General features: G+C 58.4%; 51 protein-coding genes, 1 tRNA gene and 2 pseudogenes. 25 read left to right on the forward strand and 29 right to left on the reverse strand.

Going from position 1 to position 51,906, the window contains the following annotated elements; all coding sequences use genetic code 11:
- Both DU29_RS1000000132335 and DU29_RS0113415 read right to left on the reverse strand, forming a co-directional pair.
- Nucleotides 1–148: pseudogene (locus DU29_RS1000000132335) on the reverse strand (FAD-binding oxidoreductase); the annotation flags it as partial.
- A gap of 329 nt (nt 149–477) precedes the next feature.
- Entirely contained in the window at nt 478–1,368 is an 891-nt protein-coding gene (locus tag DU29_RS0113415; RefSeq protein ID WP_028622182.1) for an MBL fold metallo-hydrolase, read from the reverse strand.
- Nucleotides 1,369–1,493: 125 nt separating this feature from the next.
- On the opposite strand from DU29_RS0113415, the gene DU29_RS0113420 reads away from it, so the two are divergent.
- The 5 genes from DU29_RS0113420 (at nt 1,494) to DU29_RS0113440 (ending at nt 7,973) form a co-directional block, all read left to right on the forward strand.
- The gene (locus DU29_RS0113420; RefSeq protein WP_028622183.1) at nt 1,494–2,492 is read left to right on the forward strand and encodes a GlxA family transcriptional regulator; all 999 of its coding nucleotides are present in this window, start codon (nt 1,494–1,496) and stop codon (nt 2,490–2,492) included.
- Between the two features lie 193 nt (nt 2,493–2,685).
- Nucleotides 2,686–4,290, forward strand: coding sequence for a tetratricopeptide repeat-containing response regulator (locus tag DU29_RS0113425; RefSeq protein WP_028622184.1), 1,605 nt, complete (start codon nt 2,686–2,688; stop codon nt 4,288–4,290).
- Nucleotides 4,287–4,979, forward strand: a complete 693-nt coding sequence (locus DU29_RS0113430; protein WP_028622185.1) for a sensor histidine kinase — start codon at nt 4,287–4,289, stop codon at nt 4,977–4,979. The genes DU29_RS0113425 and DU29_RS0113430 overlap by 4 nt, the downstream gene beginning before the upstream one ends.
- 199 nt (nt 4,980–5,178) lie before the next feature.
- Nucleotides 5,179–6,420 (forward strand): glutamine synthetase family protein, encoded by a 1,242-nt coding sequence (locus DU29_RS0113435; RefSeq protein WP_177326959.1) that lies wholly within the window; start codon nt 5,179–5,181, stop codon nt 6,418–6,420.
- A gap of 176 nt (nt 6,421–6,596) precedes the next feature.
- Nucleotides 6,597–7,973, forward strand: a complete 1,377-nt coding sequence (locus DU29_RS0113440) for an MFS transporter (protein ID WP_028622187.1) — start codon at nt 6,597–6,599, stop codon at nt 7,971–7,973.
- A gap of 82 nt (nt 7,974–8,055) precedes the next feature.
- On the opposite strand, the gene DU29_RS0113445 is transcribed toward DU29_RS0113440, so the two are convergent.
- The 4 genes from DU29_RS0113445 to flgA all read right to left on the reverse strand — a co-directional run bounded on the left by DU29_RS0113445 (nt 8,056) and on the right by flgA (nt 10,668).
- The gene (locus DU29_RS0113445) at nt 8,056–8,802 is read right to left on the reverse strand and encodes a flagellar brake protein (protein WP_028622188.1); all 747 of its coding nucleotides are present in this window, start codon (nt 8,800–8,802) and stop codon (nt 8,056–8,058) included.
- Between the two features lie 92 nt (nt 8,803–8,894).
- A complete protein-coding gene (locus DU29_RS0113450) occupies nt 8,895–9,362 on the reverse strand; it encodes a flagella synthesis protein FlgN (RefSeq protein WP_028622189.1) in 468 nt (155 codons plus the stop codon).
- Between the two features lie 48 nt (nt 9,363–9,410).
- Nucleotides 9,411–9,737 carry a flagellar biosynthesis anti-sigma factor FlgM gene (gene flgM, locus DU29_RS0113455; RefSeq protein ID WP_028622190.1) on the reverse strand — a complete coding sequence of 109 codons (327 nt, stop codon included), beginning with the start codon at nt 9,735–9,737 and terminating at the stop codon, nt 9,411–9,413.
- Between the two features lie 169 nt (nt 9,738–9,906).
- Nucleotides 9,907–10,668, reverse strand: a complete 762-nt coding sequence (gene flgA / locus DU29_RS0113460) for a flagellar basal body P-ring formation chaperone FlgA (RefSeq protein WP_028622191.1) — start codon at nt 10,666–10,668, stop codon at nt 9,907–9,909.
- An 83-nt stretch (nt 10,669–10,751) separates the two neighbouring features.
- Here flgA and DU29_RS0113465 point away from each other — a divergent pair, with 83 nt between their 5' ends.
- From DU29_RS0113465 to flgE, 6 genes are all read left to right on the forward strand, one after another.
- Entirely contained in the window at nt 10,752–11,684 is a 933-nt protein-coding gene (locus tag DU29_RS0113465; protein WP_028622192.1) for a chemotaxis protein CheV, read from the forward strand.
- 46 nt (nt 11,685–11,730) lie between these two features.
- A complete protein-coding gene (gene cheR / locus DU29_RS0113470; RefSeq protein ID WP_028622193.1) occupies nt 11,731–12,558 on the forward strand; it encodes a protein-glutamate O-methyltransferase CheR in 828 nt (275 codons plus the stop codon).
- Between the two features lie 364 nt (nt 12,559–12,922).
- Nucleotides 12,923–13,330: a flagellar basal body rod protein FlgB gene (gene flgB / locus DU29_RS0113475; protein WP_028622194.1), complete on the forward strand. Its 408-nt coding sequence runs from the start codon at nt 12,923–12,925 to the stop codon at nt 13,328–13,330.
- 3 nt (nt 13,331–13,333) lie between these two features.
- Nucleotides 13,334–13,777: a flagellar basal body rod protein FlgC gene (gene flgC / locus DU29_RS0113480; RefSeq protein WP_028622195.1), complete on the forward strand. Its 444-nt coding sequence runs from the start codon at nt 13,334–13,336 to the stop codon at nt 13,775–13,777.
- A 15-nt stretch (nt 13,778–13,792) separates the two neighbouring features.
- Entirely contained in the window at nt 13,793–14,515 is a 723-nt protein-coding gene (gene flgD, locus DU29_RS0113485) for a flagellar hook assembly protein FlgD (RefSeq protein ID WP_028622196.1), read from the forward strand.
- 30 nt (nt 14,516–14,545) lie between these two features.
- Nucleotides 14,546–15,862, forward strand: a complete 1,317-nt coding sequence (gene flgE, locus DU29_RS0113490; protein ID WP_028622197.1) for a flagellar hook protein FlgE — start codon at nt 14,546–14,548, stop codon at nt 15,860–15,862.
- A gap of 400 nt (nt 15,863–16,262) precedes the next feature.
- Here the strand turns inward: flgE and DU29_RS0113495 are convergent, their stop codons facing one another.
- Entirely contained in the window at nt 16,263–19,157 is a 2,895-nt protein-coding gene (locus DU29_RS0113495; RefSeq protein ID WP_028622198.1) for a ribonucleoside-diphosphate reductase subunit alpha, read from the reverse strand.
- A 731-nt stretch (nt 19,158–19,888) separates the two neighbouring features.
- Between DU29_RS0113495 and DU29_RS0113500 the strand changes: the two genes are divergently transcribed.
- From DU29_RS0113500 to DU29_RS0113515, 4 genes are all read left to right on the forward strand, one after another.
- Entirely contained in the window at nt 19,889–20,611 is a 723-nt protein-coding gene (locus DU29_RS0113500) for a response regulator (protein WP_028622199.1), read from the forward strand.
- Entirely contained in the window at nt 20,608–22,218 is a 1,611-nt protein-coding gene (locus tag DU29_RS0113505) for an ATP-binding protein (protein WP_028622200.1), read from the forward strand. The genes DU29_RS0113500 and DU29_RS0113505 overlap by 4 nt, the downstream gene beginning before the upstream one ends.
- An 80-nt stretch (nt 22,219–22,298) precedes the next feature.
- Nucleotides 22,299–22,880, forward strand: a complete 582-nt coding sequence (locus DU29_RS0113510; protein ID WP_028622201.1) for a DJ-1/PfpI family protein — start codon at nt 22,299–22,301, stop codon at nt 22,878–22,880.
- A gap of 13 nt (nt 22,881–22,893) precedes the next feature.
- On the forward strand, nt 22,894–23,199 hold the full coding sequence (locus DU29_RS0113515) for a ribbon-helix-helix domain-containing protein (RefSeq protein ID WP_028622202.1): 306 nt from the start codon (nt 22,894–22,896) through the stop codon (nt 23,197–23,199).
- A gap of 115 nt (nt 23,200–23,314) precedes the next feature.
- Here DU29_RS0113515 and DU29_RS0113520 read toward each other — a convergent pair whose 3' ends face one another.
- Nucleotides 23,315–24,202, reverse strand: a complete 888-nt coding sequence (locus DU29_RS0113520) for a dihydrodipicolinate synthase family protein (protein WP_028622203.1) — start codon at nt 24,200–24,202, stop codon at nt 23,315–23,317.
- A 27-nt stretch (nt 24,203–24,229) separates the two neighbouring features.
- Nucleotides 24,230–25,012 carry an aldolase gene (locus tag DU29_RS0113525; protein WP_028622204.1) on the reverse strand — a complete coding sequence of 261 codons (783 nt, stop codon included), beginning with the start codon at nt 25,010–25,012 and terminating at the stop codon, nt 24,230–24,232.
- Nucleotides 25,013–25,171: 159 nt separating this feature from the next.
- Between DU29_RS0113525 and DU29_RS0113530 the strand changes: the two genes are divergently transcribed.
- A complete protein-coding gene (locus DU29_RS0113530) occupies nt 25,172–25,714 on the forward strand; it encodes a helix-turn-helix domain-containing protein (protein WP_028622205.1) in 543 nt (180 codons plus the stop codon).
- Between the two features lie 112 nt (nt 25,715–25,826).
- On the opposite strand, the gene DU29_RS0113535 is transcribed toward DU29_RS0113530, so the two are convergent.
- Entirely contained in the window at nt 25,827–26,846 is a 1,020-nt protein-coding gene (locus DU29_RS0113535; RefSeq protein ID WP_028622206.1) for a DUF4917 family protein, read from the reverse strand.
- A gap of 157 nt (nt 26,847–27,003) precedes the next feature.
- Between DU29_RS0113535 and yiaY the strand changes: the two genes are divergently transcribed.
- The gene (yiaY, locus tag DU29_RS0113540) at nt 27,004–28,152 is read left to right on the forward strand and encodes an L-threonine dehydrogenase (protein ID WP_028622207.1); all 1,149 of its coding nucleotides are present in this window, start codon (nt 27,004–27,006) and stop codon (nt 28,150–28,152) included.
- On the opposite strand, the gene DU29_RS0113545 is transcribed toward yiaY, so the two are convergent.
- The 3 genes from DU29_RS0113545 to DU29_RS0113555 form a co-directional block, all read right to left on the reverse strand.
- Nucleotides 28,149–29,315: a multidrug effflux MFS transporter gene (locus DU29_RS0113545; protein ID WP_028622208.1), complete on the reverse strand. Its 1,167-nt coding sequence runs from the start codon at nt 29,313–29,315 to the stop codon at nt 28,149–28,151. The two genes, yiaY and DU29_RS0113545, sit on opposite strands and share 4 nt — an antisense overlap.
- A gap of 16 nt (nt 29,316–29,331) precedes the next feature.
- Entirely contained in the window at nt 29,332–30,564 is a 1,233-nt protein-coding gene (locus DU29_RS0113550) for an aminotransferase class I/II-fold pyridoxal phosphate-dependent enzyme (RefSeq protein WP_028622209.1), read from the reverse strand.
- Between the two features lie 346 nt (nt 30,565–30,910).
- Nucleotides 30,911–31,399 carry a DMT family transporter gene (locus DU29_RS0113555; protein WP_028622210.1) on the reverse strand — a complete coding sequence of 163 codons (489 nt, stop codon included), beginning with the start codon at nt 31,397–31,399 and terminating at the stop codon, nt 30,911–30,913.
- Nucleotides 31,400–31,477: 78 nt separating this feature from the next.
- Between DU29_RS0113555 and DU29_RS0113560 the strand changes: the two genes are divergently transcribed.
- On the forward strand, nt 31,478–32,389 hold the full coding sequence (locus DU29_RS0113560; protein ID WP_028622211.1) for a LysR family transcriptional regulator: 912 nt from the start codon (nt 31,478–31,480) through the stop codon (nt 32,387–32,389).
- Nucleotides 32,390–32,618: 229 nt separating this feature from the next.
- Entirely contained in the window at nt 32,619–33,122 is a 504-nt protein-coding gene (locus tag DU29_RS0113565; protein ID WP_028622212.1) for a DUF4142 domain-containing protein, read from the forward strand.
- Between the two features lie 49 nt (nt 33,123–33,171).
- Here DU29_RS0113565 and DU29_RS0113570 read toward each other — a convergent pair whose 3' ends face one another.
- On the reverse strand, nt 33,172–33,582 hold the full coding sequence (locus tag DU29_RS0113570) for a low affinity iron permease family protein (protein WP_028622213.1): 411 nt from the start codon (nt 33,580–33,582) through the stop codon (nt 33,172–33,174).
- A gap of 170 nt (nt 33,583–33,752) precedes the next feature.
- On the opposite strand from DU29_RS0113570, the gene DU29_RS1000000132990 reads away from it, so the two are divergent.
- Nucleotides 33,753–33,899, forward strand: a complete 147-nt coding sequence (locus tag DU29_RS1000000132990) for a hypothetical protein (protein WP_177326958.1) — start codon at nt 33,753–33,755, stop codon at nt 33,897–33,899.
- A gap of 60 nt (nt 33,900–33,959) precedes the next feature.
- Nucleotides 33,960–34,730: a trans-aconitate 2-methyltransferase gene (gene tam / locus DU29_RS0113580; RefSeq protein ID WP_028622214.1), complete on the forward strand. Its 771-nt coding sequence runs from the start codon at nt 33,960–33,962 to the stop codon at nt 34,728–34,730.
- 227 nt (nt 34,731–34,957) lie between these two features.
- Here the strand turns inward: tam and DU29_RS0113585 are convergent, their stop codons facing one another.
- From DU29_RS0113585 to DU29_RS0113630, 10 genes and pseudogenes are all read right to left on the reverse strand, one after another.
- Nucleotides 34,958–36,484, reverse strand: a complete 1,527-nt coding sequence (locus DU29_RS0113585; protein WP_028622215.1) for a Fic family protein — start codon at nt 36,482–36,484, stop codon at nt 34,958–34,960.
- A 252-nt stretch (nt 36,485–36,736) separates the two neighbouring features.
- Complete coding sequence (locus DU29_RS0113590; RefSeq protein ID WP_028622216.1) at nt 36,737–37,003, reverse strand: hypothetical protein; 267 nt, start codon at nt 37,001–37,003, stop codon at nt 36,737–36,739.
- Nucleotides 37,004–37,471: 468 nt separating this feature from the next.
- Nucleotides 37,472–37,879, reverse strand: a complete 408-nt coding sequence (locus DU29_RS0113595) for a type II toxin-antitoxin system HicB family antitoxin (protein WP_028622217.1) — start codon at nt 37,877–37,879, stop codon at nt 37,472–37,474.
- 63 nt (nt 37,880–37,942) lie between these two features.
- Nucleotides 37,943–38,071: pseudogene (locus DU29_RS1000000133525) on the reverse strand (type II toxin-antitoxin system HicA family toxin); the annotation flags it as partial.
- A gap of 666 nt (nt 38,072–38,737) precedes the next feature.
- Nucleotides 38,738–39,313 (reverse strand): PIN domain-containing protein, encoded by a 576-nt coding sequence (locus tag DU29_RS0113605; RefSeq protein WP_028622218.1) that lies wholly within the window; start codon nt 39,311–39,313, stop codon nt 38,738–38,740.
- Nucleotides 39,310–39,777, reverse strand: coding sequence for a helix-turn-helix domain-containing protein (locus DU29_RS0113610; RefSeq protein ID WP_028622219.1), 468 nt, complete (start codon nt 39,775–39,777; stop codon nt 39,310–39,312). Before DU29_RS0113610 ends, DU29_RS0113605 begins: the two co-directional genes overlap by 4 nt.
- A gap of 325 nt (nt 39,778–40,102) precedes the next feature.
- A tRNA-Gly gene (locus tag DU29_RS0113615) sits at nt 40,103–40,176 on the reverse strand.
- Between the two features lie 193 nt (nt 40,177–40,369).
- Nucleotides 40,370–41,254 (reverse strand): alpha/beta fold hydrolase, encoded by an 885-nt coding sequence (locus DU29_RS0113620; RefSeq protein WP_028622220.1) that lies wholly within the window; start codon nt 41,252–41,254, stop codon nt 40,370–40,372.
- A 314-nt stretch (nt 41,255–41,568) separates the two neighbouring features.
- Nucleotides 41,569–42,261 carry a pseudouridine synthase gene (locus DU29_RS0113625; RefSeq protein ID WP_028622221.1) on the reverse strand — a complete coding sequence of 231 codons (693 nt, stop codon included), beginning with the start codon at nt 42,259–42,261 and terminating at the stop codon, nt 41,569–41,571.
- A 32-nt stretch (nt 42,262–42,293) separates the two neighbouring features.
- A complete protein-coding gene (locus tag DU29_RS0113630) occupies nt 42,294–42,512 on the reverse strand; it encodes a cysteine-rich CWC family protein (RefSeq protein WP_028622222.1) in 219 nt (72 codons plus the stop codon).
- Between the two features lie 220 nt (nt 42,513–42,732).
- Here DU29_RS0113630 and DU29_RS1000000131440 point away from each other — a divergent pair, with 220 nt between their 5' ends.
- On the forward strand, nt 42,733–43,188 hold the full coding sequence (locus DU29_RS1000000131440) for a hypothetical protein (RefSeq protein WP_081832485.1): 456 nt from the start codon (nt 42,733–42,735) through the stop codon (nt 43,186–43,188).
- Between the two features lie 52 nt (nt 43,189–43,240).
- On the opposite strand, the gene DU29_RS0113645 is transcribed toward DU29_RS1000000131440, so the two are convergent.
- Nucleotides 43,241–44,353 (reverse strand): enoyl-CoA hydratase/isomerase family protein, encoded by a 1,113-nt coding sequence (locus DU29_RS0113645; protein WP_028622224.1) that lies wholly within the window; start codon nt 44,351–44,353, stop codon nt 43,241–43,243.
- 132 nt (nt 44,354–44,485) lie between these two features.
- On the opposite strand from DU29_RS0113645, the gene ung reads away from it, so the two are divergent.
- Nucleotides 44,486–45,178 carry a uracil-DNA glycosylase gene (gene ung / locus DU29_RS0113650; RefSeq protein WP_028622225.1) on the forward strand — a complete coding sequence of 231 codons (693 nt, stop codon included), beginning with the start codon at nt 44,486–44,488 and terminating at the stop codon, nt 45,176–45,178.
- Nucleotides 45,179–45,279: 101 nt separating this feature from the next.
- Here ung and DU29_RS0113655 read toward each other — a convergent pair whose 3' ends face one another.
- From DU29_RS0113655 to DU29_RS0113670, 4 genes are read right to left on the reverse strand one after another with little or no spacing between them, the layout of a single operon-like run.
- A complete protein-coding gene (locus DU29_RS0113655) occupies nt 45,280–46,314 on the reverse strand; it encodes an AbrB family transcriptional regulator (RefSeq protein WP_028622226.1) in 1,035 nt (344 codons plus the stop codon).
- Complete coding sequence (locus DU29_RS0113660) at nt 46,307–47,821, reverse strand: tripartite tricarboxylate transporter permease (RefSeq protein WP_028622227.1); 1,515 nt, start codon at nt 47,819–47,821, stop codon at nt 46,307–46,309. Before DU29_RS0113660 ends, DU29_RS0113655 begins: the two co-directional genes overlap by 8 nt.
- A gap of 1 nt (nt 47,822) precedes the next feature.
- Nucleotides 47,823–48,281, reverse strand: a complete 459-nt coding sequence (locus DU29_RS0113665) for a tripartite tricarboxylate transporter TctB family protein (protein ID WP_028622228.1) — start codon at nt 48,279–48,281, stop codon at nt 47,823–47,825.
- A 59-nt stretch (nt 48,282–48,340) separates the two neighbouring features.
- The gene (locus tag DU29_RS0113670) at nt 48,341–49,318 is read right to left on the reverse strand and encodes a Bug family tripartite tricarboxylate transporter substrate binding protein (RefSeq protein WP_028622229.1); all 978 of its coding nucleotides are present in this window, start codon (nt 49,316–49,318) and stop codon (nt 48,341–48,343) included.
- Nucleotides 49,319–49,718: 400 nt separating this feature from the next.
- Here DU29_RS0113670 and DU29_RS0113675 point away from each other — a divergent pair, with 400 nt between their 5' ends.
- Both DU29_RS0113675 and DU29_RS0113680 read left to right on the forward strand, forming a co-directional pair.
- Entirely contained in the window at nt 49,719–50,390 is a 672-nt protein-coding gene (locus DU29_RS0113675; protein ID WP_028622230.1) for a response regulator, read from the forward strand.
- Nucleotides 50,383–51,771: a sensor histidine kinase gene (locus DU29_RS0113680; RefSeq protein ID WP_028622231.1), complete on the forward strand. Its 1,389-nt coding sequence runs from the start codon at nt 50,383–50,385 to the stop codon at nt 51,769–51,771. The genes DU29_RS0113675 and DU29_RS0113680 overlap by 8 nt, the downstream gene beginning before the upstream one ends.
- The last annotated feature ends 135 nt before the right edge of the window (nt 51,772–51,906 follow it).

The raw sequence follows: 51,906 nt of genomic DNA on the forward strand, positions 1-51,906 counted from the left end.
CGCCCGTAAACCCACCGCCGATGATGACGACGTCAACACTCACTTCACCCTGCAAGGTCGGGTAGTCGGTCTCATGCTTGAGGGTTGCGCTGTAATAGGAATTCGTCCGCTCGGCGGCGGGGATGACGGCATTATTCATGGCGGTCATGGGTTCGCTCTTCATTGGATTGTGTTCGGCCGTGTTCGGCAACGGTTTCACATGAATGCGAGGGCTGTGTCTGGTGGGCGCGCATGACGGCAGTGCCACAGGGTGCAAAAAGCCAGAATGATATGGAGCAGGAGATCTTGCCACGGACGGGCTCGCACCTTCGGGAAGGAAGGGCGAGGATGGCGATGGATCAAGCACAGGAGCGAAATCATGGTCCGCGATGCTCCTACCCTTTGAATGTTCGTTAAATCAGTATTTGTAAACCTTTAGTTATTGCCCGATTAAACAACCGCGGCGGCCTGCTGACCACCGCGGCTGAACGTAAAGAATCAGAACGCCAGCGATGCGCCGTCTTCCGGAATATCTACGCGACTCTCGATACCCTGCTTCTTGACATAGGTGCGCAATTCTTCACGGGTCAGGGACATATGGTTGATGGCGTCCATGTGCACGGCGACGATTTTCGCGTCTTTGGCGGCCTTTGAAGCGCGCAGAACGTCCTCTTCACCCATGATGATCGCACCCTCAAAGCCGGTCATTTTTGCTTTCCCGGCATTGAGCACGATGACCTCGGGGTGATATTTCTCGATGGTCTGGTCGACCTCTTTACGCCAGATAGTGTCACCGGCGAGGTAGAGCGTCTTGTAGCCTGGCGCTTGAAAAACCACGCCCATGGCTTCGCCCAGAGGTTTCGCAAGCGCGGGTACGGCATACATTTCGTCGGTGCCATGCTGACCACCGGTCTTGGTGATTTTGACGCCGCCGAATTCAGCTTCACCAGTCAATACCCGCACATTCTTGAAACCCTGGGAGCGAATCAGCTGTGCATCTTCTTCATGTTGAGCGAACAGTGGGATGTCTTTGGGCAGCGCTTTTTGTGCAGCATCATCCCAGTGGTCAAGGTGCGTATGCGTGACGATGACGGCGTCGACGCCGGCGATCACTTCTGCGGGCGATTCGGTCAGATCAACCAGCGGATTGCGCAGGTTGCTGCGGTAGGTATTTTCAAACCCTGGGTAGGCTCCCTTTTTGGCCAGCATCGGGTCGATCAGGAAGGTCGTGCCGCCGTAGGTGATTTTCACCGTGGCATTACGAACTTGCTGCAACTCCACCTTATGGGATGCATCTGGCGCATTGGAGACGTTTGAGCCTGCAAATGCGGGTGTGGCGGCAGCCGCGCAAGCAAGGCTGAGAGCAAGAGGAAGCGTTCTGAAGTTCATTTGATTAATCCTGTTGATACGTCGAGAACACCATTCTTGCCGAATACTTTGAAGCCTGACAGTGGCCCGAGTGACATATTGCGATATAATCGGGCCAACTGACGAATCTTCCCTGAGGCTGCCTGATGCAATCCATACGTGTTGCCGTTCTGGCTTTTAACGGCGTAAGCCTGTTTCATCTATCTGTGCCGGGAGTGGTGCTGGGGACGGCTCAATCCGCGCAGGATGAACCTCAATATGAGGTCAGTTACTGTGCGGAAACGCCGGGCATGGTGAGTTGCGACCAAGGCATTGGCCTGGAGGTCACTCAAGGTCTGGAGCTGATGAAGACCGCTGAGGTCATTGTCATTCCAGCGTGGGGTGATCAATCGGTTGCTGCATCTGCAACGCTTGTTCAGGCGCTCCAGCAGGCTAATGCCGAGGGAAAGCTCATCGTCGGGCTATGTTTGGGCGCATTTGTGCTCGGCGATGCCGGGTTACTGGATGGGAAGGAGGCAACCACGCACTGGGCCGTCCGGGACGAGTTTGCGCGACGCTTTTCTGCGGTTCGCTTCAGGCCCGAGGTGCTCTACGTCAGCGATGGCAATATCGTGACCTCTGCCGGAACCGTGGCGGCGATCGATTGTTGCCTTCATCTGGTCCGCCAGCGACTGGGTGCTGATGTGGCGAATCGCACAGCGAAGATGCTGGTGACACCGCCGCACAGGCAGGGCGGACAAGCTCAATACGTTGAGCATCCCGTGCCGCAACTGTCCAGCGAGACTCATCTGTCGGATGTGCTGATATGGGCCCGGATGAATCTTGCCAGTGATCTGTCGCTCGACGTCCTGGCGGACAGGGCGAAAATGAGCAGGCGCACGTTTACTCGCAAATTCAAAGAGGCAACGGGCAGTACCGTCTCGCAATGGTTGAACGCTGAGCGCGTTGTCAGAGCGCAAGAACTCCTGGAAACGACTGACTTGCCGATTGAATGTGTTGCCAGTGAAGCGGGTTTTGGAACTCCCTTGTCGTTGAGGCAGCAATTCGGCCTTCACCTCGGCACGTCACCTTCTGAATATCGGCGAATGTTTTTTCGCGAGATCAAAACGCCCCGCAAGGCCAGCGGCAGTGCGGGCACTGCCTGATTGATCTCAAAAATGCCTCGTAGGAGCAATCCTCACGGGGCTTTTTTGTGCCTCAAATTGTCACCTGACTTACCACCGACCCGATCAACATCCACACGCAAAATCTCATCCCCCGCGACTTCAATAAATACCTCCGCTGGCCGATAACCCGAACAGTCATGACCCTCTCCAATAAATTGTCTGGAAATCCTCGATGCTGTCGTATCACCAAAAGCGTTTTCTGATCGTCGATGATTTCTCGGATTTCCGCAGTTCCGTGCGGTCGATGCTGCGCGAGTTGGGCGTGAAGGATGTGGACACTGCTGACACTGGCGAGCAGGCGCTGCGCATGTGTTCACAGAAGGCCTACGATTTCATCCTGCAGGATTTCCACCTGGGCGACGGCAAGAAGAACGGGCAGCAGGTGCTTGAAGACCTGATGATCGAAAAGCTGATCAGCCATGAAGCGGTGTTCGTCATGGTCACGGCCGAAACCAGTCAGGCGATGGTGCTCAGTGCCCTGGAACATGAGCCCGATGCTTACCTGACCAAGCCGTTCAACCGCGCGGGACTGGCGCAACGGCTGGAGCGGCTCGAACAGCGCAAGACGTTGCTCAAGCCGATCCTGCAAGCGCTGGATCGCGGCAAACCGGTAGAGGTGTTGAATGCGTGTATTGCCCTGTGCAAACAGGACGCGCGCTATTCACCGTTATGTCTGCGTTACCGCGCCGATGCGTTGCGTGATCTCAACCAGAACGAAGCGCTGGAACGTCTCTATGACAGCATCATCGCTGATCGACCGCAGCCTTGGGCGTTCGCGGGTTTGGGTAAATTGCTGCACAAGCGCGGCCAGATCAGCCAGGCCAAAGGCGTCTACGAGAAAGCCCTGAAAGTGTTCCCGATGATGCCGGCGCTGTACGACGGCATGGCCGATGTGCTGATAGCCGAAGGTGACAGCAAGGCTGCGCAGGAGATTCTCGAGGAGGCGATTCGCCTCTCACCGCTGGCGGTGCGTCGTCAGGCACTGCTGGGCAAACTGGCGATGGCCAACGAAGATTTCGAGACCGCCTCCAAAGCCTATCGTCAGGCCGTGAGCCAAGGCGCGCAGTCACGTTTCAAGGACGCGGAGAGCAACCTTGGCCTGGCTCATGCGCTGATCAGCAAAGGCAGTGACAAGGGCCTGGATACGCGCACCCGGCTGGAGATCAACACCACGCTGAGTGCAGTGGCCAAGGACAACCCGACCGATCCGGGCCTGCAAATCCGGGCTCGATTGATGAAAGCCACCAGCCTGCTGCTCAACGACGCCGAAACCGCCGAGAAGCTCACGGAGCAGGCGATGCAGCGACTCGATGGCATGGAGCAGTTCATGAGCGCCGAAGCTGCGTTGTTGGTGGCCAAGCAGTTGCAGGTGCTTGGCCAGCCTGAAGCCGGTAATTCGATGCTGAAAAACTGCGCGGAAATTTACGGTGACGACCCCGCGGTGATGCAGGGCATTGCCAAGCTGACCGACGACCCGAGCATCCTCAATTCCGGTAACGCGGCAGCCGACCTCAACCGGCAGGGCGTGCGGGTGTACAAAACCGGCAATCTGGTGGAAGCGCGTGAGGTATTCCGCAAAGCCTTGGCGCTGCAGCCGAAGAACATCAGTATCGCGCTGAACATGGCCCAGTCGCTGCTGCACGGCACCGACACCAGTGTGCCGTCGGCGGAGCTCGAAGAATGTCGGGCCTGCCTGAAAACGATAGGGCTGATGCCTGATACCGACGCGCGTCATGCGCGCTTCCAGAAACTGAAACAAAAGGCGTTCGGCGAATGAATCACGACGACCCGGCACTCGATTTTTCCACGGTGATCGCCTCCACCGTGCACGACATGAAGAATTCCTTGGCGATGTTGATGCAGGCCCATAGCCAATGGCTGACGCGCTTGCCCGACTCCGCGCGCAATACGCCGGAGCAAGGCGTGATCGACTTCGAATTCGCCCACCTCAACAGTATGCTGGTGCAACTGCTGGGGTTGTACAAACTCGGCGTTAATCAGATGCCATTGCAACCGGCATATCACGAGCTGGACGACTTCATCGAAGCGCAACTCGCCTGCCATCAGGACGTATTTGCCAGTCGCGGGATCATGGCCACCTATGAGGTCGATCCGCTGTGCCCGCTGGGTTTTTTCGACCGCGAATTGATCGCCTCAGTGCTGGCCAACACCATCAACAACGCCATTCGTTTCGCACGCCATGCGCTGCTGATCAGCGTGAGCGATGAAGCCGGTCAGCTGATTTTCACGGTCAATGACGACGGTGAGGGTTACCCGCCGGAGATGATCGAGCGGCAGGCCGATTACGTGCAAGGCATCAACCACAGCAGTGGCAGCACAGGGTTGGGCTTGTATTTCGCCGGTCGCATTGCCGCGTTACATCAGCGCAATGGCATTGGCGGGCACACCGCAATCAGCAATGGCGGAGCCTTGGGCGGCGGCGTGTTCCGCCTGTGTCTGCCTTGATATTTCTTTTTGTTTTAGCTGCTTGATATTCTGAACACGCGGAGCCTATTTTGTGCGGGTCGCCGTTCGCGGCTCGCACAAAAACAAGGATTGCGTCATGACAACCGATGGCCAGGGTTCACTCGCGCAGCGATTGACCGGCATTGATGAGATTGAATGTGTCACGCCGGATTTGAACGGCGTACCACGCGGTAAGGTAATGACCGCCGAGGGTTTCCTCGAAGGACGACGTTTGCAGCTGGCGCGGGGCGTATTGCTGCAATGCATCATGGGTGGGTATCCGCCGGCACGGTTCTACGGCAGCGATGACGGCGACCTCGCGTTGATCGCCGACCCTGCACAGATCCACCGCTTGCCCTGGAGCAAGCAACCACGCGCCCTGGCCATCTGCGACGCCGATGAGCTGACCGGCGAAAGCTCCAACCTGTCGACCCGTGGCCAGCTCAAAGCGGTCATCGCCCGTTACGCGGCGCTGGGCCTGGCGCCGGTGGTGGCGACCGAGCTGGAATTTTTTGTCTTTGCGCCGAACACCGATCCCAACCAACCCTTTCAGCCGCCGGTGGGTCTGGACGGCCGACGCGAAGACGGTCATTCGGCGTTCAGCATCAGCTCCAACAACGGCTTGCGTCCCTTCTTCAGTGAAGTCTATGAATGCATGGCGGCGCTCGATCTGCCCCGCGATACCTTCATGCACGAAATGGGCGTCAGCCAGTTCGAGATCAATCTGCTGCACGGCGATCCGTTGTTGCTGGCCGACCAGACCTTCCTCTTCAAGCATCTGCTCAAGGAAGTTGCGCTCAAGCATGGCCTGACGGTGGTCTGCATGGCCAAGCCGCTGGCGCATACCCCGGGCAGCTCGATGCACATTCACCAGAGCATCGTCGAGATCGGCAGCGGGCGTAATGTGTTCAGCGACGACAACGGTGAACCGACCGCCACCTTCCGTCACTTTATCGGCGGCCAGCAGGCCGGCATGGCCGACTTCACCGCGTTGTTTGCGCCGAACGTCAACTCGTACCAGCGCCTGTGCCATCCGTTCGCCTCGCCGAATAATGCCTGCTGGTCGCACGATAACCGCGCCGCCGGATTGCGCATTCCGGCCAGTTCGCCGGCCGCTCGTCGGGTCGAGAACCGCTTGCCGGGCGCCGACGCCAACCCCTATCTGGCGATTGCCGCGAGCCTGGCCGCCGGTTTATATGGCATCGAGCACAAACTGGAGCCCAGCGAGGCAATTCAGGGGGTATTCGAGGTGCCGGACAATCTTTCGTTGCCGTGTACCTTGCACGCCGCTCTCGAGCGTCTGAAGCGTAGTCAATTGGCGAAGGAACTGTTTGGCACGGAGTTCATCGAAGGCTACGTCGCTTCGAAGTCCATGGAATTGACCAGCTTCTTCGATGAAATTACTCCCTGGGAGCGCCGTGTTCTGGCCGCCCAGGCCTGACGATTCGTCGTCATCAGGCTATCTTTTCGGATAGCCCGAACTCCATTTCTGCAGGAGCGAGGCTTGCCTGCGAAGACGTTGGTACATTCAACATTCATGTTGACTGACACACCGTCATCGCGGGCAAGCCTTGCTCCCACAGAGTGACTCACTGCAAGGAGCCGCTCGGAACGCCGATGCGACAAATCTGGAAACCTTTTCGAGCGCTGTATTTCTCCTCGCTGATGATGCTGATCGGCTCTGGTTTGCTCAGCACTTACCTTGCCCTGCGCCTGGCTGCCGACAATGTCGACAGCCTGTGGGTCGGTGCGTTGATGGCGGCCAACTATTTTGGCCTGGTGCTGGGCGGCAAGATCGGCCACCGGTTGATCGCCCGGGTCGGGCATATTCGAGCGTACTCGGCCTGCGCCGGGATCGTCGGCGCGGCGGTGCTGGGCCATGGTCTGGTGGACTGGCTGCCGGCGTGGATATTCCTGCGGGTCATCGTCGGCCTCGGCATGATGTGCCAATACATGGTCATCGAAAGCTGGCTGAACGAGCAGGCTGAAGCGTCGCAACGCGGGGCGGTGTTCAGCGGCTACATGATCGCGTCTTATCTGGGGTTGGTGCTGGGCCAGCTGATTCTGGTCATGCACCCGGCCCTCGGTCCGGAGCTGCTGATGCTGGTCGCGCTGTGCTTCGCCCTGTGCCTGGTGCCGGTGACGTTGACCCAGCGGATTCACCCGGCGGCACTGCATCCGGCCCCCATGGAACCGCGGTTCTTTATGAAACGCGTGCCGCAGTCATTGAGCACGGTGATGGGCGCGGGGTTGATCATCGGCTCGTTCTACGGTCTGGCGCCGCTGTATGCCTCGCAACAGGGGCTGAGCACCGAACAGGTCGGTCTGTTCATGGGTAGCTGCATTTTTGCCGGGCTACTGGTGCAGTGGCCGTTGGGCTGGCTGTCTGACCGATATGACCGAGCGCTGTTGATTCGCTGTTTTGCGCTGGTGCTCGCCGTAGCGGCATTGCCGTTGGCAATCATGAAAGATGTGCCGCTGGAGGTCTTGTTCGTCACTGGCTTCATCTGTTCATTGGTGAAATTTTGCCTGTATCCACTGGCGGTGGCGTTCTCCAATGACCATGTCGAGGCAGATCGACGGGTGTCGCTGACAGCCATGCTGCTGGTGACTTACGGCATTGGCGCGAGCATCGGACCGTTGGTGGCCGGTGTATTGATGAAAGTGTTGGGCAGTCAGATGCTCTATGCGTTCTTCAGTTTCTTTGCCTTGGTGCTGGTCTGGCGAATCCGTCCGAAAGCGGTCACTAACCTGCATCAGGTGGAGGATGCGCCGCTGCATCACGTCGCCATGCCAGACAGCATGTCGAGTTCGCCGCTGGTGGCCTGCCTCGACCCGCGGGTTGATGAGCAAGTGGTGCACGATCAGATGCATAACCCTGTTGAGCCGGAACCAGAGCCAGAGCCAGAGCCGGAACCTGCGCCCGAGACAGAAACGCCGCCGGAAGACCCGGACGCGGGGCGCGAGCAGAGTTTTACCGAGGCCAGGCCTTAACCTGCTGGCGTGATAAAAGCGAAGGCATAAAAAAACGGGCAGTCACCGCAAGGGACTGCCCGTTTTTGATGGAGGCTGCGTATCAGAAATCGTCTTTGTCGAAGCGCCTTGCTTCACGCTGCAACTGGTAGACGAAACGCTCGACTTGACGCTGCACCAGGCCGCTCATGTTATGAAAACGGATGCCGGCGAAGGTGGTGGAGATTTTTTCTTCAAAGTGCAGATAACGCAACTCGACCGGAGCACTCATCTTGCCAAACGGCAGGTCAACGGCGAAGCGGTCGTAAACCTGACCAAGCTGCAAACTGCTGGTGATGTCACCCTCGAAACGCAACTTGCAACCGGTAGCCGAGATGTCGAGCAGCTTGCCGCTGATGGGTTTCTTCAGCTTCTCGCCGTCCAGATCGACGCTCACCAATTGCGCGAGTTTCAACGCTGCGCGAAACGCATTGCGACGTTGGTGGTAAACCACCTCGTCAGGCAAAGGCCCGCGGTAGCAGCGACTGTCGCCCGATTCATCGAGGCTCAAGGGGCCGTTGCTGTCCCAGGCGATGCGCACACCGTCGTGAAAACCTTCGACCTTGAACGGTTCGCCGGCCAGCAAAAAGCGTTCGCCATCACGCGGGATCATTTCATCGAAAGCGATGGTGCCACTGTCCCGGTCAACATCAACCAGATAGCTCTGGAAACGATGGGTACGCTCCAGAAAGGTGATGATCAGCGGATCGTGACTCTCTTGCAGCTGGCGCAGGTTGCCGGAGATTTCCAACGGTGTGCTGAGCACCTTGGGTGGCTGCGGCGCATCTTCCGCGTTGAGGACATTGGACACGGTTCATCAATCTCCAGACAGAATAAGACTACGGCTGGCCAGTATATTGCCAGCAAGTGTCGCGTCTTGATAGGGCGAGGGCAATAGCAGCTTCAAGCCTGACTGAGCGGCCGAGGCTTCGACAGCTTGGCGGTAGATCCACGGGCATCATAAAGTGCTGGCGGTTCACCGCCGGTGAGGATTTTCAGCTGATTGGCGGTCGCCGCCTGCTGGGCCAGAATCGATTGGCCATTGTTGCCGTTTGCCGCCTGGCATTGAGCCAGAAGATCGGTCAGGACGTCGCTCTGCGCCAGCAACTCATCGCCGATGCTTGATTGGCTGGCGAGTTGCTCCAGGCCACTGCGATCGGTCGGCAAGTTGAGACTGGCGAGGAGTTCACTGCGCTTGCGGCCATGCTGTTCGAGCAGAATGATCAATGCCTGCTTGCGCGCCAGAATTTCTTCGAGCAGAGGCATGTCGCGACCGTGCAAGGCGATGGACTCGGTTTGCAATAACTCCAGCAAATGTTGCGCTGGAGCAAAGTCGTCAGTGATCAGTTGCAGTAGATTAGTGTCGTGCATGGCTGGCCTTGGGTTTTAAGCGTCCAAAAGCCTGGCGCAGGCGGTGGCCTAGCGCTGGGCTTCGAAGTTGAGCAGTTTGCTGGCTACACGGTTGCTGTCGACTTTATAGCTGCCATCGGCAATCGCGGCTTTCAACTCGGCCACACGGGCTTTGTCTACGGCGGGCTGATCGCGCAGCTTGTCAGTGACCTTCTGCAACTGTTGAGCCTCATTGCTGAGGTGTACCGATTCCCCGCTCTTGGTGGCATTGGCCTGTTCGGCCGGGGTAGTCAGCGGCGCGGATTTGCCTGCTTCGGCAACGTCCTTGGTGGCGCTGGTACGTGTAGTGCCCGTTAGTGGCGAGGAGCTGTTTAAACGGCTGAAATCAATGACCATGATCGTAAAAACCTCTAGGTATTTGGACGCTTGCCATGTTTTCGGCTCTCCCTTGGAAAACTTTAGGCTCATTTTTCAAGAAATGAGTCCGCACGCGCCAGCAATTCTTTGCATAGGCACAGTTTAGGGAACAGCCTCGGGCAACGCCACTTTTCACCGGCAGAGAATCCTACATGGACACTTCCACTTGGCCAGGCGCGGTGACTTGCGCCTTGATGACTCGCTTGGAGTTAAGGTTTTTTACGCGAATCTGCTCGCTCATGCCACCGTTGGCCATGGCCTCGCCGGGCATGCGCACGCTGAGTGTGCCGCTACGGGCGGTGATCACGACCTGATCACCTTTGCGAATGACTTCCGCCTGCTCCAAATGAACCAGCGTAATGACCTGATCGGCGACCATTGGTCGGGTCAATCGTTGCCCGATCGCCTGGTCCAGCGTGGTCAGGTAGCCCTGGCTGATCAGGCTGATGTCACGCTCGCGCATGCCGACATCTTCAGGCTGAACAATATCGGCACGCCTTAACGGACGAGTGGTCGTCACAATCTCTCGAAACAGGCGGACTTGAGCGGGTACGAACACCGTCCAGGGCGAGGCACCCTCGCAGCGAACCTTGACCGTTACCCGTCCCAGCGGCTTCGCCGGACTCTCCAGAGAGGCTGTCAATTCCTTGTCGCACATGGGCATACGCAACCTTGGATCAAGCTGGTTGACCTGTATCTCGTATCGGCCTTCCGTTTGACTGGTTGCCAGATAGTCCTCTACGGTGAATTCAAGAAAGCCCTGGGTCACGCCGATAAGCATATCAGGCAAGGTAACCGCGTCAGCATGGGCAGGGCTGCCAGCGTTGAACAGGCAGACGGCCGACATCGCACAGAGCAATCTGCGCAAGGTTGATGTCAGGCGTCGGAAAAATGTCGGTTCTGAGTTCATACGGGTTAAAAAGCAAGCGCCGTGCCGTTTAGTGATGAATGTGCGTCGCAACACACTTAGAGCGTTGATGTAGGAGTCTGGGCATGGCTGGGGTAATGGATTCAGTAAACCAGCGCACGCAACTGGTGGGGCAGAATCGCCTTGAGCTGTTGTTGTTCCGTCTGGACGGGCAGCAGCTGTACGGGATCAACGTGTTCAAGGTTCGCGAGGTGCTGCAATGCCCCAAGCTGACCCTGATGCCCAAGTCCAGTCCCGTCGTGTGCGGTGTGGCCAGTATCCGGGGGGCGACCATTCCGATCCTCGATCTGGCGATGGCGACCGGTTCGGGTGCACTGAAAGATCAAAGCAATCCGTTCGTGATCATCACGGAATACAACACCAAGACGCAGGGTTTCCTGGTGCGCTCGGTGGAACGTATCGTCAACATGAACTGGGAAGAGATCCATCCGCCGCCCAAGGGCACCGGACGCGATCACTACCTGACGGCGGTGACTCGGGTCGACAATCAGTTGGTCGAAATCATCGACGTCGAAAAGGTGCTGGCCGAAGTAGCGCCAACGCCGGAAGCGATTTCGGTGGGTGTGGTCGATGTCGAAACCCAGCACAAGGCATTGTCGTTGCGGGTATTGACGGTCGATGACTCTTCAGTGGCACGAAAGCAGGTCACGCGTTGTCTGCAGACAGTCGGTGTCGAAGTGGTGGCGCTGAACGACGGTCGGCAAGCGCTGGATTACCTGCGCAAGCTGGTTGACGAGGGCAAGAAGCCGGAAGAAGAGTTCCTGATGATGATTTCCGACATCGAGATGCCGGAAATGGACGGGTACACACTCACGGCTGAAATCCGCAGCGACCCACGCATGCAAAAATTGCACATCATCCTGCACACTTCGTTGTCGGGCGTGTTCAATCAGGCGATGGTCAAGAAAGTCGGCGCCGATGACTTTCTCGCCAAGTTCCGTCCTGATGACCTGGCATCCCGGGTAGTCAACCGGATCAAAGCAGCAGATAACAGCTAGGGACCTTCTGTCCCTGGCGGTCAACACGATTTAAGAGGCGGCATCTTTGTCTACGGGTAATTTGGATTTCGAACAGTTCCGGGTCTTCCTGGAAAAAGCCTGTGGCATTCTGCTCGGTGAAAACAAGCAGTATCTGGTCTCGAGCCGTCTCAACAAACTGATGGAGCAGCAAGGCATCAAGTCGTTGGGTGAGTTGGTTCAACGCATCCAGACCCAGCCGCGCAGCGGTTTGCGCGAGATGGTGGTGGACGCCATGACGACCAACGAAACCCTGTGGTTTCGTGACACCTATCCGTTTGAAGTGTTGAAGAACAAGGTGCTGCCGGAAGCGATCAAGGCCGCTCCGGGCCAGCGTCTGCGTATCTGGTCGGCGGCGTGTTCGTCGGGGCAGGAACCGTATTCGCTGTCGATGTCGATCGATGAGTTCGAGCGGGTCAACATGGGTCAGCTGAAGTCCGGTGTGCAAATCGTTGCCACTGATTTGTCCGGCACCATGCTGACCAACTGCAAGACCGGCGAGTACGACAGCCTGGCGCTCGGCCGTGGTTTGTCGCCCGAGCGTCTGCAGCGTTACTTCGACCCGAAAGGGGCGGGACGCTGGGCGATCAAGGCGCCGATCAAGAGCCGCGTGGAGTTCCGCTCGTTCAACCTGCTGGACAGCTATGCGAGCCTCGGCAAGTTCGACATCGTGTTCTGCCGCAACGTGTTGATCTACTTCTCTGCCGAGGTGAAGAAGGACATTCTGTTGCGTATCCACGGTACGTTGAAGCGTGGTGGTTATCTGTTCCTTGGCGCATCCGAAGCGCTGAACGGTTTGCCGGATCATTACCAGATGGTCCAGTGCAGCCCGGGGATTATTTACCAGGCGAAGTGATGGTTGGCGGTACGAAAAACGGGAGTCCTCAGCGGCTCCCGTTTTTTTTTGCCTGCCAACCACCTCCCTGGCACCGCTGCCACTGTAGGAGTGAGCCTGCTCGCGATGGCGTCGTGTCAGTCGACATGTTATCGGCTGTAACTCCGCGATCGCGAGCAGGCTCACTCCTACAAGGGGCAGGTCGTGTTCTTTGGAGGGTGATAAGCGGCAGAAAAGCGGCGGGCGGCGGACATCCGTTGCCGCTTTTCTGGCATTGCCGCTTCGCCGCTCCCCGCAAAGCCCCGGTTTCCGGGCGTTTTCAAATTGGCACGCAGCTTGCTATGTCTCACTTACGAAAATTCAGGTCACCCAAAGGTTTCCCGACATGAGCATCAGCTTCGATAAAGCGCTCGGTATCCACGAAAAAGCCCTGGGCTTCCGCGCTCAGCGTGCCGAAGTCCTGGCCAACAACATCGCCAACGCCGACACCCCGAACTACAAGGCTCGGGATCTGGACTTCTCCAAAGTGCTTGCCGCACAGAACGAGAAAACCAAGACCGGCTCTTTCGCCTTGAACATGACTAATAACCGTCATATCGAAGCCGAAGGCCTGGGCAATGGCGACGAGTCGCTGATGTATCGCACGCCGATGCAGCCGTCGATCGACCAGAACACCGTGGACGCGCAAATCGAGCAGTCGAACTACGCCGAAAACGCGGTCAACTTTCAGGCCAGCTTCACCCTGCTCAACAGCAAATTCAAAGGGCTGGTTTCCGCCCTTCGTGGAGAATAATTCATGTCCCTCGCCAGCGTTTTCAACATTGCCGGTAGCGGCATGAGTGCCCAGACCACTCGCCTGAACACCGTCGCCAGTAATATCGCCAACGCAGAGACGGTCTCGTCGAGCATCGACCAGACCTACCGCGCGCGTCATCCGGTATTCGCCACCATGTTCCAGGGCGGCCAGACCGGCGGCAGCGATTCGCTGTTTCAGAACCAGGACGCTGCAGGGCAGGGTGTGCAGGTGCTGGGCGTGGTCGAAGACCAGAGCAATCTGGATGCGCGTTACGAGCCGAACCATCCATCGGCCGATGCCAAGGGTTACGTCTACTACCCCAACGTCAATGTGGTGGAAGAGATGGCTGACATGATTTCTGCGAGCCGTTCTTTCCAGACCAACGCCGAAATGATGAACACCGCCAAAGCCATGATGCAGAAGGTCCTGACCCTCGGTCAGTGATAAGGGGCGACTCAGATGAGTGTTACCGATTCCACCAGTGGCTTCAGCCTCAACGACATCCTGGCCAATTCGTCGATCAAGACCAACACCACAGACGATAGCCTGGCGTCGGCCACCGGCACCGCCACGGGCAAGAAGGAACTGGGCAAGGATGCGTTCCTGCAATTGCTGGTGACGCAATTGAAAAACCAGAACCCGCTGGAGCCGCAGGACAACGGCGAGTTCGTTGCCCAGTTGGCGCAGTTCAGCAGCCTGGAAGGCATCACCACACTGAACGACACGGTTTCCGGGATTGCCGGCAACTACAACTCGTCTCAGGCATTGCAGGCGTCGTCGCTGGTCGGACGTTCCGTCATCGCGCCGGGCGACAAGGCCGTGGTCGATACCTCCAAGAGCCTGAACGGCACCGTTGCCGTGCCGGTCTCGCTGGATGCGGTGACGCTGAAGATCACCAACACCGAAGGCAAGGTTATCCGCACCATCGACATGGGCAGCCAGTCGGCGGGCAACGCCAGCTTTATTTGGGACGGCAAGACTGATGCGGGCGAAGTGGCACCGGCGGGTACTTATACCTTTGCGGCCACTGCCAACATCGACAACAAGGCGACCTCGCTGATAACCAATCTGCCAGCGACTGTCAGCAGCGTAACGATCAGCCAGACGGGCGGCGAATTGATGCTCAATCTGGCCGGGCTGGGCAGCATTGCCCTGTCCAAAGTTCAAACCATTGGTATATAGAGCCGACTAACCCGGCAAAAGGAGTGGAATATGTCTTTCAATATCGGCCTTAGCGGTCTCTATGCAGCCAATAAACAACTGGACGTGACCGGTAACAACATCGCCAACGTGGCGACCACCGGTTTCAAATCGTCCCGTGCAGAATTCGAAGATGTCTACTCGGCGACCAAGCTGGGTTCGGGCAGCAAGACCGTCGGCAGTGGCGTGCGCCTGGCCAACGTGGCCCAGCAATTCACCCAGGGTGACATCAACAACACCGGCAACGTGCTGGACATGGGCATCAATGGCTCCGGTTTCTTCGTGCTGAACGACAGCGGTTCGTTGTCTTACACCCGTTCCGGCACGTTCAAGGTCGACAAGGAAGGTTACGTGACCAACAGCGACGGCTCTGCGCGTCTGCAGGGTTACGGCGTGGATGCCAATGGCAAGATCCAGAACGGCATCCTCACCGACCTGCGCATCGATACGTCAAACCTCGCGCCTAAGTCCACCAGCGTGGTGTCCTCGACGATCAACCTGAACTCCACCGCACCGGTGATCGATCAGGCCGTTGTCACCAACCTGTTCGATCCGACCAAGACCGAGACCTTCACCAAGCAGTTCAGTACGCCGGTATTCGACAGCCAGGGCAATCAGCACCAGATGGACCAGTACATGGTCAAGACGGGCGCGAACACTTGGGACACTTACACCCTGATCGATGGCCGCAACCCTGACGGCAGCGATCCTAAAGTGACCGGTCCAGTGCCGTCGACCATGGTCTTCGACACCTCGGGCAAACTGGTTTCCGTTACCACGCCAGCTACCCCGACCCCGATCGTCAGCCCTGATCTGAAAGTCACCGGTTGGGTCCCAGGCACTGTTACTGACGGTGTGTGGACGGCCAACGGCGCAGCGGCGAACCCGGACGGTGTGACCATTTCCATGAGCAACACCACCCAATTCAACGCCGATACCGCGCGTTCGATCCCGGCGCAGAACGGTTATGCCACTGGCCAGATCACCAACCTGACCATCGACGGCAGCGGTGTGATGCTGGCTAACTTCAGCAACTACCAGACCAAGCCGATCGGCCAGATCTCGCTCGCCAGCTTCACCAATGAGCAAGGTCTGCAGGCAGTGGGCGGCACCAGCTGGAAAGAGACTTACTCGTCGGGCATCCCGGGCTACGATGCGCCGGAAACCGGCACCCTGGGCCAGATCCGCTCCAACGCGCTGGAAGAGTCCAACGTCAATCTGACCAGCGAACTGGTCGACCTGATCAAGGCGCAGAGCAACTACCAGGCGAACGCCAAGACCATCTCCACCCAGAGCACCATCATGCAGACCATCATTCAGATGGCTTGATGCGGGTGGGTTGAAAATGCTGCACAAGGAGCCCCTCGAGAGAGGGGCTTTTTTGTGGGCGGGATTTTTATCGCGGGGTCAGGATTTTGTGTGGTCGGGGAGGGCCTCATCGCTGGCAAGCCAGGCTCCTACAGGAATTATGGTGCTCACAAATCCATCAAACGATACGAAACTTGTGGGAGCATGGCTTGCCCGCGATGGCGCCAGACCGTCAGTGCCTCCCACAAGATTTTTGGTGCTCACATATCATCAAACGATACGAACCCTGTAGGAGCGTGGCTTGCCCGCGATGGCGTCGTACCGGCCAGCACATTTGTATAGGCAAAAGAAAACCCCCGACCATCAACAAGACTGATCGGGGGTTTCGAGGTCAGCGCCTTGCAGCGCTTACCGGCTCAGCTTATTGGCAAGCTTCGCAATCCGGCTCGTCGATGGCGCAAGCCTTCGGCACTGGAGCAGGGCCGGCTGGCGCTGCCAGCACCGAATCGTCACCGTGGTTGCCGCCGCTGGAAACAGCGTTCAGCTTGCCGGTGTTGATGGTCGACTTCTCGGTGCTGGTCGCGGCCAGGGCACGGAGGTAGTAAGTGGTTTTCAGACCACGGTACCAGGCCATGCGGTAGGTCACGTCGAGCTTCTTGCCCGAAGCGCCGGCGATGTACAGGTTCAGCGATTGAGCCTGGTCGATCCACTTCTGACGACGGCTGGCCGCGTCAACGATCCACTTGGTGTCCACTTCGAACGCAGTCGCGTAGAGCTCTTTGAGTTCTTGCGGGATGCGCTCGATCTGCTGCACCGAACCGTCGTAGTACTTGAGGTCGTTGATCATGACCGAGTCCCACAGACCGCGAGCCTTCAGGTCGCGAACCAGGTACGGGTTGATCACGGTGAATTCGCCCGACAGGTTCGACTTCACGTAGAGGTTCTGGTAAGTCGGTTCGATCGACTGCGACACGCCGGTGATGTTGGCGATGGTCGCGGTCGGTGCGATGGCCATGATGTTGGAGTTACGAATGCCTTTCTGTACACGGGCGCGAACCGGTGCCCAGTCGAGGGATTCGTTGAGGTCAACGTCGATGTACTTCTGGCCACGTTGCTCGATCAGGATCTGTTGCGAATCCAGCGGCAGGATGCCCTTGGACCACAGCGAACCCTGGAACGTCTCGTAAGCGCCACGCTCGTCGGCCAGGTCGCAGGAAGCCTGGATCGCGTAGTAGCTGACCGCTTCCATCGACTTGTCGGCGAACTCGACGGCAGCGTCGGAACCGTAAGGAATGTGCTGCAGGTACAGCGCATCCTGGAAGCCCATGATGCCCAGACCGACCGGACGGTGCTTGAAGTTGGAGTTCTTCGCTTGCGGCACCGAGTAGTAGTTGATGTCGATCACGTTATCGAGCATCCGTACGGCGGTGTTCACGGTGCGTTCCAGCTTGGCGGTGTCCAGCTTGCCGTTGACGATGTGGTTCGGCAGGTTGATCGAGCCCAGGTTGCAAACGGCGATCTCGTCCTTGTTGGTGTTCAAGGTGATCTCGGTGCACAGGTTCGAGCTGTGAACCACGCCGACGTGCTGCTGCGGGCTGCGCAGGTTGCACGGGTCTTTGAAGGTCAGCCATGGGTGGCCGGTTTCAAACAGCATGGACAGCATTTTGCGCCACAGGTCTTTGGCCTGGATGGTCTTGAACAGCTTGATCTTGCCCGGGTACTGGGACAGGGCTTCGTAGTATTCGTAGCGCTCTTCGAAGGCTTTGCCGGTCAGATCGTGCAGGTCCGGCACTTCGGATGGCGAGAACAGAGTCCACTGGCCGTCATCGAAGACGCGCTTCATGAACAGGTCAGGGATCCAGTTGGCGGTGTTCATGTCGTGGGTACGACGACGATCATCACCGGTGTTCTTGCGCAGCTCGATGAACTCTTCAATGTCCATGTGCCAGGTTTCCAGGTAGGCACACACAGCGCCTTTGCGCTTGCCACCCTGGTTAACGGCGACGGCGGTGTCGTTCACCACTTTCAGGAACGGCACGACGCCCTGGGATTTGCCGTTGGTGCCCTTGATGTACGAACCCAAGGCACGAACCGGCGTCCAGTCGTTGCCCAGGCCGCCAGCAAATTTCGACAACATGGCGTTGTCGTGAATCGCGTGGTAAATGCCCGACAGGTCATCCGGCACGGTGGTCAGGTAGCAGCTCGACAACTGTGGACGCAGGGTGCCGGCGTTGAACAGGGTCGGGGTCGAGGACATGTAGTCGAAGGACGACAACAGGTTGTAGAACTCGATCGCACGGTCTTCCTTGTTCTTCTCTTCGATCGCCAGGCCCATGGCCACACGCATGAAGAAGATCTGCGGCAGTTCGAAGCGGATACCGTCCTTGTGGATGAAGTAACGGTCGTACAGGGTTTGCAGGCCAAGGTACGTGAACTGTTGATCGCGCTCGTGGTTGATGGCCTTGCCGAGTTTTTCCAGGTCAAAAGTGGCCAGGATCGGGTTCAGCAATTCGAATTCGATACCCTTGGCGATGTAAGCAGGCAAGGCCTTGGCGTACAGGTCGACCATTTCGTGGTGGGTCGCGCTTTCGGCAACGTTGAGGAAATTCAGGCCTTCGGCACGCAGGGTGTCCATCAGCAGGCGGGCGGTGACGAACGAGTAGTTCGGCTCACGCTCGACCAGGGTGCGGGCGGTCATCACCAAAGCGGTGTTGACGTCGGTCAGGGCCACGCCGTCGTAGAGGTTTTTCAGGGTTTCGCGCTGGATCAGGTCGCCGTCGACTTCTTCCAGGCCTTCGCACGCTTCGGTAACGATGGTGTTCAGGCGACCCATGTCCAGAGGCGCAAAAGTGCCATCGGCGCGAGTGATGCGGATCGACGGGTGAGCGTTGACCGCTTCCTCGGCCGGCGCGTGGGCAGCGCGTTCTTTCGAACGACCGTCACGGTAGATCACGTAGTCGCGCGCCACTTTCTGCTCGCCGGCACGCATCAGGGCCAGTTCGACCTGGTCCTGGATTTCTTCGATGTGGATGGTGCCGCCCGATGGCATGCGACGCTTGAACGTTGCGGTGACCTGTTCGGTCAGGCGCGCCACGGTGTCATGGATTCGCGACGAAGCGGCAGCGGTGCCGCCCTCAACTGCGAGAAACGCTTTGGTGATCGCGACGGTGATTTTGTCGTCGGTATAAGGAACGACAGTGCCGTTACGCTTGATCACGCGCAGCTGGCCAGGCGCGGTGGCGGACAGATCCGAAGTCGAATCAGCGGCCTGCGGCAAGGTGCCCTGCGGGTTCTCGCGAGTTGTGTCGGTTTGCATGGGGGGTTGTCTCCACATTCTCTATGTTTGTTTGGGCACCATCACGGTGCCCACCGTTCTGTCCTGAAGCACTACAACCGACAGGCGTCGGGCATAACCACTTCGGGACAGTAGGAAAAAGCTAATGATGCCGCTTCCGTGCCGAAGTCTTTGGTGCCGAGCCTGGGCCCGAAACCGGATTCCTTTCAGGGTGTGAGTCTTACTGCAACACCCGTACCGTTTCGGCAATTTTTGGCCTGAAAAACGGTGCCATCCGCAGAGGCGGTATGGGCTTGAAAAATCACGCTGGTCAACCCTAAACAGGCAATTAAAGCGCTTGAGTTTCTGGTCTGAAATGTGGTTGGTCTTTTAAGCTAAAACCCTACATGTAGGGTTTTTTTCGCGACGGGCTACAAGATAATGCGTTTTGGGGGGTGTTGCAACGTACTACCTGTGGATAAGCCTGTGCGTAAATTGTGTGTGAAAGGTGGAACGTGCGTGTAAGCCGCGACGCTACTGGAGCGGACCCTTTTTCAGGGTTTTTCAGTGATTGGAAACGGTCCGTCGGTTTTTCAAGGGCGCGAACCTGATCACAGAAAAATCGACGTTTTCGGATGCATTTATCGGCTTGTGTTCTCGGCGGCCGGCGTTTATACAATCGGCCGATGCACACGCATTCTTATCCTCCCCAATCATTACAAAAAGACGGGCGGATCCTTCTTTATTGATGTTGTTGGCTAGCAGAGGTCACCGTGGAGCAAGAAGCCTGGCAGGTATTGATTGTCGAGGATGACCAGCGACTGGCCGAACTGACCCGCGATTACCTGGAAGCCAATGGCCTGCGTGTTTCGATCGAGGGCAATGGCGCACGCGCGGCGGCGCGCATCATCAATGAGAAACCAGACCTGGTGATCCTCGACCTGATGCTGCCCGGCGAAGATGGCCTGAGCATCTGCCGCAAGGTTCGCGACCGCTACGACGGGCCGATCCTGATGCTCACGGCCCGCACCGACGACACCGACCAGATTCTCGGCCTCGACCTGGGGGCCGACGATTACGTGTGCAAACCCGTGCGCCCGCGCCTGTTGCTGGCGCGCATTCAGGCGCTGCTGCGGCGTAGCGAGGCACCCGAAGCGGCGCCGGAAAAACAACGGCGTTTGCAATTTGGACCGCTGGTCGTCGACAACGCATTGCGCGAGGCCTGGTTGAACGACAACGGCATCGAACTGACCAGCGCCGAATTCGATCTGCTCTGGCTATTGGTCGCCAACGCCGGGCGCATCTTGTCTCGCGAAGAGATTTTCACCGCTCTGCGCGGCATCGGCTATGACGGCCAGGACCGCTCGATCGACGTGCGCATCTCGCGCATTCGCCCCAAAATCGGTGACGACCCCGAGCATCCGCGCCTGATCAAGACCATCCGCAGCAAAGGCTATCTGTTCGTCCCTGAAGCCTGCGTAGACGCTTCGTTGTGAACTCGATCTTTCTGCGCATTTACGGTGGCATGTGCGCTGCGCTGATTCTGGTAGCGGTGCTCGGCGTGCTGGCCTTGCACCTGCTCAATCAGGTGCGTAGCGAGCAATACCGCGAACGCCTGGCCCACGGAACGTTTTCGCTGATGGCCGACAACCTGCAACCCATGAACGAAACCCAGCGCCACCGTGCGATTCTGGGCTGGGAGCGGTTGCTGGGGATTCCGTTGGGGCTGAAGACGTTCGCCCAGACCGATCTCGATCTCACCCAGCGCACCCGTGTGCTGCGCGGTCAGGCGCTGGTTGAGCAAACCGGGCCGCATGCGGCGAAGGTCTATCGGCTGGTCAGCGAGAAGGAGCAGCTTGTCCTCACGGGTGAGGTGCAGCAGATCAGCGAACAGCTGGCGCGGGCGACCATTTATTTGCTCGCCGACGAATTGGTGCGCGTGCCCGTGGCCGATCAGCCCAAACGCCTCGCGCAGTTGAAGGAAGAAAAGGGCTTCGGCTTCGATTTGCGCCTGGTCACGGTCGATCAGGCCGACATGGATGAAGACCAGAGCCGCCGGGTTTCCGAGGGCGATACGGTGATGGCGCTGGGCAAGGGCGGTGATTCGATCCGGGTGTTTGCCGGCATGGTCGGCACACCGTGGGTCCTGGAAATCGGGCCGCTGTATCAGATGAACCCGTATCCGCCGCAATGGCTGGTGTTGATCGCGGCCCTCGGTCTGAGCCTGATCGGCCTGATTGTCTACTTGCTGGTGCGACAACTGGAACGTCGCCTGCGCGGTCTTGAAGCCGCCGCCACACGCATCGCCAAGGGCAGCCTGGAAACCCGCGTGCCGACACGCGGCGCCGACTCGGTCGGGCGTCTGGCCTCGGCGTTTAACGGCATGGCCGAGCATCTGCAGCAGTTGCTGGCGATTCAGCGTGAACTGGTGCGCGCGGTGTCTCACGAATTGCGTACGCCGGTGGCGCGCCTGCGTTTCGGCCTGGAGATGATCGGCTCGGCGACCACGCCTCAGGCACTGGAAAAGTATCGCGAGGGCATGGACCACGACATCGAAGATCTCGACAAGCTGGTCGATGAAATGCTCACGTACGCACGGCTGGAGCAGGGCTCGCCGGCGCTGAATTTCCAGCGCATTGATCTGGATGCGCTGGTCAATCAAGTGATCGAAGAGCTCGCGCCGTTGCGCGCCGACGTCAGCGTGCAGCGCGGTTTGTGCCTGTCAGCGGCGGATTGCGACGACGCCTGGGTCGAGGCCGAGCCGCGTTACCTGCACCGCGCGATTCAGAACCTGGTAGGCAACGCCATGCGTCATGCGCAGTCGCGGGTGACCGTCAGTTATCAGGTTGGCCAGCAGCGTTGTCGAGTCGACATCGAAGACGACGGGCCAGGCGTGCCGGAATCGGCGTGGGAAAAAATCTTCACGCCATTCCTGCGCCTTGATGACAGCCGAACCCGGGCGTCGGGCGGGCATGGGCTGGGATTGTCGATCGTGCGGCGGATTATTCACTGGCACGACGGACGGGCGTTGATCAGCAAGAGCAAGAGCCTGGGCGGCGCGTGTTTCAGCCTGAGCTGGCCGAGGAATCAGGAGCGGCGCTGAGGTAGTAGGGGGTTATTACCTGCGGTTGTGGGAAAGGACTACCGTGAGTCTTCCCATGCTTTCCCGGAGGACTCTTCCCCATGGCTGCCAAGAACATTCTGATGCTGGTCGGCGATTACGTCGAAGATTATGAAGTGATGGTGCCGTTTCAGGCGCTGCTGATGGTTGGCCATACGGTGCACGCCGTCTGTCCGGACAAGTCCGCCGGGCAGACCGTGCGCACCGCGATTCATGATTTTGAAGGCGACCAGACCTACAGCGAAAAACCTGGACACCTGTTCGCCTTGAATTTCGACTTCGACCAGGTGGCCGAGGCGGACTACGACGCGCTGTTGATTCCCGGCGGCCGTGCGCCCGAGTACCTGCGCCTGAACGAAAAAGTTCTCGAACTGGTGCGAGCCTTCGACAAGGCCGGCAAACCGATCGCCGCCGTGTGCCATGGTGCGCAATTGCTGGCAGCGGCGGGCATTCTCGAAGGTCGCGAGTGCAGTGCTTACCCGGCCTGCGCCCCGGAGGTGCGGCTGGCCGGTGGCACGTTCATCGATATCCCGGTGACGCAGGGCCACGTTCAAGGCAATCTGGCGACTGCTCCGGCATGGCCGGCACACCCGAACTGGCTCGCCGGTTTTCTCGGCTTGCTGGGCACCAAAATCACCTTGTAACGAAGGCCCTGTCATGTGCGAGCTGTACGTCAAAGCCGATCCGATTCTCTACGAATCGCGCTCGCGCTCGTTGCGCATCCGTGGCGTGGTGACCACGTTGCGCCTGGAGAATCAGTTCTGGGACATCCTCAGTGAGATCGCCGAGGTCGATGGCATGACCACCAACCAGTTGATCGCCAAGCTGTATGAAGAGGTGATGGATTATCGCGGGGAGGTGGTGAATTTTGCTTCGTTTCTGCGGGTGAGTTGTACGCGCTATCTGAGCCAGCGGCGGGCGCAAGCGCCGGCGTTGTCGGTGGTGCGCTCGGCGGTGAAGTAGCGTAGACCGCGTCGCTCACACTGCCGAATTTTACTGGAGGAACGAGCCTGCTCGCGATGGTCTGAGCGCCGCCGCGAGCAAATTCGCTTCCAGTCAGTGGGCGAGGCCCTGAACATCACCGCAGCGCTTTCAACAAGCTTTGCAATTGATTGCAACCTGCCTCACTCAACGGAAACACCGGCAGCCGCGGATCGCCCACTTCCAGCCCTGTCGCCCGCAAGCCCGCCTTGATGGTCGCCGGCAAGCCGCCCTTGAGGATGAAATCCAGCAGCGGCAACTGGCGATAGAACAGTTCACGCGCCTTGCCCAGATCTTTCGACAGCGTTGCTTCGTACAGGTCGAGGTTGAGCTGCGCAATCAGGTTCGGCGCCGCCGTGCACCAGCCTGCAGCGCCCGCCGCAAACGCTTCCAGCGCCAATGGGTTGCAGCCGTTGTAGAAAGGCACCTGACCTTCGCCCAGCAGTTGCAGCCTGTGCATGCGCTGAATGTCGCCAGTGCTTTCCTTGACCATGGTCACGTTTTCCACGCCGTTGACGATCCGCAGAATCAGGTCGACCGACATGTCAGTGCCGCTGGTGGCCGGGTTGTTGTAGAGCATGATTGGCACGCCGATGCTGTCGCCGATGGCGCGGTAATGGGCGAGGATTTCCGCTTCGGTCAGCTTCCAGTAGGACGTCGGCAACACCATCACCACGTCGGCGCCGTGGGCCTCGGCAAAACGGGCGCGGCGCACGGCTTTGGCGGTGGTCAGGTCGGACACGCTGACAATCGTTGGCACGCGCTTGGCCACGTGCTTAATGCTGAATTCGCTGACCTGATCCCACTCGGCATCGCTCAGGTAAGCGCCTTCGCCAGTGCTGCCCAGCGGGGCGATCGCATGCACGCCGCTTTCGATCAAGCGGTCGATGGAGCGGCCGAGCGCGTCGAGGTCAACGCCTTCGCCATTGGCGCCGAACGGGGTGATGGTGTAGCCGATGATGCCGTGAATGTTTGGGTTCGACATGGTGTCTCTCCTTTGAAAAGGGTGGGTTCAGTTCAGGCAATCGGCGTGTTGGCGCAGGTTCTGCCGAGCGTAATAGTTGAAAGCGGCGGCGTGGCGCTTGGGCCGGGCAATCCAGTCGTGAGCTTCACGGCCGAGTTCGGGAATGATCGGCTTGATGGTGCCGGCACTCATCGCCAGCAACTGCAACCTGGCCGCGCGTTCGATCAATTGCGCGATGACACACGCTTCTTCAATGGTGCTGCCGGTGGACAGTTGGCCGTGGTGCGAAAGCAGCACCGCGCGCTTGTCGCCAAGAGCGCCGGCGATCAGATCGCCTTCTTCGTTACCGACCGGCACGCCCGGCCAGCCTTGCAGAAACGCGCAGTCGTCGTAGAGCGGGCAGAGGTCCATGTGGGAAATCTGCAGCGGCACTTCGAGCATCGACAGCGCTGCGATGTGGGTCGGGTGCGTGTGGATGATGCAGTTCACATCCGGCCGGGCGCGGTAAACCCAACTGTGGAAACGGTTCGCCGGGTTAGGCATGCCGTGACCCTCGAGCACTTCCAGATCTTCGTTGACCAGCAGCAGGTTGCTGGCGGTGATCTCGTCGAAACCCAGCCCCAGTTGCTGAGTGTAATAGGTGCCGGGCTGCGGGCCACGGGCGGTGATTTGCCCGGCCAGGCCAGAGTCGTGACCATTCTCGAATAGAATACGGCAGGTCAGGGCCAGCTTTTGCCGGTCGGTCCACGTATTATCCGCCAGGGTATTTTGCATCTGCGTCAGGGCTTGCTTGACCAGTTGTTCTTTGGGTAGTGCTAAGGTCTTGGCCATATCGGTGTCCCTTGGTGCGTTCAATGGACGTCGGGTTTGCCGTTCACTCGTTGCTCGCAAAGTCTTCGGTGAATGCAAATGACACGAATGATGCTATATGACACTTTGTGTCATTGGCAAGGATAAGTCGTCACTTCCTTGATGGATTAATCGCTGCGCATGTCTATCCGTTTGAAGTTATTGAGAAAAAAACTTGGCGTGACGCTGGAGGCCCTGGCCGAAAAGTCCGGCATGACCAAGAGTTATCTGTCGAAAGTCGAGCGGGGGTTGAACACGCCGTCAATTGCGGCCGCGCTGAAACTGGCCAAGGCGCTGAATGTGAAGGTCGAGGAATTGTTCTCCGAAGACAGCGTCAGCCTCGACAGCTACAGCCTGGTACGCAGTCACGAGCGCCAGTCGCTGGCGGCCAACGACCAGAGCCCCGGTTATGCGGTGCTGGCGCATCAGGTCAGCGAGCGCAGCCTGGTGCCGTTCATCATCTACCCGCCGACCGAGTTCACCGACAAGGCCTTCAAGGAGCATATGGGCGAAGAGTTTCTGTTCGTCCATGAAGGGCAGGTGGAAGTGGATTTCATGAACGAGCGCGTGCTGCTCGATCGCGGGGATGCGCTGCACTTCAACGCGCAAAAACCGCACCGGTTGCGCTCAGTGGGTGAGGTGCAGGCGCAGTTGTTGGTGGTGGTGCATAGCAGCGAAGAGTGAGTTGACTGGGCTGACGCCATCGCGAGCAGGCTCGCTCCCACAGGGGATCTTCAAGCACCTCAAGTCCAATGTGGGAGCGAGCCTGCTCGCGATGGCGTCAGCCGCATCTGCGCTAAACCTCGACGGGCACCGCCAGCTTCGAGCTCCCCAACGCGTGTGTCTTCGCATCAAAGAACCGCAGCTCACACCCCGTCCCCTCAAACAGCTTCGCGTAATGCCGCTTCTGATGCTGGATGAACGCCTTGCTGCGCGGATTGATCGAGATCGCCACCACGTTCGGTTTCGCCTGGCGCAGCGCGTGCACGATGTGGTTGTCCTGCTCACCCAGCGCGTGACCAAACACGCACAAACCCTCGCCATGCCCCAGCAACTGCTCATAGCAGAACGACAGATAATCCGAGCTGCGAATGGTCTTGAGTTTGTCCGCACTCGGCCCTTCGTTCACAAACAGCGGCACGTCATCCAGCGTCTTGATTGTGTTGTTGATGGCGAAACTGCCGAGCAACGTGCCCTCAGTGGACATCAGTTTGCGCGCGGTGCCGTCCTGATTGCGCACCAGGTGCAAACCGCCATGCAGGTACAGCAAGCGGGTCTTGTCGGTGACCGTCGCGCTCAAGTCAAAACCAGGTTCAGCACCTTGAAACAGATCGGTGATCGCCTCGGGCTGCTGCTGGATCGCCCAATAGCTGAGCAAATCATAGTTGGTGGTGAACACCGTCCGGTAGCGACCGAATTCCTGACTGATCGTCGCCAAGGTTGCCGGCACCACCAGCCGCCATGGAATGTGCACAGCGTGCACGGTATTGATCAGTGCTTCCTTGATCGCGTAGTACCGATTACGCGGCGCGGCGGAACTGACCGCCAGCGCCTTGTTCACGCGGCTGGTGATTTTCAACGCGCTGAGCACTTGCTCGAAGCTTCGGGTCTGCATTGCCTCGAACACGCTGAGCTCGGACTGGCTCAGGGGTTTTTCTTCAACGGTGCGGGCGTTTTCGAACAGCGAGTCGTAGCCAAAATCGTCCCACACCGCACGGCTGGCGCCGTTGCCCACCAGCAGGCCGCTGAACGAAGCGGTGGTGCGCAAGGCGTTCCAGTCTTCAAGTTGGGCATCAACATCCTGGAAATCGGTCATTGCGTTGGTCGTCTCGAAACTAAAGGTCGGATGGGCGGCGACTTTATCACGACGCGGACTTGCGCCAGATCAACATCCGCTGCTGCAGGTGAGCCGATGCTGTGTGTACCCGCGTAATCGGCATTGCTGATTCGGCCACTCGTCTGGAGATTCGCTCATGAGCAGCACATTTTTCATCCCCGCCGTGAACATCATGGGCATCGGTTGCCTCGACGAAGCGATGACGGCCATCGGCAAATACGGTTTTCGCAAAGCCTTGATCGTCACCGACACAGGACTGGCCAAGGCTGGCGTGGCGAGCATGATTGCCGAGAAACTGTCGATGCTGGACATCGACTCGGTCATTTTTGACGGCGCCAAACCCAATCCGAGCATCGCCAACGTCGAAAGCGGCCTCGGTCTGCTCAAGGAAAGTCACTGCGATTTCGTGGTGTCGCTGGGCGGTGGCTCGCCCCATGACTGCGCCAAAGGCATCGCCCTGTGCGCGACGAATGGCGGGCAGATCCGCGATTACGAAGGTGTTGATCAATCGAGCAAACCACAGCTGCCACTGATCGCGATCAACACCACTGCCGGCACCGCCAGCGAGATGACACGCTTCTGCATCATTACCGACGAATCGCGCCACGTGAAAATGGCCATCGTCGACCGCAACGTCACGCCGCTGCTGTCAGTCAATGATCCAGCGCTGATGGTCGCCATGCCGCAAAGTCTGACTGCCGCCACCGGCATGGACGCGTTGACCCACGCGATCGAAGCCTACGTGTCGACCGCTGCCAACCCGATCACCGACGCTTGTGCGCTCAAAGCCATTACCCTGATCAGTAACAACCTGCGTCTGGCGGTGCGCGACGGCAGTGACCTGGCCGCCCGGGAAAACATGGCTTACGCGCAGTTCCTCGCAGGCATGGCGTTCAACAATGCATCGCTGGGTTACGTGCATGCCATGGCCCATCAACTGGGCGGTTTCTACGATTTGCCCCACGGTGTCTGCAACGCAGTCCTGCTGCCGCACGTGCAAAGTTTCAACGCACTGGTCTGCGCCGCGCGCCTGACCGATGTCGCCCACGCCATGGGCGCCGATGTTCGCGGCTGCACCCCGGAAGAGGGCGCCCAGTCAGCCATCGAAGCCATCCGCAGCCTGTCGCAAGACGTGCAGATCCCCGCCGGTCTACGCGCCCTTGGCGCCCGCCTTAACGACATACCGACGCTCGCCACCAATGCCCTGAAAGACGCCTGCGGTGTCACCAATCCAAGGGTGGCGGATCAGCGGCAGATCGAGGAAATATTCCGCAGCGCTTTTTAAGAACTGTCGGGCGCGGGCGCGAGCTTGACGCAGAGCAGCGCGCCTATCGCCAGCACGGTGCATAACAATGACAGCGGCCACGCCTGCTGACTGGCGATCAGGCTGGCGACGCCGCTAATCACAGCGGCCATCAGTTGATGAATGAAACCGCTCAACGCCATCGCGTAAGTGCCACCGACCGGCGCACCGTCGTTGGCCAGCGACAGGCTGACCGGGTAATTCAGTGACTGCCCGAATACCGCAACGCAGAAGGGCAACCAGAAAAGCAGCGCAATCGAAGTGGCCGCAATGCTGCCCAGCAACATCATGGCACTGCCGGCGATGACCAGCCCCACGCCCACCACCATCATTCGACGCTGACCTGTGCGCACCACCAGCGCATTGACCCCCAATGCCCCAAGAAAATAAGCCGCACTGATCGGCCATCCCAACAACCCGTACTCCGCCGCCGACCAGTTGAACGCCCCCTGCAGAATCAAGGGCGCAGCGGTATTGAACGCGATGATCACGCCATAACCGAGCCCACCGCTGAGTGCCGGTAGAAGGAAAGACCGAGCACGCAGAATGCGCCAGTAGCTCGGCCAGGCAGCTTGCTGAATTTCGTTTTCCTTCTGGATGGGAAATGTGACGCCTGCAACGAATATCGCCAGGACAAGGGTCACAGCGCCTAAGAGGTAAAAGATCGCTGGCCAACCCAGGCCGATCTGGATGACCGAGCCCAGGTACTGTCCGATGCCCAGCGCTACCACGAAAGAGATCGAAATCCACGACAAGGCCTTGGCCAGCAGCTCCCCACGAAAACTGTCGCGAATCAGCACCCGGGCCATGACCGAAATGCCGCTGGCCCCAATGCCCTGAATCAGTCGAAAAATCAGAAACGCTTCAAGCGTCTGACTCAGCGGCAGCGCAAGGTTGGCCAAGCCGTAAACACCGAGCGCCGCCATCAACACCGGTTTGCGGCCGATGCGCTGACCAAGGCTGCCCCACAACAGAATCGGTGCGGCCATGCCAATCAAATACACCGCCAGCCCCCACGCCACCTGCGAGGCATCGCCCGATAAATCCCGCGAAATCTCCGGTAATGCCGGCAGGTAAATGCTCATGCCCAGTTGTGCGAGGAACACTGTGCTGCAGGTGATCAGGAGAGTGGTGCTGGTTTTCATGGCATGTTCCCAGACCTCAGTCGACTTTATTTCCACCGTGTTTGCGAATCAGAGCCTTTACCAATTCGCAAAAATGGTGAATTACCGCCGGTTCCATGTCGGCACGCAACGTGATTCTGATTGCTGCCTGGTCTTGCGCAACCACCGGGAAAAATACGGCAGAGGTAAAGAACCCGAGGTCAGCCAGTTCTATAGCGACGCTGTTGGCCTGTTCTGCTTTTCCGCAGAAAAGTAGCCGAATCGCCATGTTGCTACCGAATTGCTTGGTAGGCACGAGAGTGTCAAAAAGCTTGATGTTGGATTGGAGACGGTCCTGCAGTTCGGCAAACTCCAGCGTCCTATGCAGCTGTATTGACGCCCTGCCTGCCCCGATAGCCGCGCTGTTCAGACTCTGCGACCAGTTACTGGGGCCACCGTAGCGTTGGATTAGAATCTTCTGCCGCTCGCTGCCTAGCATCACGAGTCCGCCACTGGCGCCAAAAGATTTGGCAAGGGAGGCAACGATCAGACAGTCATCATCCAGCGTGGGGATTTTCGGACGCACGAGGCCGATGCCGCATGTTCCTACGGCGGACAGTGCGTGTGAGTCGTCCATGTAGAGAAATAGGCCGTAACGGTCTTTCAAGTACCGAAGACTTTCCATGTCAGCGACCCCACCCATGCTGTATGCGCCGTCGGCGATGTAAGCAACCTTGTCATTCCGCTTACACAAATCCTCAAGAAAGTTCATATCGTTATGCGGGCAAGTCACTACTCGAGTTTCGTCGGCGCATGCCGGTCTTGTGTGGCTCATCGAATAATGCGCCAGTCGATCAAAAGCCATCAGAGGGGGACGATTCTGAGTGAAGACGCCACTGGCGAGCAGGGGAAGGATCCCTGCGCTCGCAGCGCTGCACGACAAGGTACTCAAACAGATGGCACCAAATAGATCCGACAACTCAGCTTCGTACTGATCCAATATCGCTAACTTGCAGCGGTTCTTTGAGTTCGCGATCCGTAGTGTTCCGGTTTCTCGTAACGCGGTTACAGCCCCTTCGATCAGGGAAGGATGATGATCCAGTCCTAGATAGGACGTCGTGCAGAAGTGGTGAAGCGATCGACCGAATTGATCCACCATTTGGTTGGTGGCTTTTACTTCAACGTTGAGCCCCGCGATTTTACCGGCCTGTGCGGATTGCCAGTCGTGGTCTGCCAGCCTGATGAGTTTTTGATAATTAGTGAAGGTATTAGCAATGTGCGTCTGGCCCATTTGAGCGTGTCTTTCCATTGAGTGAAGCGATCCATTGATTGAAGCGTTCGGCGTGCCAGGCAAAATTTACAGGGTATGACTTGGGTTTTTGAATCAGCTGTTTCCGGTACCGTTGAGTGTTACGAGTGATAAACATGTAGGGCAATGCCCGGAAGATTGTGGGTCAAAAGCATAATCAAGCGTCCCCCGACCCAGATTGCATCGACATTGCACGCTAACCTTAATGACGCTGCTGTGGATTGCCGCAGAACCTGCGCATACCCAATAAGGTTGAAAGATCGCAGCATTCGGCAACTCCTAACGGAGCAAGCGTCTCGCGGGAGTCGCAGAGGCCGCTATCTCCTGATCATCCCGCCGTCGCCAACGCCTTGCCCATCGAATCCCCGAACTGAATCAACACCACCCCCGCAAGCAACAAAAGCGCGCCGAACAATCGTGGCAAGGTCACCTGCTGCTGCACCAGCCCGAACCAGCCGAAGTGATCCAGCAACAGCGATGCCACCACTTGCCCGGCCAGGGCCAGTGCGATGAATCCCGACGCGCCAAGCTTGGGCAGCAGCACCAAGGCCAGCGAGATGAAGACCACCCCGAACGCGCCGCCGGTCCACATCCACAACGGCGCTTTGCTGATGAAACCCAGTGACGGCAAAGGCAGGCGCAACGCCAGAATGATCGGCAGCAACACTAAAACGCTCACCAGCAATGACGCCAATGTCGCCCATAACGGATGGCCAAGACCGCGCGTAAGGTTGGCGTTGATCGCACTTTGAAACGGCACCACCGCGCCGGCAATCACCGCCAGCATCAGCAGACCTGCGTAATACAACCAACTCATGGTGTTATTTCCTGAAGGATTTACTGGACTCTAGGTCATTCGTCGCGCAAATTTAAATTCCATATTGCTATCCAGAACATGCAGCAGATGAATGATCTACGACGCATCGACCTGAACCTGTTGGTGATCCTCGAGGCCCTGCTCAGTGAGCAACACGTCACCCGCGCGGCCGAGCGTCTGCACCTGAGTCAGCCTGCCGTCAGCCATGCGTTGGCGAGACTGCGCGACGTGCTGGGCGATCCGCTGCTGGTGCGCGCCGGTGCCGGGCTTGTGCCCACGCCGCGTGCACTTGAGCTGATCGCGCCGCTGTCCGAGGCGCTGGCTCAAGTGCAATCGCTGCTGGCACCCAACGCGTTCGATCCGGCCACGGCCGAGCGCACCTTTCGCCTGGCGATGTCTGACTACGGCGCGGCCATCGTCCTGCCCGGATTGATCCGCACCTTGCGTCGCGAAGCACCGGGTATCGATCTGCAAATCAGTCATGCCAGCCGAGAAGGCATGCTCGACGCCATCCTCAATGGTGACATCGATCTGGCAGGGGGGGTCTTTCCGGAATTGCCCAGCGAAGTGCGCAGCACCCCGCTGTTCGACGAGCATTACGCCTGCCTCGTCGACCGCAACAGCTTGCCCGCCGAGGGTGTTCTGGACTTGCCGTCTTATTTGGCGCGTCCGCATGTGCTGCTAGAGATGCGCGGCAGCGGCACGCCGGAAATCGAGCGTGCGCTGACGGCACTGCGCGAACGCCGCCGCGTCGCGATCAGCCTGCCGCACTGGAGCGTCGCGCCGGATTTGATCAGCGGCACCGACCTGATCCTGACGGTCGCCTCACGCGGCTTGCGCGATATTGACGAGCAGTCGCTGGTCGTCGTGCCGCCGCCGTTTCATATTCCATCGTTCAGCTTTGTGCTGGCATGGCATAAACGTCGAGGTGGGGATCAGGCGTTGAACTGGTTGAATGGGCGGATTGGGGAGGGGATAAACTCCCTGTGATTTCGGTGTTGCTTTCGAAACATATCAGTGATTGAGAGGCAGGCGTCGAGTATGAAAAATGGTTCTGGCGAACTCTGTAGGGAATAGAGAGTTGCTTGCTCCCGAGGCTTGATCCGTTCCACCGTTCGTCGCGTCGGCAGCCGATTTTCGAACCTTTGCCCTGAAGAAAATTCTCAACCTATGCGGGTTTCTGCCCGCTTCGAATTTTTTTCAGGAGGAGGGCGCGACCATGAGCCGGATGGCCACCCGTTTACGTACTACCATTTTCGCTTCGTTGTTGGGCCTGTGCGCGACCAGCGCGTTTGCCCAGTCACCCGCCGAATTCATCAATGATGCCTCGGCCAAAGGCATGGCCGACATCGAAGCCAGTCGTTTGGCGCACCAGAAATCCGAGTCCCAACAGGTCAAGGATTACACCATTGTCGTCATCAACGACCGCACTACCGCGAACCAGCACCTGGCGAAGATCGCCAAGCAACTGGACCTGCCGGTGGCGCCACGTGAAGAGGTCGTCGACAAAGCCAAGGCGCTGATGCCGGAAGTCAAGGATGGTACGACTTACGATCAGGCCTATGCCGCGAGTCAGGTGAAAACGACTCAGGAAGCAATTGCACAAATTGAACAAGTTGCGCAGAACACTGACGTACCTGAAATCAAAGCGTTCGCTGAGGAAACCCTGCCCAAGTTGCAGAACCACTTGCAGATGGCGCGGGCACTGCAAGCCAGTCGTTAATAGCTGGTAAAAAAAAAGGCGCGTGATTCAGATCACGCGCCTTTTTTATTCAGCATTCTTTCCAATTGGGCTTTTGCTTGCTGGTGGACACCAGGCCTTCGAGCTCGAATACTTCACTTTCGCCCATCGCACGATAGTGTCTGCGCAGTGCTTCAAGTTGCTTGAGGTCAAGTAATTCCAGGCCCAGCATGGCGTTTTTCGCCTCTTTGTTAACTCTCAACAGTTCATCGATTTTCAGGTGCAGGATATCGGTGTCGCGGTTTTGCGTGTTCTGAATCAGAAACACCATCAGGAAGGTGATGATGGTTGTCGAGGTGTTGATGATCAATTGCCAGGTGTCGTTGTAATTGAAGATCGGCCCGCTCAAGCCCCACACACCAATCAGAATCAATGCGCCCATGAACGTCTTCGGACTGCCGGCCCACAGGGCGAGTTTCTGCGAGATTTTTGCGAATTTCATTGCCGTCTTCCTTATTGGGATGCGCCTGAGTTTCAGACAGCGTGGCGATCTGGAAAATTCTGCTTACATATTCATATTCTGAGATAGGCATGGGTTTGCTCCGGGCATTGAGTGCAACCAACCAGAGAAGAACGGGTCACTACATCAGGTCCATCAATCCGGAGAACACCATGAACCTCGCCCGTTTGCTCTGCCTGTGCGGTTGCCTGTTCGCGCTGCAAGGCTGCTTCGACAATTCCGATAATGAAACCAAGGACAACACCGACGGCACCAAGTCATCGGTGCAGATGCAGGACAAGGACGCTGCCGATAAGTAGAAGTCGGCTCGCTGGGGTATGGTGAGCGACTCACTTGCCATGCCTCGACAGGAGAACCCGATGAGTTGGTCCGCCAAGCAATACGTCGCTTTTGAAGATGAACGCACCCGCCCGGCCCGTGACCTGCTGGCGGCGATTCCCGGCATGGATGTGCGTTCGGTCATCGACATCGGCTGCGGCCCGGGCAATTCGACCGAGTTGCTGGTGGAGCGTTTTGCCGGTGCCCAGGTGCGCGGGCTGGACAGTTCGACCGACATGATCGAGGCCGCCCGCAAGCGCTTGCCGCCGGTGCGATTCGACGTCTCTGATATTGATTGCTGGGATGAGAGCGGGCCGTTCGACGTGATTTTTGCCAACGCCGTGCTGCAATGGGTGCCGGATCACGCGACGCTCTTGCCGTCGCTGGTGAGCAAGCTCGCGCCCGGCGGCAGCCTGGCAATGCAGATGCCCGACAACCTCGATGAATCGACACATCGCCTGATGCGCGAAATCGCAGACGATGGACCGTGGGCGGAGAAACTCGCGGGCGCCGCCGGGTTACGAACGAAGAGAGAGAGCGCCTGCGCCTATTATTCGATGCTGAATTCGCACTGCGCGCGGGTCGATGTCTGGCGCACCACCTATCACCATCCGCTCGCAGGTGGCGCGGCGGCGGTGGTCGAATGGTTCAAGGGCAGCGGCTTGCGGCCGTTCCTCCAACCGCTGAATGACGCTGAGCAAGTTCAATATCTGGAGCAGTATCAGGCGGCAATCGAGCAGGCGTATCCGACGCTGGAAGATGGCTCGGTGCTGCTGCCGTTTCCGCGTTTGTTCATCGTCGCGACGCGCTAGGCTTCCAAGTAGCCACCGACATCCGCCCAGTCGCACTTTTGTAGCAGCTGGCGCAGCCTGCGTCCGGCTGCGTAGCAGCCGTCAAGCCAGAAGGCGCGGTATTTCTGACGACCTCAAGCTCGGGTTGACGAGGCGATATTCGAACGCGATTCCAGCCAGACGCAGGCTTCGCCAGCTGCTACAGATCGGGTGCCTTTGGGTACGCGTTTAGACGCGAAGGGCGCCCCTCAAGGCGTTTCTTCAAACGCCGAACGCACAGCCTCCACGACGCGTTGTGCAACACTGTCATCGTCAAGTTGCGGATAGCCTTTCTTCAACTTCCCGGAGACCTTCCAGCCATTCTCTTTGATCGAGCGAATGATCCGGTTCGCATCCTGATTGGGCATCTCTAGCACTTCTTTCAACTGTTCCTGAGCTCGCTGAAAGATCACCAGCACCCTGGCTTCATCCGCCATTTCCGTTCGAATGGTGTGCTTTACGACGTTTGCGGTGTACAGGACGTGTTCGGTCAAATCCGGATATCGCCAGGCAAAGCGCGCGTCTTCGTAATCATCAAAGAGGAAGTTGCTGGGCGTGCCATCCTCGTACGTCACGAGTTCACCGAACCGATAGGCTGTCGCGTAGCGTCGCATGAACGGTCGCGAGAACACTTCGAGCGTTCGATCGTAGCCGGCCCTGAAATCGATCGAGCTGGTAATGGTGGCTGACACCGGCAGGATCACACCGTCGGGCAGCGCTTTATCCCGAATAAGGGTGTCATTGATCAGGAAGCGATGAATTCGACCGTTGCCATCGCGCATGGGATGGATATACACAAAGCCAAATGCCAATACCGCAGCACGTGCAAGTGACTCCGCTCCACGGGTTGCGACCTCGAACTCGTTAAGTCCTGCCAGTAACTGCGCGAGGTCAGCGCAATGGGGTGCAATATAATGAACGATGTCTTCGCGCATCGTCGCTTGACCGACAAACACGGGAGAGCGTCGCAAGCCCAGTCCGATCGCGTCTTGCCCCAGAATCCCGGCTTGCAGGGATTGCAGACTGGCGTTGCTCAACGGGTTTTCAATATGCCCGCAGTGCTGAGCGATGACATGCGCAAACCGCTGGATGCGGTCGGCCTGATCAGCCTCTTTTTCGATGAGAAAGCTCGCGCGCGATTCCTTGAACGTCAGCCAACTGGCGGTGCGCAGCAAAATATCGGGGCCGAAGGTTTGATCCAGCTCAGCCAGTGCTGCGCGCAGATCAAATTGCAAAGCTTCCTGCAACGCTCCGGTGCGCCGCACCACGGGGCAAAACTCAGCTGTCCCGGGCAGGTTGTTATTGACTCGCCAACGTCGTGCTCGTATTGGGTCACGGCGAGTCAGGTAACTTTTTGAAGAAATGGCGTCGACGTAGCCGCCATTGGTCACGTCTGGCACATCCAGACGTTCTCCTCTGAGCCATTCGTAAAGGAACCCGGTGCGACGCGCGTACTGGCCGAAAGGCTCCCGTCGACACCAGTCTTCTATCGGCTGCGGGCCTGTTTTCGCAAACAGGCGAGCAAGGAACTCGAGATGAATCTCCTCGTATTTGAGGCCGAATTCGAAATGCCCTGCAAAATCGTCCGCCGGCCGATAGCTGGACGGGTATTTGTTCTGCACATGCCCGACGCCCTCGCGGCTGACGCGTGCGGTGCCGATGGTGGACTCAACCCGCAGAGGCTGCGCGAGTGCGATGCCGTAGCGACTGGCGAGGGTCATGAAACCGACTTGCATGGCGAAATCCTTTATTGCGCTCGTTAAAACGCTAACAGAACGTCGATACTATGCGAAAACGATAATTTCTGTGGGGATTTAAAACGCTAACAGGATGTGAAATTTGATATTAATTTAGGTGGTTTATGGGAAAACGCTAACGAGCAGAGTCGTAATGGTTATTGGCACACAAGCCTGGTCGCCCCTTTCGAGCATTGTTCGAGTATGCGTTTAACGCGAAGGGCGCCTTCTAAAGGCGCCCTGATAGACGATCTACTTTTCTGCATCCATCCGACGCGCCACCACATCCAGCACATCGCAACCATCGCGCAGCGGTATGCAGCACAGCATTGCAAAGTCGCTGAGGATGACCGAATCGGTATTGATGTCGCTGCGCATTGCGAGGTTTTCGAGCACCTGCGTCACCGCGTCAATTCGGTAGCGGGCGGTGCTTAGCAGAGAGTGAAGCGGTTGGGTAGTGTTTACGTAGAGCGAGGGGAGGTCGTCGGCGTTGCTGGTTAAAGCCATATATTCGTTCATGAGTGATTGCCTTTAAGTGAGTGAAATCACCTACCACTCTTCGTCGCCAAACAATGGGTGGTAGCTGTACGCGGGTTGGCGAACCGGATAAGGCACAAACCGGCAGACCCGAAGATCTCCCACGCACAGCCACCAAAAACTGGTAGCAAAATACGTCTAGAAACGCTCCGAGCATGCCCGGAGGTTTCTTTGCCTTATCATCGAGTCGCCAAACCCGACACGCCATTTGGGCGTGACCGGACTATAGGCTTCGAGACAAAAACACAGCAATGCGCAAGTGTACGGACAATTCCCAGAGTAGTGTAGGACGTTGCCTATTCAACGGTTTTTCACGCTTCGGGCTGCGGGGAGAGCGCAATCACCCACCCAAATGTGATGTGCACTCAACAGCAGACATCAGCAGCCCGACAAATCCCGCCCATAAAAAAACCGGCCCATCGTGGCCGGTCGTATGTGGGGCAAAAGCCATCAGCTCCCTTGCAACACCTTCAGCGCCGCCGAAGCCAGAAATCCTGAACGGCTCTTTTCTTCCGGATGATGCAGAACGTATTCATCAATGCGATTGAGCAGGTAACCAGGCAGGGTGATGTTCAGCTTCTGGGCTTTGCCTAAATATTTGGTGACGTCTATATCGATCAAAGCCCAGGTGCAGCCCGCGTATTTCGGATTGCTTGCATGCAAAGTGACTTTGTTCGCAGTCGGTATCGACGCACCGTCCTCTGCCAGGATTTCGAAATGGCCTTCAATGGCTTCCCGAGCCATCGCCATCGCATCATCGAGATCATCACCAGCCGAAAAACAGCCCGGGATATCTGGCACCTCCACGCCCCACGCGTGATCCTCATCGCCCATTGAAATCGCAATCGGGTAAAGCATGTGATTGTCCTCTTTAGTCGCCGCGTCCGACATCGTCAAAGCAGCGCCTGTTTGCAAAATACTCAAAGCCGTTTTTTTGAGCAGATCCTTTTTCGGATGAGGAACCGTCACCAGCCCCGGCTTGCTCGGATGCTTGAAATGATGGTGACTGCCTCTGATTCGAACCAGATACCAACCATCAGCAACAATCAGCTAATCAAAAACGACTGTTCACATCACCTCCATGTGGCGTGCATCGGTGGTTGCTATACCTACCTGATTTTCTTAATCAACACCATAACCACTGAATTTCTCGCGGACTCATAGGTTGATGGGCTGAAAGTCTATTCATTGATGTCTTCAACGACTTTTAGGTCATAGCCTAGGATTCGTTCGGCGATAGAGGGCGTAGTCCACTGAGCTATCCACAAAGGCCTCTGCCAGTGCGATCTGAATTTTCGCTCGTTCCGCAAGCGTCAGAATATGTCCCAATGGGCCAGCTCCTCTAGTTCTGCATCGAACGTATCAGCTGCGACCCCGCCTGCAATGCTGCCGATGAGAACAACAGCTATGGCGCAGGCCTGAGCGCCAGGGCCGCAAAGAGCGACACCCGTTGACGAATGCCAGGTCTGCTAGTTCGCACGATCCAGCGTGGCACCGGGCAGATGAGCGTCATAGCTCTATCGCGGGCCAGTGTATGTGATGGTACGCCGACAGGTCTTCGCTGCAGGGCTGAAAACACTGATTGGCAAGCTTGCCTTCAGTAACAGGCACAAGGTCTACGTGAAGGATTGCGACAGCCTGGAAAAATCTTCGCAAATGACAAATTTGACGACGCGTTCAGCAGGGCATGGCCATATCCTCGAATACTGCGACCGGTTAGAGCACATACTCAAAATTGCGGAGCAGTTTCACTGTTTCGGGTAGCTTCTGTTGCAGAAGTTTGTCGAGATAATCCCGGACACTGTGTGGCGGATTTTTTAAGGACGCGCGTTGCCGTTGCGCTGCCTCAACAACGGCTGCCTGGTCCAGGTCCCACAGGTCGACGATGAATTCATCTGGATGTAGAGCCTCAATCCCCCAAGGATCCAACGCAGCTTTAGGAAAATCTTTGAGGTTGAAGGTGACGATTGCGGAAGCATTGCATTTGATCGCTACGGCAAGAACGTGCCGATCGTCTGCATCCGGGAGGTCCAAACCCACAACAATCGATTGGTAGTCAGTGATCAGAGCATCTGGGATGGCCTGATCCATAAGCGTCGACGTGCGATTTACTTGATCAACCGTGAGATCTGTCCGGTTCAACAATAGATTGCGCTTCCATTCATCGTGGATCTGCGCTGACCAGCGCGCGCGGTACGCACCGGTCAGTGCAAGACGCATTAAAAAATCACGCAAAGGTGCAGGGTAGAGAACATTCGCATCATAAACTGCCGTGTAAGGTGAATGCCTCATTCGTACCCCATCCCCAGCTCCTGCGCCTGAGCGGCTAGCTCATCCAGAATCGCGTGACTGTCTTGTTCACGTCGGTTTTTGTATTCCATCAAGTCAGCAAACTTGATTCGACGATGACGGCCTGTTTTGGTGTGCGGCATCACTCCATCATCAAGCAGCTTGACTAGGTGAGGCCTTGAAACGTTAAGCAGGTCTGCCCCTTCCTGTGTGGTCAGCTCGGCATGAATAGGAACAACTCTGACTGTATTGCCTAACGCAAGCTCGCTAAGGATTTCACCTAGTAAGCGAAATGCGTACGTCGGCAATTCAACGACTTGACGTTGTTGTTCTCCGTCAACAAGTTCGATGCGCTGGGTTACCAGTTTGGTTGAAAGGAAGGCTGCTATCTGGCGGCTTGACTCCACGGCCGCGGCAATTTCCCTTTCATCAGGTAGCACTGTCCGGGTGACGTCGGCGGTAGTCATGGCTATCTCCATAAATGATGTATTTGCTGTAGGTGTGGCCGCCGATGGGAAACCACATGAATGCATTTGTATTCGAAATAATCGAAATACGCAATAAACGAAATGGCTTTTTAGGTAGCTTTCAGCGTAGCGGGAGCGCATCCCGGGGAACTTACCAAATGATACTGGTTTCCCGTGGGTCTACATGAAAACGTAATTGGCTATGGGGGAGGGGGGGCGGCAGATTCTCGCACTGGTAACAGTGCGCTTACACGCAAACTGTCACCGGAACTGTCACCAAACACGCTAAGGCTCAAACTGAAACGTCTGGAAGCCTTGAAAACAGTGGAGCGGGTGAAGGGAATCGAACCCTCGTTATCAGCTTGGGAAGCTGGAGTAATGCCATTATACGACACCCGCTCAGAGCGGCTGACTTTGTACCAGATGTGCGCATGAAAATGAAGTTTTTCTTTGTGCCGAGTGCTCTGGCGTCAGGTTGTGTCCACGTTGAGAACCGTGTGATGGCCGTTCGCGGGCAAGTCGGAATGCCGCACCACGTGCTCCTACAAAAATCATAGTGTGCAGCAACAGGCCTGCTCGCGACGACACGTTTTCAGATGGACAATGCATGTTGGTCCTGAACGTAGTGATAACGCGGTCGGCTTGCCTGTTGCGCAGGCTTCAGGAAACCCATCAGCGCGTTTCGACTGTCGCGGCAGGCGGCTTTGTGTTCCATGTCGAGAAAGTGGCCGGTCGCTTCCACCGTTGTAAACGAAGCGTGCGGCAGGTGGTTGGCAAATAACCGGGCGCCGTCGGCGGCGGTGTACTCGTCCCATTCGCCGTTGACGAACAGCACCGGCACCTTGATTTTCTCTGATGCCTTGAGGAAGTACTGCCGGTCACTGTGCAGCAGGTCGCTGATGTGGAAGTGCATCTGCCCGTATTCGTGCTCGGCCAGACTGCTGACATGCCGGTAGTTGAACCGCTTGAACAGCGTCGGCAGATGTTTGCCGATGGTGCTGTTGACCAGAGTGCCGACCCGGCCACCGTCCCGACTGCCGAGGTAATCGACCCCGCGCTCGAGGTAATCGAGCATGTGCGCGTTGATCTCCGGCGAGAAGGAACTGATCACTGCCTTTTCGATGCGTCGTGGCTGCTGGGCGAGGGCGACCAGTGTGGCGGCGCCACCCCAGGAAAACGACAGCACGTGCTCGGCGGCGAAGTGGTCGATCAGCTCCAGGAGGATCTGCCCTTCGGCTTCCTTGGTGAGCATTTTCTCATGCAGGTTGTGCGCCTTGGACCGGCCCGCGTAGGGCTGGTCGTAGCAGACTACGTTGAACTCCGGGTGCAGGTTTTTCACAGTTTGTGCAAACGACGCAGTCGTGGCCATCGAGCCGTTGACCAGAATAATGGTCTTCTCTGCGGCGTCTGCGCGATAGAACTCCGTGTAAACCCGAAACTGACCCTGTATATCCAGCACAGCGATTTCTGGCCTCATGTCATAAGACTCCTGGCAAGCGGGTATGCGCGCAAATCAGATTGCACGAGCTTTGTGACAGGTAGGCATATGCCTGAGAATTTCGGGGGCCCATGTCGATCCAGTGCAGTCCGGTCGACGGGTATTGTTATTGGCGGGCAATCTGCCGGAACAAGGCGGAACCTGAAGGTTCTCGACCGGCAAAAAGTTTCTTAGAGGTATGGGGTGATTCGTCAGTCACAATTCGGCTGACGACCTGATTCAAGCAGGGGCCACGGGACTTCGCAAGTGCCGTTGGTAAATTGTTCGACAACTTCTGCTGAGCGGTATCCCGCTTAGATCAATTCGATCTCATCGGCACGCAAAGGCCGGTATTCGCCCGGTTTCAGCGAAGGATCGAGCGTCAACGGGCCCATGCTTTCACGGTGCAAACGCAGGACTTTGTTATCGAAGTGACCGAACATCCGCTTCACCTGGTGATAGCGGCCTTCGACGATGCTCAGGCGCGCGGTATTCGGCCCCAGTACGTCCAGCTCGGCGGGTTGGGTGGTGAGGTCCTCAAACGCGAAGTACATCCCCTGATTGAACGTGGCTGCGTACTGCGGGCCAATCTCCTGTTCGGTCTCGACGTAATACACCTTGGACAGTTTGGTCTGCGGTTGCGTCAGGCGACGCGACCAGCTGCCGTCGTTGGTGATCAGCATCAGGCCGGTGGTGTTGAAGTCCAGACGCCCGGCGATGTGCAGATCGTCCTTGTCGGGCTCATGGATCAGATCAAGCACCGTCGGGTGTCCGGGATCGCGCGTGGCGCTGACGCAGCCGGCCGGTTTGTGCAGCATGAAATGGCGCAACGGTTTGCCGACTTGGAGGATTTCGTCATCAATCTCTATGCGGCTGAATTCGCGTACCTCGGCATGGGGATCGCTGACGATTTTGCCGTCGACCCGGATGCGCTTTTCCACCAGCAACAGACGAACCTGCTTACGGTTGAAGCGCGGCAGGTTGCTGAGGAATCGGTCAACACGCATGACAAACGATCGGCAGGAAAGGGCCGCGCATCTTACTTGATCGGCTTGGCAACTGTTTGCAGCTGTGCCTCGACCTGAGCGCAGCGCGGACACAGGCACGAGACTTTACGCAGCTCCGCCGGCAGTTTCTCGAGCACTGCCGGATCAATGCTGACGCTGTAGCACCAACAGGCGCGAGCAGCGGTGCGCGGGTCAGCCAGGCTGCAGTCGTTGGAAGCGCCGCAGGCCGGGCATAGGTCGGGGGTTTTCATTGATAGCCATGATCACGGGTGTTTCAGGATTCTACACAGACCGCGTTGAGATGAACCGCGAACTGACCGATGAAAAACCTTTCATCGGCGACTTGTTTCAACGTATTGCGAGAACGCACCAGATTCTGAAATCGATGTCTTATCTTTCGACAGTCCCCGATTGATTGACTGTCGCCCGCCAGCGTCGCTGGTGTGGTCACTCGCGGTCCAGGAGGCCGCCATGTATCGCCGACTTCTTCTGATAGCTGTACTGGGTTTGTCTGTTAGTGCTTGCGTGCCCTATGCCGATGGAGGAGGCAGCTACTACCGTTCCGAGGTTTACACGTCCCCGGCGCCGTATTATTCGAATGGCGGGGCCTATTACTCCAACGGTGGTTATTACACCGCGCCGCGTCGGTACTACGCGCCGCACGCTCGGCATTACCAGCCGACACCGCGCTATTACCACCAGCCGCGGGTTTATCAACCGGCGCCGCGTTATTACCAGCATTCGCCGCGCGCCGATTACCGGGTTCATCAGAATCGTGGCTGGGAGGGTCGCAGTCGTGGCGGTTGGGATGGGCGTGACCGCGGTGGCCGTAACGATTATCGAGGAGGCCATGGTGGACGCGACAACCGGGGCGGTAGGGGTGACCACAATGGTCGTGGTGGCGATGGCAGAGGCGGTCACCGCTGATTTACACTCAAAAAAAACGGCGCACATAGCGCCGTTTTTTTGTGCCCGCGATTTAATACTCCGTCAAATCCGCCAGCGGATGCCGACCTTCCCAGGCCTTGTGAAAATGCGCTTCCACCACCGCTTCCGGCACAGTATTAACATCCGGCCAATGCCAATGTGGCTTCTGATCCTTGTCGATCAACCGCGCTCGGACGCCCTCGCTGAACTCCGGATGACGGCAGCAATTGAGGCTGACGGTGTATTCCATCTGAAAGACCTGCGCCAACGAGAGGTGGCGAGCGCGAACGATCTGTTCCCAGACCAGATGAGCGGTCAACGGCGAGCCTTCGCTCAGGGTTCGCGCTGCGCGACTCAGCAGCAGGTCCGGGTCATCGCGCAACGGGCTGATGGCCTTCCAGGCGCAACGCACATCACTGACATCCAGCAATTGGTCAATTCGCTCGCGACGCGGCAACCACTGCGCGGCGGGCATTTGCGGCAGTGCTTCCTGTTGCAGCGCCTTGAGCAGACTGTTTAGCTGCATCGGCGTCTGTTCCTGCCAGTTCAATTGCAGCAAGCCCTGAATCAGATCCTCCTGCTGCTCGTCGAGCAGGAAGCGATCGGCGAGGTCCAGATCGATCGCGTCGCGACCGTTCATGTGCGCGCCGGTCAGGCCGAGAAACAAACCGAGCTTGCCCGGCAGTCGCGACAGAAACCAACTGGCGCCGACGTCAGGATAAAGGCCGATGCTGATTTCCGGCATCGCCAAGCGACTGCTCGGTGTCACGATGCGAATGCTCGCGCCTTGCAGCAGGCCCATGCCGCCGCCCAGCACATAGCCGTGGCCCCAGCAGATCAGCGGTTTCGGATAGGTGTGCAGGTTGAAATCGAGCCGGTATTCCGCCGCGAAGAAATTTGCGGCCAGCGGCGGCACTTCGCCGGGTGTCGCGCGGCAGGCTTCAACCAGGCTGCGCACTTCGCCGCCGGCGCAAAAGGCCTTGGCGCCGTTGCCGCGCAACAATACGCACACAATCTGCGGTTCTCTGGCCCAGGCATCCAGTTGATCGCGCAGGGCGTTGATCATCGGCAAGGAGAGGGCGTTGAGGGATTTCTCGGCGTCCAGCGTGGCGATGCCGATGCGTGCGCCGTGGGTGCCGGTGAGTTCTTCGAAGTGCAGATTCATCGTGACCTCAATCGGGTTTTTGAACGATCAGTATGATCGCTGTACTGGAAAGTGCCGGATCTGCGTCAGATCAATTGACAAGCGCGACGGGCTTTCCTAGGGTTCGCCCCATTGTCTTTGCCGGATGTAACCATGACTGCTGACGACCGTATCAAACTCGAACCGAGCTGGAAGGAGGCACTGCGTGCTGAATTCGACCAGCCGTACATGGCAGAGTTGCGCAACTTCCTGCAACAGGAGCGTGCGGCGGGCAAAGAGATTTATCCACCGGGCCCGCTGATTTTCAATGCGCTCAACTCGACGCCGCTGGACAAGGTCAAGGTCGTCATACTCGGTCAGGACCCGTATCACGGTCCGGGCCAGGCACATGGCTTGTGCTTTTCTGTACAGCCGGGCGTGCCGGCGCCGCAGTCGCTGGTGAACATTTATAAAGAACTGAAGCGCGACCTGAATATCGATATTCCCAGCCATGGCTACTTGCAGAGCTGGGCCGATCAGGGCGTCTTGATGCTCAACACCACCATGACTGTTGAGCGCGCGAGTGCCAATGCGCACAAGGATAAAGGCTGGCAGTTTTTCACCGACCGCATTATTGAAATCGTCAGCCAGCAGCAGCCTCATTTGGTATTCATGCTCTGGGGCGCACATGCGCAAAGCAAACAGAAACTGATCGATGCGACCAAGCATCTGGTGCTGACGTCGGTGCATCCGTCGCCGCTCTCCGCCTACCGTGGTTTCCTGGGGTGCGGGCATTTCGGTCGGGCCAACAAATTTCTCGAGCAGAATGGTGAGGCGCCGATCGAGTGGCGGTTGCCGCCGGTTTGATGCGGTGACAGCACCGGCCCCATCGCGAGCAGGCTCACTCCCACAGTTACATCGCGAATTCTGTGGGAGCGAGCCTGCTCGCGATGGGGCCGACTCGGTCTCTATTCAGCATCCCGATTCCAATACCTGAACAACGGCTCCGCCAGAAACAACACAAACAACAAACGCATCACCTGCATCGCAGTCACCAGCGGCACGGACAATTGCAGGGTCTCCGCCGTGAGGCTCATTTCGGCGATCCCGCCCGGCATCATGCCTAACGTCAGTGAACGCAGATCCAGATGTGTCAACGCACTCAATCCCAGCGCCGCCACCGTCGCGATCAGCATGGTCAACACCGTGCCGAGCAATGTCCGCCCCATGAACGATGGCGCACGCCGGAAGAACTGCCGATTGAAATGACAGCCCAGTCCGCTGCCGATCAGCAACTGACCGATCTGGCTGCCACCGGCCGGCAGACCGATGTGCAAATCCCAACCGATACTGACCGCCGCGCTGACCAGCAGCGGCCCGAACAGCCACGGGTTGGGCTGCCGAAGACGTTCCCAGATCATCGCTGCGACTGCGCCTGCCGGTAACAGCAGAGCGAGCCACCACCAGTTGACGGCGGCCGGATGAAACATCGGCGCACCGTCACCCAGCAGATATTTGAAAGCGGCGGGTACGCAGAGTACGACCACCAGCACGCGCAAGCTTTGCCCCGCAGCGACGCGACTGAGCACCGCGCCGTTGCGTGCGCCGAGGTTGACCATCTCCCCGGAGCCGCCGGGCATGCTGGAGAAGAATGCCGTGGCGCGGTCCTCACCGGTGCGCCGCATCAACCAGACGCCGACCACCGCCGAGAGACTGGTGATCAGCGCACCGAAGAAGATCAAACCGAAGTGGCTCAGCACCTGCTCCATCACCACGGGGGTGAAGTGCAGGCCGATACCGATGCCGATGACCCATTGGCCGCACTTGCGGCCGCCGGGAATTTCCGCCAACTGCCACGGCGTCAGGCAGCGCACCAGGATGATCGCCAGCAATGAGCCGACCATCCATGGCAGCGGCCAGCCCACCAGACTGGCGAGGTAGCCGCCAAGCGTGCCCACCAGCGGCGTGCCCCACCAAGCGTCGAACGGTGTTCGATCAGACATCGGCCAGGGTGCGCCGGGCAGCCGAACGTTTGCGCCAGATCCGCACGATCGGCATGAACAGCATGATCACGGTCAGTACCCACACGCCTAAAGTGATCGGGCTTGACCAGAGAATCTCCAGCGCACCGTTGGAAATCGACAGCGCGCGACGCAGGTTCTGCTCCATCAAACCGCCGAGGATGAAACCCAGCAGCACCGGCGACAACGGGAAGTCCAGCTTGCGCAGGATGTAACCGAAAATGCCGATCCCGATCATCAGGAACAGGTCGAAGGTGGTGGCGTGCACTGCGTAAACGCCGATCCCTGTGATGATCGCGATCACCGGCACCAGCGCCCAGTTCGGCACGGCCAGGATACGGGTGAAAATACGGATCATCGGGATGTTGAGGATCACCAGCATGGTGTTGGCGATGAACAACGACGCGATCAGGCCCCAGACGATGTCCGGTTGCTGTTGGAACAGCAGCGGGCCCGGTGTGATGTTGTACAGCGAGAGTGCGCCGATCATCACCGCCGTGGTGCCCGAACCTGGCACGCCCAGCGTCAGCATCGGCACCAGCGCGCCGCAGGCTGCACCGCCGATGGCGGTTTCCGGAGCGGCGAGGCCGCGCATGTCGCCTTGGCCGAAGGTGCCCTTGGCGCCGGCGATGCGTTTCTCGGTCATGTAAGCCACGGCACTGGCCAGGGTCGCACCGGCACCCGGCAAGACACCCATGATGAAACCCAGCACGCCGCAACGGACGTTCACCGCGAACACCGCCGAAGCTTCCTTGAAGTTGAACATCATCCGGCCAGTGGCTTTCACCGCTTCCTGACCCCGGTGGGTTTTTTCCAGCAGCAGCAAGATCTCGCTGATGGAGAACAGGCCGAGCACCAGCACGACAAACTGAATACCGTCAGTCAGATGGATGTTGTCCCCGGTGAACCGGTAAACGCCGCTGTTGGCGTCGATGCCGACGGTCGACAGGAACAGGCCAATCAACGCCGCGATAAACGTTTTCAGCGGACGATCGCCAGCCATGCCGCCGAGGCAGACAATCGCGAACACCATCAGCACGAAATATTCCGCCGGTCCGAAGGCAATCGCCCATTTCGCCAGCAGCGGCGCAAACAAAACCATGCCGCAGGTGGCGATAAATGCACCAATGAACGAGCTCCACGCCGACAACGACAATGCAACGCCGGCCATGCCTTTGCGGGCCATCGGGTAGCCGTCGAGGGTGGTCATTACGGTGGAAGCTTCGCCCGGAATATTCAGCAGAATCGAGCTGATCCGGCCGCCGTATTCGCAACCCAGGTACACCGCCGCGAGCAGAATCAGCGCCGATTCCGGCGGCAGGCCGAGGGCAAATGCGATCGGAATCAACAAGGCCACGCCGTTGATCGGACCCAGGCCCGGCAACAGCCCGACCACGGTGCCGATAAGGGTGCCGCACAAGGCAGTCACCAGATTGTACGGGCTCAGCGCGACGCCGAAGCCCTGACCCAAATAACCAAGCGTATCCATGTCAGTTCTCCAGAACGTCGAGCACGCCCAAAGGCAGTGGCACGTCCATGACTTTGTCGAACAGCAGATAGAGACCGATCGCCATCAGGCTGATGATCACGGCACTGGGCAGCCAGCGACCGCCGTACAGGCGAGCCATCGGTACGCCGGTCAGGATGCTGGCGACGATGAAGCCGAGGGGTTCGAAGGTGCCGGCGAAAATCAGCAGCAGGACGACGCAGATGCCGATCTTGACCAAGGTGTCGCGGTCCAGCTGCGGGTCATCGTCGCTGTGCACGATCGGTGTCGGACGAAACACCATGTAGAGCAAACCGAGACCCATCAGGCCGAGCATCAACAGCGGAAACGCCCGAGGACCGACTGGTTCGTAGGAAAAAGCCGCCTGGTACGGCCACGCCATCAGTGTCAGCCCGATGCAGGCCAGCAACAGCACCGAGGCGAAAATGCGTTGTACGAGCATGAGAAACTCCTGCGCCGCGACCCCGATCAAACGGAGCCGCAACCGCTAGACAGAGGCGATCACTGGATCAGGCCGAACTCTTTGGCCAGCACTTTGTAGTCGGCAACCTGCTTCTTCACGTAGGTGTCCAGCTCCGGGCCGGTCATCGCGAAGGGGAACAGTTCACGCTGATCGCGCAGCTTGGCGAACTCGCCGGAAGCGAGCATTTTGTCGAAGGCATCTTTCCACCAGGCGTAGTCTGCGTCGCTGACCTTAGGCCCCAGGTAGAAACCGCGAACCACTGGCCAGACGATGTCGTAGCCTTGCTCTTTGGCAGTCGGAATGTCTTTCATTTCCGGCTCGTCCAGACGGTTTTCAGAGAACACTGCCAGCAGGCGCATGTCGCCACTCTGGATGTGCGGCATGGAGTCGGAGATGTCGGTGCTGCCGACCTGGATGTGGCCACCCAGCAGGGCCGTAGCAATTTCGCCGCCGCCTTCGAGGGCGACATAACGCAGCTCGCGCGGGTTGATGCCGGCGGCTTTAGCGATCAGCGCGGTTTGCATCCAGTCCTGGCTGCCGACGGTGCCGCCGGAACCGATGACCACCGAGCCCGGATCTTTCTTCAACGCTTTAACCAGATCGTCCAGCGTCTTGTAGGGCGAATCGGCTTTCACCGCGATGGCACCGTAGCTGGTGCCGACTGCCGCGAGCCAGCGCACGGCGTTTTCGTCAAAGCGGCCGAATTTGCCTTGGGCCAGGTTGAGCAGCGAACCGCTGGACCACGCCACCAGCGTTCCGGCGTCGGCCGGGCGTTGCGCGACCACGGCGTTGTACGCCACAGCGCCGACACCGCCGGGCATATAGGTAACGCGCATCGGCTTGCTCAAAAGCTTTTCATTCACCAGCGCGCTCTGCACCAGCTTGCACGTCAAGTCAAAACCGCCGCCCGGGGAAGCCGGGGCGATGCATTCAGGGCGTTTGGGCTCGGCCATCAGTTGGCCGGCAAACAGCACACAACTGGCGGCGAGGGCGAAACAGCGCATTGATCGGTTCATGGGTGTCTCCAGGGGAGTTGTTGTTTTTGGGGATGTTTCAGGTGCGACGATTTCGCGCTGCGCAGCCAATGCCGGCGCTGGCACACGTAAATAGTGAGAGATGAGGAATAGAGTAGGGCGGGCAAGCCTGAAGCTTTGGAGCCAGCATGATGCGTACCTCGTTTTATTGTTCTTATTGGCGAAAACGCTTCGTGGCGTTTTTCGGGAGCTACATTTCAAAGCACGGTTGATGGTGTGTTCAAACCATCCGTGGCCCGACTGTAACGGGCGAACCTTTCAGCAACCTTTCATCAGCCTGTCACCGGGATATTCGCGTTTTTCAGGCTTCACAGCGACGTACGCGGCTGTAAACTCCGCGCCAGAGGCTGGCGTTGAACATCCCTGAATGAGGTAAAGATCCATGCGTGTTCTGCTCGTCGAAGACCATCTGCAATTGGCCGACAGTGTGGCCCAGGCGCTCAAGAGCACCGGTTTGACCGTGGATGTGTTGCACGATGGCGTCGCGGCCGACCTGGCCTTGAGCAGCGAGGAATACGCTGTGGCGATCCTTGATGTCGGCTTGCCGCGCATGGATGGTTTCGAAGTACTGGCGCGTTTGCGGGCGCGGGGCAAAAACCTGCCGGTGCTGATGTTGACCGCGCGCAGCGACGTCAAAGACCGTGTGCATGGCCTGAACCTCGGCGCGGATGACTACCTGGCCAAGCCCTTCGAACTCACAGAACTGGAAGCTCGGGTCAAAGCCCTGCTGCGCCGCAGTGTGCTCGGCGGTGAACGTCAGCAGACCTGCGGCGTGCTGGCCTACGATCTGGACACCCGACGCTTCACCCTCGGCGATGAATTACTCACCCTGACCTCCCGTGAGCAGGCCGTGCTCGAAGCCTTGATCGCCCGGCCTGGTCGCGTGATGAGCAAGGAGCAACTCGCGTCGCAAGTATTCGGCCTGGACGAAGAGGCCAGCCCCGACGCCATCGAGATTTACGTCCATCGTTTGCGTAAGAAACTCGACGGGCAGCCAGTTGCCATCGTCACCTTCCGCGGGCTTGGTTATTTACTGGAAAGCCGCGATGCATAAGGCCAGCAGCCTGCGCTGGCGTTTACTGTGGAACCTCGCGGTGTTGCTGGTGGTGTTGATGCTCGCAAGTGGTTTGAGTGCCTACTGGAACGGTCGCGAAGCCGCCGATACTGCGTACGACCGGACGTTGCTGGCCTCAGCGAGAACCATCGCTGCCGGCTTGTCCGAGCGCGACGGCAGCCTGAGTCTCGACGTGCCGTATGTGGCGCTTGATACCTTCGCGTATGACAGCGCCGGGCGAATTTTCTACCTGGTCAACGACATCAATCAGAAGCTGATCTCCGGTTACGAAAACCTGCCTGCGCCACCGCCGGGCACGCCGCGCACCGATGACTATCCGGCCCTGGCGCGTTTCTACAATGCCGAGTATCAGGGGCAGAACGTCCGTGTGGTCAGCCTGCTCAAACCCGTCAGCGAACCGAACATGAACGGCATGGCGGAAATCCGCGTGGCGGAAACCGATGAGGCTCGGGTAAGCATGGCGCGCAGTCTGGCCGCAGACACGTTGCTGCGGCTGGGCATGCTGGCCATCGGAGCATTGCTGATGGTGTGGTTTGCAGTCAGCGCGGCGTTGCGCCCGCTGGAGCGTTTGCGCACGGCGGTGGAAGAGCGTCAACCCGACGATTTGCGGCCGCTGCCACTGGTGGAAGTGCAACATGAATTGTGGCCGCTGGTCAGCGCTCTTAACCACTTTACCGAGCGACTGCGCGGGCAGTTCGAGCGCCAGGCGCAGTTTATCGCCGATGCCGCGCATGAGTTGCGTACACCATTGGCGGCGCTCAAGGCGCGACTGGAACTGGGGCTGCGCGCGACGCAAGCCGACACCTGGCGCGAGACCCTGGAAACTGCGGCGCAGAACACTGACCGCCTGACCCACCTGGCCAATCAATTACTCTCCCTGGCGCGGGTCGAGAACGGCGCTCGGGCGATTGCCGAGGGGGGCGCACAGTTGCTCGACCTCAGCCAGTTGGCGCGCGAACTCGGCATGGCCATGGCGCCGCTCGCGCACAAGCGCGGCGTAGCGCTGGCGCTGGAAGCGGATGAGCCAGTGTGGCTGCGGGGTGAGCCGACCTTGTTGAATGAACTGCTGAGCAACCTGGTGGATAACGCACTGGCGCATACGCCGCCGGGCGGCAACGTGATTCTGCGGGTGTCGGCGCCAGCGGTGCTGGAAGTAGAAGATGACGGCCCGGGCATTCCGCTGGAAGAGCGCGAACGGGTGTTCGAGCGGTTTTATCGGCGCAACCAGCAGGTCGCCGGGTCAGGATTGGGTTTGGCGATTGTCGGCGAGATTTGCCGCGCGCATCTGGCGCAGATCAGTCTGCATGATGGCGAGCAGGCGGGCTTGACAGTGCGTGTGAGCTTTATCGCCGGAGACTGAACGCTACCCTGTGGCGAGGGGGCTTGCCCCCGTTGGACTGCGAAGCGGTCCCAAAACGGCTGCCGTGGTTACTTGAATATCGAATTAATCACTGTCACGACTGCGTCGCAGCCGAACGGGGGCAAGCCCCCTCGC

The sequence above is a fragment of the Pseudomonas sp. Ant30-3 genome (genome assembly GCF_000690905.1).
Lineage (GTDB): Bacteria > Pseudomonadota > Gammaproteobacteria > Pseudomonadales > Pseudomonadaceae > Aquipseudomonas.

What these genes read in the sequence shown, in the direction of transcription:
- DU29_RS0113415 (WP_028622182.1), bottom strand. Translation starts at nt 1,368, where the DNA reads ATGAACTTCAGAACGCTTCCTCTTGCTCTCAGCCTTGCTTGCGCGGCT.
- DU29_RS0113420 (WP_028622183.1), top strand. Translation starts at nt 1,494, where the DNA reads ATGCAATCCATACGTGTTGCCGTTCTGGCTTTTAACGGCGTAAGCCTG.
- DU29_RS0113425 (WP_028622184.1), top strand. Translation starts at nt 2,686, where the DNA reads ATGCTGTCGTATCACCAAAAGCGTTTTCTGATCGTCGATGATTTCTCG.
- DU29_RS0113430 (WP_028622185.1), top strand. Translation starts at nt 4,287, where the DNA reads ATGAATCACGACGACCCGGCACTCGATTTTTCCACGGTGATCGCCTCC.
- DU29_RS0113435 (WP_177326959.1), top strand. Translation starts at nt 5,179, where the DNA reads ATGACCGCCGAGGGTTTCCTCGAAGGACGACGTTTGCAGCTGGCGCGG.
- DU29_RS0113440 (WP_028622187.1), top strand. Translation starts at nt 6,597, where the DNA reads ATGCGACAAATCTGGAAACCTTTTCGAGCGCTGTATTTCTCCTCGCTG.
- DU29_RS0113450 (WP_028622189.1), bottom strand. Translation starts at nt 9,362, where the DNA reads ATGCACGACACTAATCTACTGCAACTGATCACTGACGACTTTGCTCCA.
- flgM (WP_028622190.1), bottom strand. Translation starts at nt 9,737, where the DNA reads ATGGTCATTGATTTCAGCCGTTTAAACAGCTCCTCGCCACTAACGGGC.
- flgA (WP_028622191.1), bottom strand. Translation starts at nt 10,668, where the DNA reads ATGAACTCAGAACCGACATTTTTCCGACGCCTGACATCAACCTTGCGC.
- DU29_RS0113465 (WP_028622192.1), top strand. Translation starts at nt 10,752, where the DNA reads ATGGCTGGGGTAATGGATTCAGTAAACCAGCGCACGCAACTGGTGGGG.
- flgB (WP_028622194.1), top strand. Translation starts at nt 12,923, where the DNA reads ATGAGCATCAGCTTCGATAAAGCGCTCGGTATCCACGAAAAAGCCCTG.
- flgC (WP_028622195.1), top strand. Translation starts at nt 13,334, where the DNA reads ATGTCCCTCGCCAGCGTTTTCAACATTGCCGGTAGCGGCATGAGTGCC.
- flgD (WP_028622196.1), top strand. Translation starts at nt 13,793, where the DNA reads ATGAGTGTTACCGATTCCACCAGTGGCTTCAGCCTCAACGACATCCTG.
- flgE (WP_028622197.1), top strand. Translation starts at nt 14,546, where the DNA reads ATGTCTTTCAATATCGGCCTTAGCGGTCTCTATGCAGCCAATAAACAA.
- DU29_RS0113495 (WP_028622198.1), bottom strand. Translation starts at nt 19,157, where the DNA reads ATGCAAACCGACACAACTCGCGAGAACCCGCAGGGCACCTTGCCGCAG.
- DU29_RS0113510 (WP_028622201.1), top strand. Translation starts at nt 22,299, where the DNA reads ATGGCTGCCAAGAACATTCTGATGCTGGTCGGCGATTACGTCGAAGAT.
- DU29_RS0113515 (WP_028622202.1), top strand. Translation starts at nt 22,894, where the DNA reads ATGTGCGAGCTGTACGTCAAAGCCGATCCGATTCTCTACGAATCGCGC.
- DU29_RS0113520 (WP_028622203.1), bottom strand. Translation starts at nt 24,202, where the DNA reads ATGTCGAACCCAAACATTCACGGCATCATCGGCTACACCATCACCCCG.
- DU29_RS0113525 (WP_028622204.1), bottom strand. Translation starts at nt 25,012, where the DNA reads ATGGCCAAGACCTTAGCACTACCCAAAGAACAACTGGTCAAGCAAGCC.
- DU29_RS0113530 (WP_028622205.1), top strand. Translation starts at nt 25,172, where the DNA reads ATGTCTATCCGTTTGAAGTTATTGAGAAAAAAACTTGGCGTGACGCTG.
- DU29_RS0113535 (WP_028622206.1), bottom strand. Translation starts at nt 26,846, where the DNA reads ATGACCGATTTCCAGGATGTTGATGCCCAACTTGAAGACTGGAACGCC.
- yiaY (WP_028622207.1), top strand. Translation starts at nt 27,004, where the DNA reads ATGAGCAGCACATTTTTCATCCCCGCCGTGAACATCATGGGCATCGGT.
- DU29_RS0113545 (WP_028622208.1), bottom strand. Translation starts at nt 29,315, where the DNA reads ATGAAAACCAGCACCACTCTCCTGATCACCTGCAGCACAGTGTTCCTC.
- DU29_RS0113550 (WP_028622209.1), bottom strand. Translation starts at nt 30,564, where the DNA reads ATGGGCCAGACGCACATTGCTAATACCTTCACTAATTATCAAAAACTC.
- DU29_RS0113555 (WP_028622210.1), bottom strand. Translation starts at nt 31,399, where the DNA reads ATGAGTTGGTTGTATTACGCAGGTCTGCTGATGCTGGCGGTGATTGCC.
- DU29_RS0113560 (WP_028622211.1), top strand. Translation starts at nt 31,478, where the DNA reads ATGCAGCAGATGAATGATCTACGACGCATCGACCTGAACCTGTTGGTG.
- DU29_RS0113565 (WP_028622212.1), top strand. Translation starts at nt 32,619, where the DNA reads ATGAGCCGGATGGCCACCCGTTTACGTACTACCATTTTCGCTTCGTTG.
- DU29_RS0113570 (WP_028622213.1), bottom strand. Translation starts at nt 33,582, where the DNA reads ATGAAATTCGCAAAAATCTCGCAGAAACTCGCCCTGTGGGCCGGCAGT.
- DU29_RS1000000132990 (WP_177326958.1), top strand. Translation starts at nt 33,753, where the DNA reads ATGAACCTCGCCCGTTTGCTCTGCCTGTGCGGTTGCCTGTTCGCGCTG.
- tam (WP_028622214.1), top strand. Translation starts at nt 33,960, where the DNA reads ATGAGTTGGTCCGCCAAGCAATACGTCGCTTTTGAAGATGAACGCACC.
- DU29_RS0113585 (WP_028622215.1), bottom strand. Translation starts at nt 36,484, where the DNA reads ATGCAAGTCGGTTTCATGACCCTCGCCAGTCGCTACGGCATCGCACTC.
- DU29_RS0113590 (WP_028622216.1), bottom strand. Translation starts at nt 37,003, where the DNA reads ATGAACGAATATATGGCTTTAACCAGCAACGCCGACGACCTCCCCTCG.
- DU29_RS0113595 (WP_028622217.1), bottom strand. Translation starts at nt 37,879, where the DNA reads ATGCTTTACCCGATTGCGATTTCAATGGGCGATGAGGATCACGCGTGG.
- DU29_RS0113605 (WP_028622218.1), bottom strand. Translation starts at nt 39,313, where the DNA reads ATGAGGCATTCACCTTACACGGCAGTTTATGATGCGAATGTTCTCTAC.
- DU29_RS0113610 (WP_028622219.1), bottom strand. Translation starts at nt 39,777, where the DNA reads ATGACTACCGCCGACGTCACCCGGACAGTGCTACCTGATGAAAGGGAA.
- DU29_RS0113620 (WP_028622220.1), bottom strand. Translation starts at nt 41,254, where the DNA reads ATGAGGCCAGAAATCGCTGTGCTGGATATACAGGGTCAGTTTCGGGTT.
- DU29_RS0113625 (WP_028622221.1), bottom strand. Translation starts at nt 42,261, where the DNA reads ATGCGTGTTGACCGATTCCTCAGCAACCTGCCGCGCTTCAACCGTAAG.
- DU29_RS0113630 (WP_028622222.1), bottom strand. Translation starts at nt 42,512, where the DNA reads ATGAAAACCCCCGACCTATGCCCGGCCTGCGGCGCTTCCAACGACTGC.
- DU29_RS1000000131440 (WP_081832485.1), top strand. Translation starts at nt 42,733, where the DNA reads ATGTATCGCCGACTTCTTCTGATAGCTGTACTGGGTTTGTCTGTTAGT.
- DU29_RS0113645 (WP_028622224.1), bottom strand. Translation starts at nt 44,353, where the DNA reads ATGAATCTGCACTTCGAAGAACTCACCGGCACCCACGGCGCACGCATC.
- ung (WP_028622225.1), top strand. Translation starts at nt 44,486, where the DNA reads ATGACTGCTGACGACCGTATCAAACTCGAACCGAGCTGGAAGGAGGCA.
- DU29_RS0113655 (WP_028622226.1), bottom strand. Translation starts at nt 46,314, where the DNA reads ATGTCTGATCGAACACCGTTCGACGCTTGGTGGGGCACGCCGCTGGTG.
- DU29_RS0113660 (WP_028622227.1), bottom strand. Translation starts at nt 47,821, where the DNA reads ATGGATACGCTTGGTTATTTGGGTCAGGGCTTCGGCGTCGCGCTGAGC.
- DU29_RS0113665 (WP_028622228.1), bottom strand. Translation starts at nt 48,281, where the DNA reads ATGCTCGTACAACGCATTTTCGCCTCGGTGCTGTTGCTGGCCTGCATC.
- DU29_RS0113670 (WP_028622229.1), bottom strand. Translation starts at nt 49,318, where the DNA reads ATGAACCGATCAATGCGCTGTTTCGCCCTCGCCGCCAGTTGTGTGCTG.
- DU29_RS0113675 (WP_028622230.1), top strand. Translation starts at nt 49,719, where the DNA reads ATGCGTGTTCTGCTCGTCGAAGACCATCTGCAATTGGCCGACAGTGTG.
- DU29_RS0113680 (WP_028622231.1), top strand. Translation starts at nt 50,383, where the DNA reads ATGCATAAGGCCAGCAGCCTGCGCTGGCGTTTACTGTGGAACCTCGCG.